Raw genomic sequence first — 57,671 nt, 5'->3', positions numbered from 1 at the left:
GAATTTCTAACTCAAACTCTCAACGTACCCGAATCATTTCTTAATGACATAGCCGATACGGACGAACGTCCGCGTACGGATACGGAAGGCAACTGGCTATTGACCATTCTTCGTATCCCTGTACAGATTGCGCAAAACAGCACTCTGCCTTTCAGCACCGTACCAATTGGTATCATCACCAACAATGAGATCATTGTGTCCGTCTGTTATCATAACACTGATCTATTACCGGATTTTATTGAACACACCCGCCGAAAAGGGATTGTTGTGCGCAACAAACTGGATCTGATTCTCCGGATCATCTATTCTTCTGCCGTGTGGTTCCTGAAGTATCTAAAGCAGATAAACATAGACATCAGCGCCGCAGAAAAGGAACTGGAGCGAAGCATCCGCAACGAGGACCTGCTCCGGCTGATGAGACTGCAGAAAACACTTGTCTACTTCAACACTTCCATCCGTGGAAATGAAGTAATGATAGGAAAGTTAAGAACTATCTTCCAGGATACGGATTATTTGGACACAGAACTTGTGGAGGATGTTATTATCGAATTGAAACAGGCACTTAACACGGTGAATATTTACAGTGATATTCTCACGGGAACAATGGATGCTTTTGCCTCTATTATCTCCAATAACGTGAATACGATCATGAAACGTATGACAAGTTTATCCATCGTCCTGATGCTCCCGACATTGATTGCCAGTTTCTATGGTATGAATGTGGATATTCATCTGGAAGAGGTACCCTTCGCTTTCTCTTTGATTGTACTCTTCTCCATTGGATTGTCAACTCTTGCATTTGTGATATTCCGGAAGATAAAATGGTTCTAATACAAAAAACAGCTCACCATCTGTGATCCTTTAGAGGACTCTAAGACGGTAAGCTGTAAATTATACGTTTTTTATTCGATAGAGAATTAATTAAAAGAGAATGTTTAGAGAGAGAAATTAAAATATCTTATCCTTCTTTATTTGCTTTTCTTCCACCCAACGGAATAGAAACTCCAACGAATCCGTTCACAGAGTTAGAGTTCTTACCTAAGAACATATAGTCAGTTCCAACAAACAGAGGACCTAATTTCAGACCCAGACCGAAAGATTTACCTGCTGACTGGATAGCTGAGTAGCTAAGTGCTACATTGAACCAGCTTTTCGGACGGTAGTTTGCAGAGAATGTTAATTCTGTAAGAGCATCAGGCTGTACAAAACGAGTTGTTGACAATACACCTACTGCTAATTTGTTATTGAAGAATCCATATTCTGCACCTAATACTAGGGTAGAAGCAAGACGAGATTTACGGGACTTGCTTGCTTCTTCCGTTCTAAGTTGCAACATTTCATAGTCAAGTACGTCACCGCCACTAACACGCTCCATATATCCATTAGCATCCGTCTGCAAATCCTTTATGTTATTTTCAATAGCAGTAATACTTCCAGGGATATTATTAGGATCAATACCTGATGTGTAGTCACTTCCCTTCATATCAATGCCTGCTGCTTTAGCATTAGCTATTTGAGTGCTACTTTTCGACCATGATATAAACCCCAAGTCCAAAATAGAAGCAGATACAGTCAGATTATCCATAATCTTGTAAGACGCTCCCAAGTCAATACCGAAGCCGTAACCTGCGATTCCCATGTCTTTGCTCTCAAATTCGAAATCACTAATATAATCCTGTCCATCTTCCTTTTTCAAATTCAATCCTTTGAAAGAACTTTCCAAATGAGCATCTACTGCCAGATTAGCATGGTAGCCCTCAATTTCACTTCTTAACTTCGTAATATCGTCAACACCCAAACTAGATAAATATGCTGGATCCTGTAATTGATTAATACGGGCATCACTAGGCAAATTAGCATTCATCGCAACTTTATTAAGTTTCAACTCCATGTTGCCAATACCCAATAAAGCTTTCACTCTAGCACCAACCGTCAAACGGTTATTAATCTGACGTGAAAGTCCTAAACCAACTTCAGTATAAGCATTGATATTCAATTGCTGACCACTAATATCATAGTTACTATTTCTCCAGTTTTCTTCAACTGTTTCCATCTCATTCAAGAAGGTAAACATATTCTTTGTCAGGTTAGCACCAATATCTGTACGAAGACCAATATTGAATGACCAGAAGTTTTTTCCTTTATACCATCCTGCAGAAAGAATTTCTGTACTGAAGTTTACATTCAGTTTATTATTATCTTTCAGACGATTCATGAAATCCGGTTTAGTGTAGAAATCATCGCCATCATCAATAATGTCAATGATATCCTGATAACCTAACGAAGTAGAACCAACCGTTGCATTGACAGCACCGATCACCGGAAGATTGAAGTAACCTTTAGTCGGTGTTAAAGCCGGATTCAGTTGTTGACGATAGTGAGTACCTTCCATGAAATAGGAAGTACGTAAAAACTGTGCATTTGCAGAAAGAGTGCAAACCAACATAATAAAAAATACCCCAATGAGCTTAGAAGACCATAATAGCTTGTTCGTTGCCATGATTTTAAACTTTTTAATTCTTATTATTGTTCGCAAAGATATAGCATTTCAATAACAAATAAAAGCACTAGGCAACACTTTTTTAGCCTAAACGGAACAATTTCACGGTTATCCGTAACAAAATCGTGCTTATTCTGCAAAAAAATGTAGAAAATATGTGCAAAATGAAATAAAGCGACCTTAGAAGTTCAAAGTCAACTGTCCATCTCCCAACAGGTTGAACGTCATGCGATGGTAAGGAGTAGTGCCACGTTCGGCAATGGCGGCACGATGTTTCTTAGTTGGATAACCTTTATTGTGGTCCCAATCATAATACGGAAATTCTTCGTGAAGGCGGTTCATATAATCGTCTCGATATGTTTTGGCTAAAATAGAAGCTGCTGCTATTGAAAGATATTTCCCGTCTCCTTTCACTACTGTAGTATGAGGAACACCGGGGTATTTAGTGAAACGATTACCGTCGATCAGTAAATGTTGGGGACGGGTGGACAACTGGTCCACTGCACGATGCATCGCCAGAAAAGAAGCCCGCAGGATATTTATTTCATCAATTTCTTCCGGTGACACAATGCCAACCGCCCAAGCAATCGCTTCTTTCTCTATTACCTCACGTAATGCATAACGTTGCTTTTCCGTCAGTTGTTTGGAATCATTCAACAGTTCATTCTTAAAATCCTTCGGAAGAATAACTGCAGCAGCATATACCGCTCCCGCCAAACACCCACGACCGGCCTCATCACATCCGGCCTCAATCAGATTCTCGTTCAAATAAGGTAATAACATATTTATCGCTTCTATTTTGACACAAAGGTAATTCAAATAAGAAAAAGGAGACTTGTTTTGTCTCCTTTTTCTTATTTCTCTTCTGCTTTTTTAGAATAAACTCCAAGCAACAGTAAGTCCTGCCATCACAATGGCGACCATACTCATAAGCTTTATCAAAATATTCAAGCTCGGACCGGAGGTATCTTTAAACGGATCACCTACTGTATCTCCTACTACGGTTGCTTTATGCACTTCACCGCCTTTTCCACCAAAGTTACCTTCTTCCACATATTTCTTTGCGTTATCCCATGCACCTCCGGCGTTAGCCATAAAGATAGCCAATACGAAACCACTGCTCAAGCCACCAATCAGCAGACCGAGTACGCCGGGAACACCAAAGATAAATCCTGTAAGAATCGGAGCAACAATAGCAATCAAGGAAGGAATAACCATCTCACGCTGCGCACCCTTTGTCGATATTTCAACACAACGTTCGTAATCCGGCTCGGCTTCTCCAGTCAGAATACCCTTTATGTCACGGAACTGGCGGCGCACTTCGTCAACCATGTGTCCTGCCGCACGCCCTACTGCATTCATTGTCAAACCACAAAACAGGAAAGCCATCATTGAACCGAGGAACATGCCCGAAAGTACTTTCGGATTCATCAAGTGTACTTCGTAATAATCCATGAAGTCGATAAAAGTGGCATTTGCTACGCTGATAGAACTTCCATCTGCAAAAGTCAGGTCCACATTACCAAGACGTGTCAGACCGATTCGGATTTCTTCAATATAAGAAGCCAGCAAAGCCAAACCTGTCAGTGCAGCGGAACCTATAGCAAAACCTTTTCCCGTGGCGGCAGTTGTATTACCCAATGAATCGAGCGCATCAGTACGTTTGCGAACTTCAGCACCCAGGCCGGACATTTCCGCATTACCTCCCGCATTATCCGCAATCGGCCCGTAAGCATCCGTTGCCAATGTGATACCTAAGGTAGAAAGCATACCGACAGCTGCAATACCGATACCATACAGTCCCATACCGACATTGGCAAAATCACCTGCGGAAGCTAACAAATAGGAAGCTATGATACCGACAACCACTGCGATCACAGGAATAGCCGTTGAAAGCATACCCAAACCAATACCGGAAATAATAACGGTAGCAGGTCCAGTCTTACCGCTTTCACTTAGTTTTTGGGTAGGGCGATAGGATTGGGAAGTGTAATATTCCGTAGAACGTCCGATGACAATACCTACCAACAATCCGACTACTACGGCACAAGAAATCAAAATCCAGTTATCAAGCTGCAAGAACCACAGGATTAAGAATGTAGCTGCAACAATAAGCACGGAGCTAAGGTTCGTACCGAAAGCCAACGAACCGAGCAAATCTTTCATAGTTGCATTCTCTTTAGTACGGACAGCAAATATACCTATAATAGAAAGGATAATACCAACAGCTGCAATCAACATCGGAGCAATAACCGCCTTGAATTGCATCACTGTATCTGCCGAATGGATAAAAGCAGCAGCACCCAGTGCAGCTGTTGCCAGAATCGAGCCACAGTAAGATTCATATAAGTCAGCTCCCATACCGGCTACGTCACCGACATTGTCACCGACATTATCGGCAATGGTGGCAGGATTACGAGGGTCATCTTCCGGAATTCCGGCTTCTACTTTACCTACCAAGTCGGCTCCAACATCGGCTGCCTTCGTATAGATACCACCACCTACACGGGCAAAGAGTGCTTGCGTAGAAGCACCCATACCGAAAGTCAGCATGGTAGTAGTAATTACACAGAGTTTATGAGTAGGTGTCAGCGCATCAGCAGGAATCACTGCATTCAACAACAGATACCAGAAAGATATATCGAGCAATCCCAGACCAACTACAACTAATCCCATCACCGCGCCGCTTCGGAAAGCAATCCTCAACCCTGCATTCAGAGAAGTGCGGGCAGCATTAGCGGTACGAGCCGATGCATAAGTCGCCGTCTTCATCCCTAGAAATCCGGAAAGTCCGGAGAAAAATCCGCCTGTAAGAAAAGCAATGGGAACCCATGCATTCTGTACATGAAAGCCATAGGCCATAATTGAAAACAGAATAACCAACCCCAAGAATACCCAGCCTACTATTTTGTATTGCTGTTTCAGATAAGACATAGCTCCTTTGCGCACAGCAGCAGCTATCTTTATCATTTGGGGTGTACCTTCGCTCTCTTTCATCATTTGCTTATGAAAGTAATAAGCAAAGCAGAGGGCTAACACGGAAGCGACTGGAACCAGCCAGAAAAGAATGTTGTCCATAGGATCAATTTTTAAAGGGTTTACGAAGGCTAAAAGTATGGAAATCAAACGAAATAAGCAAGTAAAAAAGAAAGAATTTATAAAGCTGAATCATTCTATCTTTTATACATCTCTTTAAACAAATGAACATGCTGTGGTTATTTACTTTATCCCTTATTTCCGCACTGGTTATGAACATTTCTATTTCACCACAGAGGACACCGAGTATACAGAGGAAAGAAATAATCTGTGGTGAAATGATTCATTTCTATGCCATTATAATTATCTTTGCGGCATTCTATGCCCACAAACTAACTAATACCTGTTAATTATTAAAAAACCATGAAGAAACTTTTCGTATTACTTATGGCATTGTTTACCCTGGCGCAAGTGGACGCCCAAGAAAAGAACGTTATCCGCATCGCAACGGACAACACTGACTTAATTCTCCAAGTAGCTCCTAACGGACGACTCTACCAGGCTTATCTGGGCGATAAGTTACTGAACGAGAAAGATATCAACAACTTTTCTCCTTACGTAAAAGGAGGAAGTGACGGTAGCGTATCCACCCGCGGATGGGAAGTATATCCGGGCTCCGGCGCCGAAGATTATTTTGAACCGGCTGTAGCCATCACGCACAATGACGGGAACCCGAGTACGATTCTCCGCTATATATCATCCGAGCAGAAGGCAGTGGCGGGCGGAACGGAAATGATTATTCAACTAAAAGACGATCAATACCCGGTGGAAGTCACACTGCATTACATCGCTTATCCGAAAGAAAACGTCATCAAGACGTGGAGTGAAATCAAACATGCAGAAAAAAAGCCTGTGACCTTATGGCGTTATGCTTCCACAATGCTTTATTTCTCCGGAAACGAATATTACCTGACAGAATTTAGCAGCGATTGGGCAAAAGAAGCACAAATGAGCACACAACCTCTGTTGTTTGGTAAAAAGGTGATCGACACCAAACTGGGAAGCCGTGCTGCCATGCACACCCACCCGTTCTTCGAGCTTGGTTTTGAACAACCGGCACAGGAAGCACAGGGACGTACCATGCTAGGTACTATCGGATGGACAGGAAACTTCCAGTTCACTTTCGAAGTGGACAACGTAGGTAATCTCCGTGTAATCCCTGCCATCAATCCTTATGCATCTGATTATGAACTGAAGCCGAATGAAGTGTTTACAACTCCTGAATTCATCTTTACTTTCAGCAACAACGGCACGGGTGAAGCCAGCCGCAACCTTCACGCATGGGCACGCAACTACCAGCTGAAAGACGGACAAGGCGACCGCATGACTTTATTAAACAACTGGGAAAATACTTACTTCAAATTCAATGAGGAACTGCTTGCCGAATTGATGAAAGAAGCTAAACATCTTGGTGTAGATATGTTCTTGTTGGATGACGGCTGGTTTGGCAACAAGCACCCACGCAACAGTGACAATGCCGGACTGGGTGACTGGGAAGTGATGAGATCCAAACTGCCGGGCGGTATTCCTGCTCTTGTACAGTCTGCCAAAAAAGCCGGAGTGAAATTTGGTATCTGGATTGAACCCGAAATGGTCAACCCTAAAAGTGAGTTGTTCGAAAAGCATCCCGACTGGGCTATCCAGCTGCCTAACCGCGAAACATACTATTACCGTAACCAACTGGTACTCGATCTTAGCAATCCGAAAGTACAGGACTTTGTATATGGCGTAGTGGATAAGATCCTGACAGAGAATCCGGAAGTGGCTTTCTTTAAATGGGACTGTAACTCTCCAATTACGAATATTTATTCTCCATATTTAAAAAATAAGCAGGGACAACTTTATATCGACCATGTACGTGGTATATACAATGTATTGAAACGTGTCAAAGACAAATATCCGAACGTGCCAATGATGCTCTGCTCCGGCGGTGGCGCCCGTTGCGACTATGAAGCTCTGAAATATTACACAGAATTCTGGTGCAGCGACAACACAGACCCGATAGAACGTCTGTTTATCCAGTGGGGATTCTCACAAATCTTCCCGGCAAAGGCCATGTGTGCACACGTAACCAGCTGGAACAAGAAGACAAGCGTGAAGTTCCGTACGGATGTGGCAAGTATGTGCAAACTGGGCTTTGACCTCGGACTGAAGGAACTGAATGCAGATGAACAGACTTATTGCCAGAATGCGGTTGCCAACTGGACGCGTCTGAAAAAAGTGATTCTGGACGGCGATCAATACAGACTGGTTTCTCCCTACGATGGCAACCACATGTCCCTCATGTATACCTCACTGGATAAGAACAAAGCTGTACTTTATACCTATGATATCCACCCACGTTTCGGTGAGAAACTGCTCCCGGTAAAACTTCAGGGACTGGATGTGAAGAAAATGTATAAGGTGAAAGAAATCAACCTGATGCCGAATTCCAAATCGAATCTGGCTGCCAATGAGAATACTTATTCAGGAGATTATCTGATGAAAGTGGGGATCAATGCTTTCACGACAAATCAGGCTTTCAGCCGCGTAATTGAGCTGACTGCCGAATAAAAAGAAATGAAGTAATCAATAAAAAAGGGGATTCGCTGTTATGAGCGTTTCCCCTTTCTTTTTACACACAATAATATTCAATTCATCTTCAATCGTAACAGCTGTTTCAATGGTTACAACTATTCCATTAGACGGGGAAGTCCCCTAAAAAAGTTGCAGCTACACCGTATTTTTTTACGATATAGCTGCGATTAATGTTAAAGAGAGAGAATTTATATAATATAAGCATGGTCTCACGACCCTCCTGATATTCAATGAACATTTTGTTTCTTTACTTATTAGACGCACGAAAGTCCCAATCACTGCACTTGACTGCATCTTTTTTTAGTTAAAGAATAAAAAAGCCGCTACTCCGCAGGAATAGCAGCTCATATCTTTAAAACATCTTGCTGACACGTTCAATCCCTGCCACCAATGTGTCTATTTCCGATTTGGTATTGTACATGGCAAACGAAGCACGTACAGTTCCCTCTATGCCAAGACGTTGCATGAGAGGTTGTGCACAATGATGCCCCGTTCTCACGGCAATACCTAAACGATCCAGCAACGTGCCAAGATCGAAATGATGGATATCTCCCACCAAGAAGGAAATGACTGCTCCCCGTTCGGCTGCTTCACCGAATATACGCATATGGGGGATTTCTTTCAAGCGTTGCAAAGCGTAAGTTGTCAGTTCATGCTCATGGGCGGCTATCTGTTCAATACCATGTCCATTCACATAATCAAGGGCTTTTGCCAGTCCGGTAGTTCCGATATAGTCGGGCGTACCGGCTTCAAACTTGAAAGGAAGTTCATTAAAAATGGTCTTCTCGAAAGAGACATGCTGAATCATCTCTCCTCCTCCCTGATAAGGAGGAAGGCGATCTAACCATTCTTCTTTTCCGTAAAGCACTCCGACACCTGTCGGACCATATATCTTATGGGCGGAGAATACCAGAAAATCGGCATCCAACTCCTGTACATCTACTTTCATGTGAGGAATAGACTGTGCAGCATCTATCAGGCAAGGTACACCATGCGCATGAGCTGTTGCGATCATCTCCTTCACCGGATTCACTGTACCCAGTACGTTCGATACATGAACCACACTGACTATTTTCGTACGTTCGGAAAATAGTTTTTCATATTCATCCAGCAGAAGCTCACCTTTATCATTCATCGGAATCACTTTAATGGCAATCCCTTTGCGGGCAGCCAACAGTTGCCAGGGAACGATGTTACTATGATGTTCCATCACGGAAACAATCACTTCATCCCCTTCTTCCATAAACTCGTCGCCAAAGCTGGAAACAAGCAGGTTGATACTTTCTGTTGTTCCGCGTGTAAAGACAACTTCATTCGTGCTACGGGCATTGATGAACTGACGTACCGTTTCACGGGAAGCTTCATGCAGTTCCGTAGCTTGCTGGGAAAGATAATGTACGCCGCGATGCACATTGGCATTGACGGAATAATATTCATCCACCAACGCATCAACCACCAAACGGGGTTTCTGTGTCGTCGCACCGTTGTCGAAATAAACCAAAGGTTTACCGTAAACCGTACGGCTCAATATCGGAAAATCTTCACGTATCTTTTGAATATCCACGTTCATTATTTTTTAGTGGTTACTTACAAATAGCACAACCCTGACATCTATTCAACTCGCCACGGAAACGTTTCTCTACCAATAGATGCAAACGATCTTTCAGCGCTTCCAGACGGATGGTATCGATCACTTCGTTGACAAATGCGAACATTAGCAGCAGACGGGCTTCTTTCTCTGCAATACCACGCGAACGCATGTAGAATAATGCGCCTTCATCCAACTGACCTACTGTTGCTCCATGCGAACATTTCACATCATCCGCATAAATTTCCAATTGAGGTTGTGTATACATTCTTGCATCACGCGTAGCACACAGATTCCGGTTAGTCTGTTGGGAATTCGTATGTTGTGCATCGGGACGCACGAGTACCAATCCGGCAAACGCACCTACCGACTGGTCGTCGAGCACATACTTGAACAGCTCATTGCTGGTACAGTTCGGTACGGCATGGTCAATACTTGTATGATTGTCTACATGCTGGTTCTTGTCGGCAATCGCCATACCACAAAGATTTATTTCGGCTCCTTCTCCTGCCAACAACACTTCGGTCGTGTTGCGGGTAGTACCATTATGCAAAGTCATTCCGTTGAGCAATACATTGCTGTTGGCCTCTTGCTTTACATACAGGTTACTGATACGAACTGTGCTTGTATGTGTTTCTTCCAGTTCATACATATCGAATACCGCATTCTCACCTGCAAACACTTCAATGACTTGTGTCGCCAGAAAGTTCACATTATCCATTGCATGGTCACAAATCAGCAAACGGGCTTGCGCGCCATCCTCCAGAATAATCAGTACGCGACGGTTCACCATAAAGTTAACATCTGCACGCAGGATATTTACCAACTGGATCGTTTTTTCCACCACCACGTTCTTCGGCACATAAAAGACAACGCCATCTTGTGCAAAAGCGGTATTGAAAGCAGTCACACCATCCTTGGAAGTATCTGCCAGTTGACCGTAATACTTCTTCACCAACTCCGGGTGTTGCTCGGCCACTTCTTTCAGGCTGCCGAAAATCACACCTTCCGGCAGATTTCCTGTGGGAAGTGCTCTATTATAAAATGTGTCATTTACCACAAAATACAAGGAGGTACTCATATTCGGCACATCACACTTAAACACCTCATACGGATTGACCGGAATAGCCAAACGATTCAAGTTCAAACCGAAATCCGGTTCAAAGTACTTGCTCACATCCGTATATTTGTACTTCTCCATCTTACGGGTCGGAAATCCGAGTCGCTCAAAATCGGCAAATGCTGATGCACGAGGCGCATTCAGCACTTCGGCACTATGCTTGCAGATCATCGCTTCCGTCTGTGAGAAAAGTTCTATATATTGTTGTTCAACCATCATAGCTTATATTTTTTATTTACAGGCACGGATTACACGGATTTCACAGTTTAAAATACATGAGCAAAACCGCGTTATCCGTGTAATCCGTGCCTAAAATTATTCTCCTACTTCTTTCTTGATCCAATCATATCCTTTTTCTTCCAGTTCCAGAGCAAGTTCCGGTCCGGCAGTTTTTACGATACGACCTTTATAAAGGACATGCACAATATCAGGCTTGATATAATCGAGCAAACGTTGGTAGTGGGTAATAACGATTGTACTTGTTTCAGGAGTTTTCAGCTTGTTCACCCCTTCCGCAACAATACGGAGTGCATCAATATCCAAACCGGAATCTGTCTCATCGAGGATGCTCAAACGCGGTTCCAGCATAGCCATCTGGAAAATCTCGTTCCGTTTCTTCTCACCACCGGAAAAGCCTTCATTCACCGAACGGTTAGCCAGTTTATTATCCAACTCCACCACCGCACGTTTCTCACGCATCAGCTTCAGGAACTCACTGGCGGTCAGTGCAGGCAGACCTTTATATTTGCGTTGCTCATTCACAGCAGCACGCATAAAGTTCACCATGCTCACACCCGGAATTTCTACGGGATACTGGAAACTAAGGAAGATTCCTTCATGGCTACGATCTTCGGGGCTCAACTCCAATAGATCCTTTCCATAAAAAGTGACCGAACCTTTTGTTACCTCAAAAGCCGGATTACCCACCAATACGGAGGAAAGCGTACTTTTACCGGAACCATTCGGTCCCATAATAGCGTGCACCTCACCGGGATTCACCGTCAGGTTAATACCTTTCAATATCTCTTTGCCATTAATACTGGCATGCAGGTCTTTTATTTCTAACATGATTATATTTACTATTTTTTCATTTACTATTTACTATTAAAAACCTATACTACCGACAATTTACCTCCAATAAGCACACAGCCAAATAGTAAATCGTAAATTGTCAAATAGTAAATCACCCCACGCTTCCTTCCAATGAGATGGTAAGCAGCTTCTGTGCTTCTACCGCAAACTCCATCGGAAGTTTATTCAACACTTCCTTTGCATATCCGTTCACAATAAGTCCGATAGCATCTTCTGTCGGAATACCGCGCTGGTTGCAATAGAATATCTGATCTTCACTGATCTTGCTCGTCGTAGCTTCATGCTCTACCACTGCCGTCTCATTGTGAATATCCATATACGGGAAGGTATGTGCACCACACTTATCTCCCAGCAACAGAGAGTCACACTGGCTATAATTACGGGCATTATCCGCTTTCTCGGCCACGCGTACCAACCCACGATAGGAGTTCTCACTATGTCCGGCGGAAATACCTTTACTTACAATCGTACTACGGGTGTTCTTACCCAGATGAATCATCTTCGTTCCGGTATCTGCCTGCTGATAGTTATTCGTTACAGCTACGGAATAGAATTCAGCAGTCGAGTTATCGCCCGTCAGGATACAGGAAGGATATTTCCAGGTGATTGCCGAACCGGTTTCCACTTGTGTCCAGGATAATTTACTGTCCACTCCTTTACAGTTACCGCGTTTGGTCACAAAGTTGTATACACCGCCCTTGCCTTCCGCATCTCCCGGATACCAGTTCTGAACGGTACTGTATTTTACTTCTGCACGGTCGTGCACAATGATCTCAACGATAGCGGCATGCAACTGATTTTCATCCCGCATCGGAGCCGTACATCCTTCCAGATAAGAAACATACGAATCATCATCCGCTACAATCAGCGTACGCTCAAACTGTCCCGTGTTACGGGCATTGATACGGAAATAAGTGGAAAGCTCCATCGGGCAACGTACGCCTTTCGGAATATACACGAAAGAGCCGTCAGAGAACACTGCGGAATTCAACGCTGCAAAGAAATTGTCCCGATAACCTACTACCGAGCCCATATATTTCTTCACCAGATCCGGATGCTCCCGCACGGCTTCACTGAACGAACAGAATATAATCCCTTTCTCCATCAGCGTTTCCTTGAAGGTAGTCTTTACGGAAACAGAGTCCATAACGGCATCCACTGCCATTCCACTAAGAGCCATTTGCTCTTCCAAAGGAATTCCCAGTTTATTAAACGTCTTTATCAGTTCAGGATCGACTTCCTCCATGCTCTTCGGTCCTTCTTTCTTCTTTGTCGGATCGGCATAATAAGAAATTGCCTGATAATCAATTTCAGGGATACGGAGATGTGCCCAGGTAGGCATTTCCAGCGTCAGCCAATGGCGATACGCTTTCAGTCGAAACTCCAGCAACCACTCCGGTTCGTCTTTTTTCGATGAAATCAGACGAATGACATCTTCATTAAGTCCACGCTCAATGATGTCCGTATGCACCTCTGTGGTGAAGCCGTATTTATATTTCTCCTCCGCAAATTTCCGGACAAACTCATTATCAGTCTTCTTTTCAAGTTCGTCTTTCTGATTGGGTTTCATTTTATTGGGTTCTTGTTGCATCTTTATCTTTATTCTCTAATATATATTGTTGCGTCATATTCTTCGCAGCAGGGAAAAAGATCCCCGCAAACGTTTCCATCGGATAATATAACAAAGATTCCTCCTTTTTTGTTGCACTAATTAACTTATTATCGCTGTCCACAAACTCTATCGCACCAATCACTACACTCGTTAACAACAGAAACTTAAGTGCTCCCAGCCCACTTCCTAACCAGCGATTCAGCCAGTTCAGCGAAATAGCCTGCATTGCTTTTGTCAATAGCGAGGCAATCAATACAAAGATCAATGGTACGGCAATCCAGATCATGATAAAAGCCAACACTTGTGCAACTGTCATTGAATCCGTCACTGTCGGGCAAAGCTTCTCCGCCAAAGAGGCATACAGAGCTTTCGCTGCCATCAGACCGACTATCAACCCCAAAATAGAAGCCAACTGACGAATGAAGCCTTTTACAAAACCTACAATCGCTCCGGCGCCTATTACAATAAGGATAATTATATCAATCGTTGCCATATTCTTCTATTCTATGATATAATTCAGGCACGGATTTCACGGATTACACGGATTTATTAAAGAACCGTGAAATCCGCGTAATCCGTGCCTGATATTGATTCAGCACTGCCTATTACAGTGTCTGTTTCACTTCTATTTCTTCGAATGTCTCGATCATATCGCCTACCTTCATGTCGTTGCAGTTCACCAGACTGATACCACACTCGAAGTTTGTACCTACTTCCTTCACATCGTCCTTGAAACGTTTCAATGCGTTGATGTTTCCGGTAAAGATTACGATACCATCGCGGATCAAACGAGCCTTGTCGCTGCGTTTCACCTTTCCGGTCTTCACCATCGCTCCGGCTACCAGACCGACTTTCGTGATATTGAATACTTCGCGGATTTCGATGGTTGCAGTAATCTGTTCCTTTACTTCCGGAGCCAACATACCTTCCATAGCAGCCTTTACCTCTTCGATTGCATCGTAGATGACAGAATACTTACGGATGTCAACACCCTCTTGATCGGCCATCTTACCGGCAGCACCCGAAGGACGTACCTGGAATCCGACAATAATCGCATCCGAAGCGGCAGCCAAAGAAACATCAGATTCAGAAATAGCTCCTACACCCTTATGGATAACATTTACCTGAATTTGTTCCGTAGACAACTTAATCAACGAATCGCTCAATGCTTCCACAGAGCCATCCACGTCACCCTTAACGATGATGTTCAATTCCTGGAAGTTACCCAAAGCAATACGACGACCCAACTCATCCAATGTAAGGATCTTCTGCGTACGCAAACCTTGTTCACGAGCCAGCTGCTCACGTTTATTAGTGATTTCACGAGCTTCCTGATCGCTTTCGACTACATGGAATGTATCACCTGCAGCAGGAGCACCATTCAATCCCAGGATCAATGCCGGTTCGGAAGGTCCTGCTTCCTTGACGCGTTGGTTACGTTCGTTGAACATAGCCTTCACACGTCCGTAGCTGGTTCCCGCCAATACGATGTCTCCCACTTTCAGAGTACCGTTAGATACCAATACAGTAGCTACATATCCACGTCCCTTATCCAGTGAAGATTCGATGATGGACCCCGTAGCATTACGGTTCGGATTTGCCTTCAGGTCGAGCATTTCTGCTTCGAGCAATACTTTTTCCAGCAAGTCTTCCACACCCATACCTTTCTTGGCAGAGATATCTTGTGACTGATATTTACCACCCCATTCTTCAACAAGGTAATTCATCGCAGCCAATTCTTCTTTAATCTTATCCGGATTTGCAGTCGGTTTATCGACCTTATTGATTGCAAATACAATAGGTACACCGGCAGCCATCGCGTGATTGATCGCTTCTTTCGTTTGTGGCATCACGTTATCATCGGCAGCCACAATAATGATAGCAATATCCGTTACTTTGGCACCACGAGCACGCATAGCGGTAAACGCTTCGTGACCCGGAGTATCGAGGAATGTAATACGACGACCGTCTTCCAGTTGCACGTTATAAGCACCGATATGCTGGGTAATACCTCCAGCCTCACCGGCAATTACATTCGCCTTACGGATATAGTCGAGCAAAGAAGTCTTACCGTGGTCAACGTGTCCCATCACCGTTACAATCGGAGCACGCGGTTGCAAATCTTCCGGAGCATCTTCTTCTTCAACAATAGCTTGTGCCACTTCCGCACTTACATATTCAGTCTTGAATCCGAATTCTTCAGCCACCAGATTGATGGTTTCCGCATCCAAACGCTGGTTGATGGAAACCATGATACCAATACTCATACAAGTAGCGATAACCTGATTAACCGAAACATCCATCATCGTTGCCAATTCGTTAGCCGTAACGAACTCGGTCAACTTCAATACCTTGCTGTCTGCCATTTCCTGATCTTCCAGTTCCTGCATACGGTTGGAAGCCATTTCACGTTTCTCTTTACGGTATTTGGACGTTTTATTCTTACCTTTGGTTGTCAGACGTGCAAGGGTTTCTTTTACCTGTTTTGCTACGTCTTCCTCGCTCACTTCCTGTTTGATAACCGGCTTCTTGAAGCGATCTTTATTGTTGTTATTTCTTCTGTTGTTATTTCCCTGTCCGTTGGCCTGACCGCCCTGACCGTTACCATTGCCGCCTTTACCCTGTACATTAGGTCTCGGAGCAGCAAAGTTGGAAGTTGCAACATTGTTAACGTCCACCTTCTCTTTATTGATACGGTTCCGTTTCTTCTTGTTTGCAGCTGCTTCCGCACTGTCCTTAGGTCCGCTCTTCGCCAATTTAGAATCATCCTTACGGATTTCCTTGATGATAGCTTCCTTCATCAACTTCTTCTGATCCTGACGGATTTTTTCCTTTTCTTCACGTTCGCGACGTTTCTCTTCCTTCGATTTCTTCTTGGGGCGAGTAGACTGATTCAATGCAGCCAGGTCGATCTGACCGATCACATTAATCTTCGCGCCTAATTCCGGTTGACGGATTTTGAAAACACCATCATCCTCCGGAGCCTTTTCCGCTACCGGGGTTACTTCAGCCTGTGCAGTTTCCACCTTTTTTTCTTCTTTATGTTCTTCCGCCTTCACAGGTGCAGTTGCTACTACCTTCGGCTCTTCTTTTTTCACTACTTCCACTACTTTTTCAACTTCTACCGGCTTCGTCTCCACTACAGGTTCCGGCACTACTACGGGCTCAACCACCACTGGAGCAGGCTCTACTACAGAAACAGGAGGTGTCACCACCTCTTCCTTCTTCACCTCGGGTTCTTTCTTCTCGGGCTCCTTTTCCACTTCGGGTTTAACGACAGGCCGTTCTACAACAGGTTCTTCCTGTTTCTGTTCCGGTGCTTTCTCCACCTTTTCAGGTTTACGACCGTTCAATTTATCCAAATCAATTTTTCCGACAGGTTTAAACTTCGGACGTGCATCCTCAGGTACGACTGTCTTAATCACATCTTCCGACTTCGGCTTTTCGGGCTGCTTTTCGAAGCCTTCAATCGATACCGACGCCTTATTACGTTCCTTATTCTGACGTTCCTGTATGAAACGCTCCGATTCAAGTCTAAGGTTCTTATCTGTACTAAACTCCTTTACGAGTATAGCGTATTGCTCCTCGCTAATTTTGGTATTAGGATTAGCCTCAACGGTATGCCCTTTCTTTTGCAGGAACTCAACTACCGTCGCGATTCCTACGTTCAAATCTCTTGTAACTTTGTTTAACCTTATCGTCATATTTTAAAATTAATGAATAAATGGAGCTTGTTTAATTGAAAATTGAGAATTGAGAATTAAAAAATAAAAGTCTGCTACATTATGTTGTATCGCAATTTTTTAATTTTTAATTTTTAATTTTCAATTGAAGAAGGATCTTCTTCTTCAAACTCCGATTTCAAAATGCGTATTACCTCGTCCACTGTCTCTTCTTCCAAGTCCGTCTTTTCAATCAACATCTCACGAGGAGCATTCAACACAGCCTTCGCTGTATCGATGCCGATAGCTTTGATAGCGTCGATCACCCATCCGTCGATTTCGTCTCTGAACTCGTCGAGATAGATATCTTCGTCAGCTACATTCTCATCCAACTCACGGAACACGTCGATAGTGTACTCAGTCAACATACTGGCCAGTTTGATATTCAAACCGCCTTTACCGATAGCCAGCGAAACTTCTTCCGGTTTGAGGAATACCTCTGCTTTCTTCTCTTCCTCGTTCAGACGAATAGAAGAAATCTTAGCCGGGCTTAAAGCGCGCTGTATAAACAATGAGATGTTCGATGTGTAATTGATTACGTCGATGTTCTCATTGCGAAGTTCACGAACAATGCCATGAATACGACTTCCCTTTACACCTACACAGGCTCCTACAGGGTCGATTCTGTCATCGTAAGATTCCACCGCAATCTTGGCACGTTCGCCGGGGATACGGGCAATCTTCTTGATGGTAATCAAACCATCATTAATTTCGGGTACTTCCATCTCGAACAGGCGTTGCAGGAAAACGGGAGAAGTACGTGACAAGATAATCTTAGGATTATTATTCTTGTTATCCACGCGGGCAACTACTGCACGGGCCGTCTCACCTTTACGATAAAAGTCGCTCGGGATTTGTTCGGTCTTAGGTAACAGCAATTCGTTTCCTTCATCGTCTAAAAGCAACATCTCTTTTTTCCAGATCTGATATACTTCCGCATTGATGATAGTACCTACCTTATCTATATATTTATTATAAATACTGTCTTTTTCGAGTTCCAGAATCTTGGAAGCCAGCGTCTGGCGAAGATTCAGGATCGCACGACGTCCGAACTTGGCAAAGATCACCTCGTCAGTCACCTCTTCACCTTCTTCGTAAGAAGCATCAATTTTCTGTGCCTCGCTCAACGAGATCTGCATATTCGGGTTAGTCAGATCTTCATCGGCCACAACTTCACGGTTACGCCATATCTCGAAGTCACCCTTGTCCGGGTTCACGATCACGTCGTAATTTTCATCGGTGCCAAACATTTTCGCGATTACGCTACGGAACGACTCTTCGAGTACGCTAACCATCGTCGTTCTATCGATATTCTTCAGTTCCTTAAATTCCGAAAATGTATCAATCAAGCTGATTGTTTCTTCTTTTTTGGCCATAACTATTTAAAGCTAATTAAGTATTTAGTATATTTTATTTGCTCATAAGTGAAGGTTTCGTCCTCTTCTACCAGTTTCGGACGCTTTGATCCTTCGGGTTTTACTTTCTTTTGTACGCCTACCGTAAACTTCTCTTCATCGGCATCTTTCAGTATGCCGGCCAACTTCCGTCCGTCTCCGGTCAGCACTTCCACCTCTTGTCCGATGTGGATATAATACTGTTGCAGAACTTTAAAGGGTTGTCCGATCCCAGCCGACCCTACTTCCAGTTCATAATCTTCCTCTTCGCGGTTCAGTTTCGACTCTATGAAGCGGCTAAGCTCCACGCAATCTTCGATCCAAACACCTTCTGCATGGTCTATTTCAACCACAATCTTGTCATCCGGGCTCACGGTTACCTCTACTAAAAAGTAGTCTTTTCCTTCCAGCCACTCTTCTACAATCTGACAAACAGTTTTCTTTTCTATCATTTATTAGCTATATAAGAACAAAAAAAGGAGCTTAATTGCCCCTCCACCTTTCATCCGTTTTCGGTTGCAAAGATATAAATAATCTGTTCGACTACAAAACATTAAAGAAAAAAAGTATGAATTAACAGTGCTATATTCGTATCTTTACGCCGTAATTCAAAAAATAACGACTATGGCACATCGTCTCAACACAAATAAACAGTTTATGGTAGGTAACGGGCTGCTTGCTTTTGCCGTCATTTTTGTCGTAGTTATTTTTGTCTATATGAGCATGCGACTACAACGGGAAAAGCAGGAAGAACGTCATTTTATCGAGAGCTATACAATCAGTCTGGTAAAGGGGTTTGCCGGAGATTCCATCTCTTTGTTTGTCAATGACAGTCTGATCTCCAACAAAACCATGTCGGAAGAACCTTACACAGTAGAAGTGGGACGTTTTGCCGAACAGAGCGCCTTGCTGATTGTAGATAATAACACAGAATTAGTGTCTACGTTTGATCTTAGTGAAAAAGGAGGGACTTATCAGTTCGAAAAAGAATCAGACGGAATTAAACAATTAGCCAAACAATAAGGGCATATTAACTAAGTTTGTGCCACCACGTTGGCACAACTATGCCATCGCATTGGCACGACTGTGCCAACGTGGTGGCACAAGTGTGACAATACGATGCCACTAATCCGGCAATGAAACATTCTAAATTTCCGTACGGTACTTTCTTAATTCTCCCCTTAAAGCCAATGCTTTTCCTTCTGTAAGCTGATTTAGCAACGCCCAAAATCGTTCGCTATGATTCATCTCACGCGTATGACATAATTCGTGCAACAACACATAGTCTATTAAATGAGAAGGCAGTAAAATCAGATAATAGGATAAATTAATATCTTTTCGAGCCGAACAACTTCCCCACCTGCCTTGACTGGAGTTTATTTTCACACTTGAATAGGGAAGTCCGCATTGCTTGGACAAGGAGGCCAAACGTGAAGGAAGGATACTTTTCGCATTCCGCCTCAACGATTCTTCGATTACCTTATGCAACCAGCTTTGCAGTTTCTCATCCGTAAAATCCGCATGAGGCGGACAAACTATTTCCATAACTCCCAACCGGGAATTAGCCAGAAACTGATCTTTTTCACCGGAAACCAAGGATAGTTTAAAGTGCTCCGCATCAATTTTATAATTCAGATCAATCAACGGCCGGGCTAGTTTTTGTCGGGAGGCCAGAAGTTTACCACGCAGATTCTCGACCGCCTGCTTCACTTCTTTCAATGTAGTGCCGGGAGGAACCGAAACATAAACAGCATCACTCTTTGTACGGAATACAAGACTCCTCGCACGTGAATTGACGCGCACTATCAGACGTCCTAATTCGTCATCTTCTATGATCTTATCCATTATAATCCTCCTATCAACAGGCACAAAAGTAATAAAAAAGAAGATTCTAATGAAAAACTTCGCGGAAGATGCAACTTTATATCAGACTCTTCCGTCTAACTGCCATATCAATCATAGAAAAACATAATTATGAAAACAAGTTTATTGCTCGTATTAGTCACCGGATTGTCTCTAGTACTTACTGCCGGCTCTTGCTTGCAGAGAAAACACGTAGTAGGCAGCAAGAACTACATCTCCCAAGAAGTAAAAGCCGACCACTTCAATGAAATCAAACTATTGGGAAGTGCCAATATCAGTTATCACCAAGATACACTCAGCCACGTTGAGATACATGGCTCCGATAACATTATACCACTTGTAGAAACGTATGTAGACGGCAATACATTAATTATTAAATTCAAGAAGAATGTCAGTATCCGGAAAGGGAAACTGGAAATAAAAGTTTTTGCTCCGGAACTGAATAAGCTAACGATTAATGGTTCGGGAAATATAAAATTAATCAATGGAATACAAACTTCTAAAGATATCGAGTTCCATATAAACGGCTCGGGAAACATTCAGGGAGAAGGGCTTAACTGCCGAAGAATGGCTGTTTCAATTAATGGATCGGGAGATGTAAGACTGCAACAAATTGAGAGTCAGGAATGTCAGGCAGGAATTTCCGGTTCGGGCAACATCAATCTTAAAGGCAAAGCCATTCAAGCAAAATATTCTATTAGCGGATCGGGAAACATTCAGGCTGCAGATTTAGAAGCAGAAAATACGGATGCAAGCATCAGTGGATCCGGAAACATCAGTTGCCATGCAAGTCAGAAGCTGGTTGCCCGCGTGAAAGGAAGTGGCGATATTGCCTATAAAGGCAATCCACAAGAAGTGGATGCTCCACGGAAAAACATACGGCAAATCAAATAAAGACAGTCTAAAACACATAAAAGGGCTACTGCATCGCGCGGTAGCCCATTTATTTAGTTAGTTTTAATCTAAAAATTTGAGAGAATTGAAAACTTCACAGTTTCGCCTTCGTTGTTGTTTTAATTAAGCACACTAACTATATTATATGTTTAAAGCAAATGAAAATGTCTATTCGTTTATAACTTGCACCTTGTGGTTGATCTTCGCCAAACTATCGGCTAAAACCTGTTCCGCTTTCACATCATTCGAGATAGCGACCGATGGTGCAGTTACTTGTTTACCAATGGTATCCGTTGCCAATACACTTCCGTCATCTCCGGAGAAAGAATGTTGTGCCACATTCCCCAAAGAAAGGATGATTGCAATCACGGCAGCGGCTTTGAACAGAGGAATAAAACGACCGACCAGCGTCAAGCGTTTCGCTTTTACAACCGTAGGCTCCACCTCTGCCAGAATACGTGCATCAAAGTCTTCGCCCAGTCCTACTTCCTGCTGAACCTGTTGATAAACAAACAGTTTTTTATAGCGAAGCAAATGAGCCGGAACTTCCTCCTTTGCGAAGAAGTCGCGCAATGTTGCTTCCTCCTCAACGGAAGTTTCGCATTGCCAGTATCGCTCCAGGAGCTGTTCTATATCCTTATAATCCATATTCGTCAATTTCTAAGTACCTTTGTTTTACTTTTTGTCTGGCTCTGAAGAGGTTCACTTTGACTTGTTCCTCTGTCAGATTCAGCAACCCTGCAATTTTCTTATAGCTTTCACCTTCAATGTCCCTCAGTTGCATGATAAGCCGCTGTTTTTCGGGAAGTTCGTTTACCAGTCTATTAATAATGTTCATTCTTTCATCATGAATCATCTGGTCATACGGACTGTTTGCATCAGGTTCTTCCTCCATCTCGGGGGTGAGTTCCACGTTTTGAGCCTCTTTCTTTTGACTTCGATCTATCGCCAGATTCTTTGCCACTGTCAGGCAATAAGCTTCGACCGATTCAATTTGAGACCACTCATCACGCATCTTCCACACTCTTATCATGGTGTCCTGAACGACATCCTCGGCTTCGGCCCTATCCAGGGTGATTCTGAGAGCCAATCGAAAGAGTTTATCCTTCAACGGCAAAATATCGTTTCGGAAGCTGATTTCTTGCATCTCTATAATAATGACGGGCTAGGATATGAAAAGTTACAGTCGCCCACTACTTTTTTTTGAATTATTTTTTTATTCTTGTTCCACCAGTATCGTTAATCGCTGACGCTAAGGTGATTACCACTTCAGAGACTCCTGCATTTATTGCTTCAAAAGAATTCTCCAACTTGGGAATCATACCTCCCTGAATAACGCCATCAGCTACATATTGTTCAAATTCGGCACGGGTGATTTGGGGAATCACACTGTCATCATCATTCTCGTCACGCAACACGCCTTTCTTCTCAAAACAATATACCAATGTCACATCAAACAGCGTGGACAACGCTTTCGCTGTCTCCCCGGCAATGGTATCTGCATTCGTGTTCAGCATATTACCGTGTCCGTCATGTGTCAATGGAGCCATTACCGGAACCACTCCCTTATGTATCAAATCCGACAACAAAGTAGCATCCACCTTTTCCACATCACCCACAAAACCATAGTCCACCTCTTTCACCGGGCGTTTCACCGAACGGATCACGTTCATATCCGCTCCGGTCAATCCGAGTGCATTGACTCCGCGCGCTTGCAGGCCTGCCACAATATTTTTATTCACTAATCCGCCGTATACCATCGTTACGACCTTCAAGGTTTCGGCATCGGTAATCCGACGACCATTTACCATTTTGCTTTCAATACCCAGTTGTGCGGCAATCTTTGTAGCCGAACGGCCGCCGCCGTGAACCAATACTTTATGCCCAGCGATAGCGGCAAAGTCATTTAACAACTGACGAAGGGTGGCTTCCTCTTCTACGATTTTGCCACCCACCTTAATAACTGTTAGTTTTTCTCTCATTTCCTATTCTTATTTTTAGGCACGGATTACACGGATTTCACGGTTTTAGTTGTGTGAGAACGTAAAGCAACCGTGAAATTATGCGAAGCCACCGTGAAATCCGTGTAATCCGTGCCTACTTATCTATTCCAAATAAGTATATCCGTAAAGCCCTGAACGATAGTTGGAGAGGAATTCTTTTCCTTCTTCCAAAGAAATCTTTCCCTCTTTCACAGACTTCGTCACCCAGGTTTCGAGTGTACGTACCAGTTTCTTCGGATTGTACTGTACATAGTCCAACACCTCCGCTACCGTTTCTCCGTCAATAATCTGTTCGATATTATATCCTTTCTCATTCACCGAAACATGCACGGCATTCGTATCACCGAACAAATTGTGCATATCTCCCAGAATCTCCTGATAAGCACCGACCAGGAACACAGCTACATAGTAGGGCTCCGTTTTTTTCAGTGTATGTACGGGCAGATAATGGGAAACGTTACGGGTAGAAATAAAATTAGCAATTTTACCGTCCGAATCACAGGTAATATCCTGCAAAGTAGCCGAACGTTCCGGTTTCTCATCCAGTCGCTGGATAGGCATGATCGGGAATATCTGGTCGATCGCCCAAGAGTCGGGAAGCGACTGAAAGAGCGAGAAGTTACAGAAATATTTATCGGCAAGCAATTTAGACAGTCCGCGGAATTCATCGGGCGCGTGCTTCAAACCACCGGCAATCTGATTAATCTCACGCGTAATAGACCAATACAGACGCTCTATTTGTGCACGGGTTTTCAGATCTACGATTCCATGACTGAACAAGTCCAGCGCTTCCTCCCTGATCTGCTGCGCATCATGCCATGCTTCCAACATCTTGTTCTGATTCAGTGTATCCCAGATACCGTACAGTTCCTGCACCAGTTCATGAGCATCCGGAGCAATCTCTTCCTCGTCATCCCATTCGGGCAAGGTAGCAGTTTCAAGTACCTCAAAGATAAGAACGGAATGATGTGCCGTCAGTGCACGTCCACTCTCCGTTATGATATTCGGGTGTGGGATGCCATTTTTATCGCTCACGTCCACCAGAGTAGAAATAGAGTCGTTTACATATTCCTGAATGGAATAATTCACGCTACCTTCACTATTAGACGAACGGGTTCCGTCATAATCCACTCCCAGTCCACCACCAATATCGACAAATTCGACGTTGAATCCCATCGAATGCAGCTGCACATAGAATTGTGAAGCCTCACGCAAAGCCGTTTTGATACGACGTATCTTTGTCACTTGACTGCCGATATGGAAATGAATCAGTTTCAGACAATCCTTCAGCCCTTTGCTATCCAGAAAGTCGAGCGCTTCGAGAAGTTCACTGGAAGTCAAACCGAATTTGCTGGCATCCCCTCCCGACTCTTCCCACTTTCCGCTCCCGGAAGAAGCGAGTTTGATACGTATGCCGATGTTAGGCTGCACATTCAGCTGTTTTGCCATCTTTGCAATCAGCTTCAGTTCGTTCATCTTCTCTACAACGAGGAAAATACGTTTACCCATTTTCTGGGCAAGCAAAGCCAGTTCAATATAGCTTTCGTCTTTATATCCGTTACATACAATTAATGAGTCAGAATCCGTATTGACAGCAATCACCGCATGGAGTTCCGGTTTGGAACCGGCTTCCAGTCCGAGATTGAACTTCTTTCCATGGCTGATAATCTCTTCCACCACGGGGCGCATCTGGTTGACTTTAATCGGATAGATAATAAAGTTCTCGGCTTTATAACCATACTCCTCGGCTGCCTGTTTAAAGCAGGACGACATCTTCTCAATACGGTTGTCCAAAATATCCGGAAAACGCACCAGCATGGGAGCTGCCACATCACGCAATTGTAACTCATCGACCAGTTCTTTCAAATCGACAGACACCCCGTCTCTACGAGGTGTAACAACAACATGACCCTTGTCATTAATACCAAAGTACGAGGTGCCCCAACCTGTGATGTTGTAGAGTTCCTCAGAATCTTCAATACGCCACTTTCTCATTTTCTGTTATTCAGTGTTTTTAGTAAATAATTGGACGGCAAAAATACGGATTAATCTACATGTTGGCAATTAATTAGACATTAAATCTTTCAAACGGTCCAGATAACCACTATTTCCGTTACGGGCGTCATAGCGATGTGCCAGCTCCTCTGCCTGTTGATAGAAATAATTGCGAAGTTCGTTTACCTGATAAATTCCATCCGGACGATAAAGAGGAAACTCTTCCGGCAAAGACAACGAGACTTCCGGACGAGTTTCATACTTCAAAGCCTCTACCATATCACAGGAGAAACGATAACTCTTCAACGTATTCGTACGCAAACTCCAACCGATACACCGTTCGACATATTCCCAAGCCCTTTCCGGCTTCGTCATCATATAATAGGCAATAAACAATCCCAGATAGAGCAAAAGATATTCATCCTTCTCCCTTCCTACCAACGCTTCTTCGGCACGTGCACACATATCAGCGGCAATTTCCGGTTTACCTGCTTTCTGCGCATAATAAGAAAGCTTCAAGTAGGCCCGCAGATTAGCCTCATAACAAGTGACCTGCTTATTAATCAACGGTTGCGCGCGGCTGTAAGCCTCATCAAACTGTCCTGTTTCCAGATAATAATCCAGCATAAAGTTCAATTCACAAGCCTCACACGACTGATCGTCTATTTTCTCATTCAACATTTTATCAATGTATTCTTTCGCCTTGTCATACTGCCGCATCCAGACACATTCCACAGACCAGCGGTGATAATAACTCCGCAAAGAATATCCGTTCCGGAGGATACGTTTCTTATAATCCTCCCCGACTGCTTGCACCTGTTCCATCGGAATCTCCGGAAGATCGAACGTACAAGCCCATATCCACTTATATTTCCACAACAAGTCATCTTCCTTGATCACATCCTTGTGATTCTCGTAATCATCCAGAATTTTAGAGAACACGGTAATCTCCTCAGCATCCGCCGAGAGAAGATTCAGTTCATAAATAAGATCCAGTCTCATCTCCGTAGCCCATTCCACATCTTCGTTCTCATCAGCGATACGGATGGCTTCTTTCAACAGATTGGCTTTTTCGCGGGGATGCAGATTCTTATTCTGTGTCTGCAACAGCAATTTTTGTATTTCAAGTGTGTATCTCATTCTCTTTCTTTAATTCAGGAAATTTATAAAATCATTCATTTTCGAAGTCATCAGTTCACTTAGCGAATGGTTGAAAAGCTCCATTTCTTCGCTGTTTACCGGATATTTACCTTGCAGAAGCGACTGTACATACAATATATGCACCACATGCTGAAACAGTTTATTGTCTCCTTGTATTTGCAATAAGGTCTGCACCATTTCATTATCCGCATTGAAAATGAGTGTCGGCGGAATCTGCTTTGCAGTATTCACAGCCCCCAACACAGCCGCCAACGGGTTATTAGCACTTTTAGCGGCATTCTCCTTTTCCTCCGCCACAAAAATAACCGGAATATCTACCGGAGTAAAATGCTTCAGACGACAGATACAGCCAAACCGTTTCAACAGTTCGTTCGCTTTCACCTCAAAAGCCTGAGATTCCTGGTTCGCCTCCACTTCACCAAACTGCTCCAGCAACCGTGAAGGAGATATTTCATCCAAAGTAAGTTCCGGATTCAGACGGACATACTTTTTCAACAAAGTTTCATCAAACGTATAAGCAGCATTCACGACCAGCCAACCCTGTGCTCCGGCTATACGCCGCACTTGCCGGAAATCCTCCAGATTCTTGGTATAACATATCACATTGCTTGCCGAACGAATATTTCCAAAGCTACGCAACCCCTTATTGGTTTCAAAAGGAAGGTAATCCATAAACAAACGGAGCAATTCATTATCCTCCGAAGCAATCGCCTTGATATGAAAGTGATGAACATCCAGAATCCGGTTGAACATGGCACGGTCATTCTGCACCAATCCCCGCAGATAATCCTTGATAGCCACCCCGATTTCTTTTCGGGCATCCTTCAGCTGGTCATTACTCACCAAAGACTCCCGGGAAGCAGTAGACAGCAACCCGTCCGCATTCACCAGACAACGGATAAAGAAAGCCCACGACGGCAACAGATTGCAATCATCCTCGCTCAACAGCATACGCTTGAGATAGACCTTATGAGAGTTACGCACTGAAAATTGCGTACGGAAAGGCAGGACATAAAGCACCCCTTCCACTTTGCCGCTTTCAGTATAGATCCGGAAAGCATCGAGAGCAGACGACTGAAACACTTTCGCCCCATAATCCAGCAACTCCTTACGAGTCGCCTTCGGGTCAAGCCATACAGGTGAAGGCGTATTTACCAACTCCTCCTCCCCCTGATAATGCAGATAGATAGGATACGGCAACACTTCCCCGTAACTCACCAGTATCTTCTTAAACGTTTCATATTCAAAAAGATGCATCCAGTCTCCTTTCGGGTGCAATACCACCTGCGACCCGATGGGCCGTTCTTCGTCTGATAAAGTCAGCTGATACGTCCCATCCACTTTTCCACACCAGCAAACAGGTTGTCCTCCCATTGCCGAACGGCTCTCTACGGTGATTTCATTAGTCACCACAAAACAAGACAACAATCCGATACCGAACCTTCCGATAAAATCGTCCGCATCGGGAGTATCCCGCTTTGAACTCTCCCCGATAACAGTCAGAAAACGATAAACTTCCTCCTCTTTCAGTCCGATACCATTATCCCGGAATACCACTGTCTTGTCCTCATTCAGAAAGACATCGATGCGACCTTTGTAATTCTCGTCAATATTGCGTAGTGCCGTGATGGCATCTACACAATTCTGCAACAGTTCGCGAACAAAAGTATTCGGATTACTATAAATGTGCTCTGATAACAGGGCAATCATACCTTTAAGATTGACCTGAAACAGATTATTTCCTTCTTTTTCCATGTTCCTCTTCTACTTCCTCCTCCTTCCGGTGATTTTAAGAGCTTTCTCATTGCCATTCTCTGCGGCCTTTTCGAACCACTCCATGGCTATTTCATCGTTTTCTTCCACACCATTTCCTGTCAGATAGGCATTTCCAAGTTCAAATTGTGCTTTATCGTTGTTTTTCTCGGCAGCTTTCAGCAACCATTGCACCGCAGCTTCCGGATCAGGGTTACAACCTTCGCCATACATCATCATCTTACCCAGATAATAAGTCGCAGCGATATTCTCATGCCCCGCCGCATCCGTAAACCAGCGATAAGCTTCGGCATAATTCTGCTTCACACCTACTCCGTTATAATAGCAAAGTCCGGTACGATACATACTCATCGTATTCCCATTATCCGCAGCCAGTGTATAATATTTAAAAGCCTCCGTTTCATTATCTTCCACTCCGATACCCATTTCATAACAGATACCCAGTCCTTCACTGTACCATTCATACTCGGCAGCTTTCTTGAAATAAGCAAAAGCCTTTTCCGACTCATTCAGGTTGTCATAATCATACAGATAATACTCACCCATACGCAACATAGCCATCGGAATCTCATTAGCCACCGCCTTGTCATACCATTCCACAGCCGTTTTATTATCTTCCAGACAGGGACCGCAACCGAAGAAATAATAATCTCCCATCTTAAACTGCGCATAACCATAGTCCTGCTCGGCAGCCTTCATCATATATTCCACTGCCTTTTGAGGATTCTCTTCCACGCCATTGCCGTTCTCATAAGCCATCCCCAATTCGGTCAGACAACGGGCTTCATTCTTTTCCGCCCCTTTACTAAACCATTCGAGTGCCTTATCCCAGTTTTCTTCCGTCCCGATACCTTCTCTATAGCAACGTCCCAAAGCAAAGATCGCATCATTATCGTCCGCTTCAGCCGCCTTTGTATACCAAGCGAAAGCCTCTTCCGGTTTCACTTCGCCAAGAACGCCCTTTTCCATATAAAGTCCTACACGGAACATTGCATAAGGATAACCCTGTTCGGCCGCCTTGCTAATCAGTTCAAAAGACTTTTCATAGTTCTTCTCCACTCCATCGCCATTCTCATATAAGAATGCCAGTTCCACAAGGGCAAAGCAAGCACCCAGTTCGGCCGCTTTTTCATAATATTCCCTTGATTTTACAGGGTCCTTCACACCACTATATCCATTAGCCAGATAAAGAGCCACACGGCAATACCCATCGGCATTATTCAGCGAAGCCGCCTTTTCATAATACTCCAATGCCTTCGCATAATCCGGTTCTTCAGACAAGAAGCCACGTTCATACATCCAGCCCAAACGATAAGCTGCACTTCCCGAACCCAATTCAATGGCTTTCTCCAACAACTCTTTCGCGCGATTCATGTCTTCCGGCACCAAATCACCGTTGAAATAGATATTGGCCAGTCCTTCGATACCTTGTATGTAATCATCCTCCACGCAGCGGTTCAGACACATCAGTCCACGTTCCACGTCCTTATATTCATCATTATACAGGTAGATCAATGACAGTTCATACGCACTGTATGGTTCACAATAAAGCATGCCCTTTTCCAGCCACTCAATCGCCTTAGGCATATCCAGCCATTCCTCTTCCTGATAGTTATATCCCAGGAAATTGGCGGCAGACCACACACCGGCATGCCAGGCCTTTTCCCAAAGTTCGAAGCTCAGTTCTTTCGGTTTATTCAGTTCCGGATAACGGAAATAAAGCGTAGCCAGATTTTTAAGACTATAAAGATTGGGAACAATTTCCAGAGCTTTTTCGTAGTAAGCAGCTTCCTCTGCCACGTTACCTTCCGCCCTGTCGAGCGCATCTCCCAACGATGCATATACATGAGCACGCAAACGTTCACCTTCAGGCAATTCGGCAAGCAGGTCATTCCGTATCTGTAATGCCTTTGCTTTATCTCCTGTAAATTCTTCGACAAAAGCACGATAATGCTTTCCCCACCAAATAGCTTCGGGAGAAGTGAGAGCGGCAAAACGCCGTTCCCCCTCTTCTTTATCTTGTTCACAATAAAATCCCATGTATCGCCAATAGGCAACAGTTGCTTCCGCTTCAGCCCACCCCATATCGGCAGCTTTCTCGTAGTATGGAAACAAATAACTCATATCCCGCTTTCCATAACGGGCTTCAGAATATTGTGCACCTTTCTGCGCCCATCCCGCACCGCTAAACTCTGCTACACGGTCGCATACCTGCATCACCTTTTCCCACCAAAATTCATATTCTTCCGCATTGAGACCGACCTCTACGTTACAGTCAAAAGCACTGAATATCAGTTCAAAAAAATCTTCTGTTAATTTTTCGTCTTCTTTTGTGTCCAAAGCATATTCACATACAGCCAATGCTTCCCACCAGTTTTCCGCACTTAATAATGAAGCCGGTGTATACTGCGGAAACCATACCCTTGCAGGTTGTCCGGATGCTTTAATTTTAGCGGATAACTCCCCAAATTTCTCTTTTAAAGTTTTCATGATATAGACTTTACCTTAATTTTGTGTCACTAGTCAATAAAAATCTCATAACGAGTGCAAGGTACAAATATTGACCGAATGCACAAACAAGAGTCTTAAAAAAGATAAGACTGATATACTATTTAGGCACGGATTACGCGGACTGCACTGTTACTCTATCATACAGATATTTAGAGGAACCGTGAAATCCGTGTAATCCGTGCCTATTTTATAATCCCAAAAGTTGTCGTAACCGTTGCACCGATGTTTCAATCTGCCAACGGTCTTCCAATTCGTCTGCATTAAAGATATATTGAGCCTGGTGATAAAAAGGAGCCCGCTTCTCCAGTGCCTGAATAATAAACGCTTTCAGTTCTTCATCCTCTTTCCCTTGAAGAATAGGACGTTGCTGCTTAGCCACACGCAAACGCCTGAAAAGCACATCCGGATGCACATCGAGAAAAACCGTCTTTCCGGTCCGGTTCATAAACTCCATATTATCATAAAAACAAGGCGCTCCACCTCCCGTCGAGATTACCACATTCTCAAACTCGGCTACTTCATGGAGCATATTTCTCTCCAGCTCCCTGAATCCTGTTTCGCCTCGTTCAATGAATAATTCTCCAACGGTTTTGTGAAAACGCTCTTCAATATACCAGTCCAGATCAATGAACGGTATATCCATATGCCGGGCAAAAGCCTTACCCAACGTCGTTTTTCCGGCACCCATATAGCCGGTAAGGAAGATACGAACCATAAATGATTAATTTTGCTCACAAAATTAATCATTTAATGAAGAATGAAGAATGAAGAATAAAGAATTTTAGCCATTATGTCATCCAATTCTTCATTATTCGTTCTTTATTTCCGATTTATTTAAAGATTCTCACCCGTTCTTCAAGCGGCTGGAATTCTTTTTCACCCGGTTTGCCGACAGGAAGTCCGAACGGCATTTCCGCAATCAGATGCCAATGTTCCGGTAAATCCCATGCACGGCGCACTTCTTCATCAATCAACGGGTTATAGTGTTGTAGCGATGCTCCGAAACCTACATCTTCAAGCATTACCCAGATAGCTAACTGGTGCATGGCAGAAGTCTGCAATGACCATCCCGGGAAATTCTCCTGATAAGACGGGAAAGCCTCCTGAAGCCCTTTCACAACCTTCTGATCCTCAAAAAACAACACAGTGCCATAACCACAGGCAAACGAATGATCTATCTTCTCTTCTGTCTTGACAAACGCTTCGGCCGGCACAATCTTCTTCAATGCATCCTTCACGATCTGCCACAATTTCTGATGCGATTCTCCCAATAGAAGTACCACACGGGTAGATTGCGAATTGAATGCCGACGGCACGTGGCGCACAGTCATATTAACGATACATTCGATCTCCTGATCGGATATAGGTGACTGATTAGTAATTGAATAGTAAGTTCGACGTTGTTTCAAAGCTTCACTAAAAGATCTTTCCATCATGGTTCCTTTCTTATTTTATATTCTTAAAACTCTCTTTTTTTTATAACAAGTAGCCCCCCTAACTTGTTCAGTTAGAGAATATATTTGTACCTTCGCAGCGTCAATTCATTGACTATCTAAAATTATCGTCGGAAAAAATGGCTAAACAGAAATTTTATGTAGTATGGGAAGGTGTCACACCCGGAGTTTATACTTCCTGGACAGACTGCCAACTTCAAATCAAAGGATATGAAGCTGCCAAATACAAATCATTTGACACGCGCGAAGAAGCGGAACGCGCGTTGACAATGTCTCCCTATGCTTATATCGGCAAGAACGCAAAGGCTAAATCAGGAGGTCCCAAACCTTCTTCAGATACTTTACCTTCTTGTGTGATCGACAATAGCCTGGCTGTCGATGCGGCCTGTAGCGGTAATCCGGGACCGATGGAATATCGCGGCGTACACATTGCCAGCCGTCAGGAGATTTTTCATTTCGGCCCGATGAAGGGAACAAATAATATCGGTGAGTTTCTAGCCATCGTACACGGCTTGGCTTTGTTGAAGAAGAAAGGTTTCGATATGCCCATTTACAGCGACAGCGTGAATGCCATCAGCTGGGTGCGACAGAAAAAGTGCAAGACCAAACTTCCCCGGACTCCGGAAACAGAAGAACTGTTTCTACTAATTGAACGGGCGGAGAAATGGTTGCAAGGAAACACCTATACTACTCGTATCCTGAAATGGGAAACCAAAGAATGGGGAGAGATTCCGGCCGACTTCGGCAGAAAATAAAAGAACATAAATTTCAATATAAGAAAAAGATGAAAACATTGACTTCAAGCAAAGCTTTCTGGCTGTTACTAGTCATTTGCGTAGTTACCATCCTGCCTTTCCTCGGTTTATCGGAGTACCACACCAAAGGGGAGCCTCGCGAATCTATCGTCTCCTACTCCATGCTGGATAGCGGGAACTGGATTTTACCCAGAAACAACGGAGGAGAAATGGCTTACAAACCGCCTTTCTTCCACTGGAGCATTGCTGCTGTCTCGGCAGCAGTAAACGGAGGGCAAGTCACAGAAATGACCTCCCGCTTGCCGTCTGCCATCGCCTTGATTGCCATGACTCTCTGCGGCTTTCTGTTCTTTGCCAAAAGAAAAGGAGTGGAACTGGCGCTGTTAGCCGCCTTTATTACCCTGACTAATTTTGAACTGCATCGGGCCGGAGCAAACTGCCGGGTAGACATGGTATTGACAGCTCTCACCGTTGGCGCTCTTTATTGTCTCTACAAATGGTATGAGAAGGGGCTTAAAGGTATTCCCTGGCTGGCCATTCTCCTGATGAGTTGCGGCACACTGACTAAAGGGCCGGTAGGTACTATCATTCCATGTTTGGTTGTAGGCATCTTTTTATTACTTCGGGGTGTCAACTTCTTCAAAGCATTCCTGTTACTTTCCGCTTGGGCCATTCTTTCACTCATCCTGCCTTTCTGCTGGTATGTCGCTGCTTACCAACAAGGCGGAGAAGAATTTCTGGCATTGGTTATGGAAGAAAATCTCGGTCGTATGACCAATACCATGAGTTATGATTCATGTGTGAACCCCTGGCATTATAATTTTGTGACCTTGTTTGCCGGATACGTTCCCTGGACACTGTTAGTCGTGCTCTCCCTGTTCAGCCTGACTTACCATAAATTCAGCATCCAACCTGCCGCGTGGTGGAAACGTTTCACCACATGGATAAAGAATATGGACCCGGTGGATTTATTCTCTTTCACCAGCATCGTCGTAATCTTCGTCTTCTACTGTATCCCGCAGAGCAAACGTAGTGTATATCTGATGCCGATCTATCCTTTCATTGCTTATTTCCTTGCCAAATATCTATTCTATCTGGTTAAGAAGCAATCCAAAGTCATCAAGGTATACGGAAGTATTCTTGCAGTAATCAGCCTGTTACTGTTCACCTGCTTCATCGTATTAAAATGCGGACTCATCCCCGAAACGATTTTCCACGGTCGCCACGCACAAGACAACATTAATTTCATGCGTGCCATACAGAATATCAACGGAGCAAGAGCCTTGATACTGATTGCCATTCCTACCATTCTCGGTATCTACTGGTGGTTCTATCAACGGAAAAATGCATTAAGCAACCGCTTCCTGTATGCCCTCGTTGTGCTAACAATGGGATTATACCTTGCACTGGACGGTGCTTACCAACCGGCGGCATTAAATTCGAAATCGGTGAAATTCATCGCTGCAGAAATAGAAAAGGTTGCGCCGGAAAACGAAGGGACTATGTATGAGTTCATTGAAGAAAGTCTGCATGCAGCAGGTGACCCCGTACATTACTTCGAACTCAACTTCTATCTGCGCAACCGTCTCGACAACTTCTACCGGAAACGTCCTTCGGAAGGTTTCTTGTTAATCGGCACGAATGATGCAGAGAAATATCTTCCCGAATTCGAGAAAGAAGGGTATCAGTTTGAGCAGGTGTATGAATCTCCCAAACGAGTACTCCGGCAAATAGCCAAGGTATACAAGTTCGTTAAAAAACAACAGCCTGAAAATACCGAAACGACTACTCCTATTGTTGAGTGAAAGGTATAGAATTAAGCGTTTTTCCATGCTTCACAAGGAACTCCGCCGATTGGAGCATGGAAAAACTATATTCTTTCAAAGGCAAAAAGCTATCATCCATCGGAACAGCATTCAATTTGCCGTTACCTATATGATAAGTAAGTTCCTGCTGAGTCTCGTAATTATAAAGATAGAGTAACGTATCATTGCGTCCCACCACCATATTGTCAGCAGTATAGAACATACAGGGACGTTCTTCCTTCAACAAGTCTACCCCAAAATTATTCTGTAAATAATCAATATTCAACAACCCTAATATCGTTGGCTGTATATCTACCTGACCGCCAAATGTAGTTTTCTCTTCCGGCTGAATACGGCTGGAGTAAATCATCAGCGGAATATGGTTATAAGACTCCGGCAATTCACATTCGGCGTCTCCCACCAGTTTGCCATGATCCCCTTCCAATACGAATATCGTATTATCAAACCAGGGTTGTTTACGCGCCTCTTCAAAGAACTGGCGCAAAGCCCAATCCGCATACTCAACGATCTGCGTCTCCGGTTCACTTGTTTTCGGATGGAAGAAAGGAGGTATCACATACGGCGGATGATTACTGATGGACAGTAACGTAGCAAAAAACGGTTGTCCGGTAGCAGCCCGCTGATTCAATACCGGAATTGCGTATTCATACAAGAAATCATCCTGCACTCCAAAGCTATTCACCACCTTATCAGCCGGATAGTTTTCTTGTGAGAACACTTCATCATAGCCGTTTGTCCGGAAGAAAGCGTTCATATTATCATACTGCCCTTCATGCGTCATAAAGAAAAGGTTGTAATAGCCGTTTTCTTTCAATACGGTAGGCAGTCCCGAATAGCGGGGAATGACAGAGCCTTTCATCAGGTTCCGTTTCATCATAGCGGGAAAAGAATACAAGGTAGCATACAAACCGTGGTTCGTATGGATTCCTGCGGAATAGAAATTGCGGAAACTGATAGAACGGGTATACAGGCTATCCAGGAAAGGAGTCAAGGTCTCCGATTGCCCGAAATGCTTCATAAACTTGCAGGACATAGACTCCATCATAATCAATACAACATTAGGACGGTGCCGTTGTACGCTATCCGTCATCGAAGGATGCCTATAAACAGCCAGCGGTGACACATTCGCTTCCCCCGGCCGGTTGAGCAGAGCCTGCGCCTTAGTGATTGCTTCCTGTTCATCCATCAGATGCAAGTATTTATTTTCAGGCCGCATATCATCCATCACGCTTGTCAGCAGATTAAAGGTAGGGCTTACTCCCAGTTGATTGAGAAAAGCGTCCTGACAGAAATATGCCGCACTCACTTTGATCGGATTATACCCTGTACGTCCCCGGATTCCAAAGATGCAGAGTCCGATTAAACAGGCTCCGATCAGAACCGCCCCTCCTCGCTTCCAATAAGGAAACGGAGCAGAAATGGTAAGGCTACGATGATGGAAATAACGCGCCAGATAGATAAGCCAAGCTACGAATCCGCCCAGAAGGAGAAGAAATAATCCGATGGACAGATAATAGGCACTTTCACCCAATATCATTCCGGCGGTAGTTCCCGCATAACCGAACCATTCGAATATGGAAGAATTGATATGTTTAAAGAAATAGGCAAAATAAGGAATGTCTGACGCACTGATTAAATAAACCAATCCATAAAAGACACTGAAAAAGATCGTAAAGAAACGGAACAACGCTTTCCCATAATAGTTGCAAACTCCACACACCACTGCAACTACCAGAGGCAACAGAAGTATGTAACAGCCTATCACATTGTCAAACCAGACACCATGCACAAAAGCAAGCATCGAAAGTGTCTTATCCGACAAGGCTTCAGAGGTCAACTGATGATAAGATGAGATGAAAAGTACCAGGCGAAACAGTCCTGCGACCAGCAAAGCCGAAACATGTATGGCAAGTATATATACAACAAGATTTAGAAAACGTTTCATAATAGCCTTTTCTTTTTATGAATTAAATAAAAGGGGTTGAATAGTGTTATTTCCTCCCTTTATAGATATAAACGAAATGAAGAATCAGGAAATTGACAGGCACCACGATAATCATTACCAGTATCGGTGCAAGCAGTTCACCCGCGCCTATCCAAAGGAAGAGATTCAGCAAACCGATCTCAAGCAGGTAATTAATCAGATGACTAAAACCAAAGCCAATCGCATTATGCGAGGATGGCTTGGAACGAAAGGTAAAGAAAGTTGTCAGGAAGTAGTTGCAGACAAATCCCACAGCATAACCGGCCGTAAAGGAGATATTGGCATTCGCAACCAACAAGACCAGGCAATATACACCGTAATGAATGGCCGAAGATATAGTGCCGACAACTCCAAAACGAACAAACTGCCAGAACTTATCCCGCCAATCCGGGTGCTTCTCAAGTATAGCCTTACTTATTCTGATCATCGTACAACACTTCTTCCACGTTATAGAGCGGACGACGTTTTACCTCTTTATAAATCTTGCCAATATACAGTCCGACAGCTCCTATGGATAATAAAACAACTCCGCCTACAAACCAGATTGATAACATCAAAGAAGCCCAGCCATGTTCCGCAGTACCCGAAATCAATGCGTAAAGAACATAGATTCCAATCAAAATACTGATAAAAACAAAGATACCTCCCAGATAAACAATTCCGTAAATAGGCTTTACCGAGAAAGAGGTTATCCCGTCCAAAGCCAGACTGAACATCTTTCTCACTGTATATTTGGAAGTTCCGGCTGTCCGTTCCCGGATCACATCATCTACCGTAGTAGAAGGGAAGCCGAGCAACGGGATAATACCACGCAGATAGACATTGCGTTCCTGATAATGAGACAACTGTTCCAGCACTCTCCGGCTTAGAAAACGAAAATCCGCATGATTGTAGATAGTCTCTACTCCCATCCGGTGCTGTAGTTTATAAAAAGCAGTTGCGGAAAGACGTTTCAGCATCGGGTCTGCCTGACGGGATACTTTCACCCCATATACTACATCATATCCTTCCGTATAGGCATCGATCATCTCCTCAATCGCATCCAGATCATCCTGCAAATCGGCATCCATGGTAATAACGGCATCACTCCAGTCTTTAGCGGTCATCATACCCGCCATGATTGCATACTGATGTCCTACGTTCCGTGCCAGATTCATTCCTTTTATATAAGGATTCGTCCCGTGCAGTTTCTTAATGATGCTCCATGTACGATCTTTACTGCCATCATTCACAAAGAGCACAAAGCTGTCGGCACTGATCTTCTCTTTCGCCACCAGTTCATCAAACAAGGCTGTCAAACGGGCGGCCGAATCTTCCAACACTTCCTCCTCATTATAGCAGGGGGATACAATAGCCAATTTTATCATTTTTCGTCCGGTTTATTCAGTTCAGCCAGTTTTATCTGTGCAAATTCCGAGTAAGTCATAAAAGCATATCCTTTTTCTTTCAGTTTGCGGATCAGCCTATCCAGACGTTCCTCCATTCCCTTACCGGAGTGATTGCGGATAATAAAAGGCATCTTAAATTCAGGATGTTCACCCAACGGGTAGAATTCCCACGGGTGGAAATAAGTCACAAAATATCCGTCATGCTTCAATACCCGGTTTACCAGGAGTTGATACAGCCACATCGGCAGATTATGACAAGACAACCAAAATAGCGGGAAGCGAATCCACGGAGTTACAGAAGCCGGGATTTGAAGTAACTTACCCGTCATAAAGCAGGTACGCGGCTCCGACAAATGCATATATCTTCCGGGGATAAATGCGGGATTCAATGAGGAGTTATATACATACCCCATCCGTTCAAGTTCCGTATCTGATACGGGGAACATACGCGGCTGGCGATAGCCTTGTATCGTCCTGCCGGTAAGGCGTTCCAGAATTTCTTTTGAACGACTGACATCCGAAGCCTGTGGCCGCCAATGGTCACATCCGTGCGCAGCAACTTCATGTCCCTCGTCCATAATGCGCCGCATCACTTCCGGCGCATTTTCTGCAAAATTGCTTGTACAAAAGAAAGTAGCTTTCACCCCGTTGTTTTTCAGGCAGTCCAGTATCCGGTTCGTACCATAGACTGACACTTTCATTGCTTCGTCCAGCGGAAAGTCTACACCATGCTCACGAGGTACATCAAATTCTTCCGTATCAAAACTTAATAATATCATTGCAATATCAAGAATTACAACTGCTGCATATCATGCAGACGTTTATAGTAACCGTTTAACTCAATGAGTTCTTCATGCTTACCACGTTCCACAATCTCACCCTCATACAGCACACAGATTTCATCTGCATTCTTAATTGTAGAAAGACGGTGGGCAATAGCAATCGTCGTACGTGTTTTCATCAAACGTTCCAACGCTTCCTGCACAAGACGTTCTGATTCGGTATCCAAAGCAGAAGTAGCCTCATCAAGAATCAGAATCGGAGGATTCTTCAGAATAGCACGCGCGATACTGATACGCTGGCGCTGGCCACCGGACAATTTTCCACCACGGTCACCGATATTCATATTATATCCTTCCGGTTTCTCCATGATGAAATCATGCGCATTGGCTATCTTTGCCGCTTCTACAACTTGTTCCATTGTCGCATTCTCCACACCAAAAGCAATGTTATTGAAGAATGTATCATTAAACAGAATAGCCTCCTGGTTTACATTACCAATCAAACTGCGCAAATCTGCAATACGTACATCACGAATACTTGTTCCGTCAATGGTAATATCACCCTCCTGCACATCGTGATAACGCGGCAACAAATCGACTAATGTGGATTTACCGGATCCCGATTGTCCAACCAGTGCAATCGTCTTCCCTTTAGGAACTGTCAGGTTTACATGTTTCAGCACCTCTCTCTTACCATCATAGCTGAAAGAGATATCTTTAAATTCTATTTTATCAAACAAACCTTTCAACGGTTTCGGATTCGGAATTTCCTTAATCTTATTCTCTGCCTTCAGGATTTTATCAACACGTTCCATGGAAGCCAAACCTTTCGGAATGTTGTATCCAGCTTTTGCAAAATCTTTCAACGGATTGATTACACTATATAAGATAACCATATAGAAGATGAATGTAGGAGCATCGATGCTTGCATTCTGTCCCAAAATCAATGTACCTCCAAACCACAATACGGCTACAATCAGGATTGTTCCTAAAAACTCACTCATCGGATGAGCCATAGCCTGACGTATGGCAACCTTGTTTGTCGCATCCCGGAGCTCGTTGCTACATTTGGTGAAGCGGTTAATCATTTTATCTTCCGCAATAAAAGCCTTGATGATGCGCAAGCCTCCCAGTGTTTCTTCCAATTGCGACATCGTATCACTCCATTTCGACTGCGCCTCCAATGACTGGCGTTTCAGTTTTCTTCCGACTACTCCCATCAGCCAACCCATTCCCGGCAATACAACGATAGTAAAGAGTGTCAACTGCCAACTAACCGTAACCAATGTCACAAAATATATAATAATCAGAATTGGACTTTTCATCAACATATCCAATGAACTAGTGATGGAATTTTCCACTTCCCCCACATCACCACTCATACGAGCTATAATATCTCCCTTTCTTTCTTCCGAAAAGAAAGACATCGGCAGACGCATAACCTTAGCATACACCATAATACGAATATCACGTACCACTCCTGTACGCAATGGAATCATCACGGCTGAAGAAGCAAAGTAACAACCAGTTTTAAACAATGTCATTACCATCAGGAACAGTCCCAAGAATATAAGAGCCATAGTGGGACCATTATCCACGATCATCTGAGATATGTAATAATAGAAGTTATTCTTGGCAACATCCGCTAAATCTCCACTACCCCATTCCATAAAATGGTACACTTTATCCGCTCCTTCTGTTTTAAACAGAATACTCAAGATAGGAATCAAAAAAGTAAATGAGAATACATTGAATACAGCAGACAAAATATTCAGCAAAACAGCCCAGCCGATATACTTCTTATAAGGCGACACAAAACGTCGCATTAGTTGTAGAAATTCCTTCATTATTTACCATTAAAAAAGTTAAGACCGCAAAGATACAATAAAACTGATTAACAGACAGCAGTTTCAGCTAATTATTAACGCGATTTATCGAAAAGCGTTCTTCAATAAATGAAAAATGACTTAATAATTCTCTTTCAGCCAAATTCCCAAAAAACGATCATATATCTGACAGATTCCCATTTCCTGAGTCACGAAATCCTTTTCCAGTAACCCTTTTAGTGCTGCTTGGACTGAACTAGCAGAAGCCAGTCTGTATTTTCTAATGAAAGCACCGGAAGTGACAGCTTTAGCCTTTCCCTCTTTAGTGATAGCAATCAGCAACTCCTTTTGTTTTTCCGGCAAACGAAAAAGAATCTCCGAATAAGTATATCTGAATGAATCAATAATCTGCCGAATAGCGCCTGGCACCATTTCAACTCTACAGACTCCCTGTTCCGGAGTCATGTCATAAAGCGTATTCAACACTTTTTGTATATACCATGTGATTCCCTCAAACTGTTGATAAATCGCAACAATAGCGTTTTCTTCTATTTCTTTGCCCGCACGCTTGAAATGAGTACCTGCAAAACGAATATATTCTTCTAAAGGAATACTTTCCAAATGCATCATTGATACACTTTGATAAAAAGGCCGGGAAGGCGTTAAAAACATATTTCCCATCACATGCCGCTGACTCCCTGCAAAAATGAAACGTGCATTATTACAATGTTGCACATAGGTCCGAAGAGTAGCTTCCACATTTTTCTCTACATATCCGGAAATCTGCTGGAATTCATCAATTGCAACCAGACAAGGTTTATCCGCCTGTTCCAAATACCGAAAGATTTCATCGAGTGTAGTAGCCGGAGCTTGTATATCCCCTAGCCCCAAATTCAAAGAAGGCATACCATTCACATCAAAAGAGATACTGGCTTGCAAAGATTTCACACATTCCCAAAAGCTCTGCAAAGCTTTCTTCCCCACAGGTTTCAGCACTTCCAGAATCTCCTTACTAAGTGCAAAGACCAAATCACGCAACGAACGGCTATCATATATATCAATAAAAAAGGTATAGTAACCCTGTTTAATTTCAGGAAACTGAAAGCAATGACGGATCAGCCCTGTCTTTCCCATTCGCCGGGTAGAAACAAGAGCCAAATTATTCCCATTCATCACCTCGCGCACCAACTGTTCGCTCTCAAAACGGCGATCGCAAAAATAATCAGCAGAGACATAGCCGCTTGTTATAAAAGGATTTCTTATCATAGTCTTCATACATCTCACGTTATTACGCAAAGATAATTATTATAAAATAATAAAAGCCATCTACTATACATTATTTCATCATCATCCTTACTCAACAGGCACCACATGATAATAGACCCCGCGCGTTTTCCTGAACGACTTTACTCCCAATCTCTGCAAGATACGCCCGAAATAATTAACTTGTCCGGAAGAAAATTTCATTTTACTTGCTTTTTGTATCCGCTGCAATATATCTGCAGCAAGCAACCACTCTCCCTCTTCTTCCTCTTCCGCTGCCCGGTAATATACCTGAAACAATTGTTCAATCACCGGAGACTGTTCAAATTCCCGATTAGCTTCCGTCATGATAGCCTCTTCCTTCTCATCAAACCAGTAGCGTTCATTACTACGCAGCAATGCCATTGCCTGCGCATACAATTGTTCATAATCAATAGGGTGGACCACATCAATCACTCCCGTCACCTCGACACCGATAAAACGACGACTGCCGGAAGTATCCGTCAGCAAATCTTTATGATTACTCGTACCTATAAAAGAAGCGTACCGGCGAAGCTCCTCCACTGCCGAAGCATTCGGACGTCGCGTATTGACAACAGGCTTTTGCAGAATATGCTTGAGAAAAGACTGCTGATTGATGCCAATCTGATCAAACTCATCCATATTAATCAATAGAAAACGATTCAAATACAGTTCGGCATCCCGTTTCCGGCTGAAATCAATACTGTCCGTATAATACGCCTGCAAACACGGGGGCAAGATCAATCGGCAAAATGTAGATTTACGATAGGCTTGCGGACCGATTAATATTGGCGAAGTACTGTTCGCGTGATTCTTACCCATCCCACGCCAGTGTGCAACCATACTAAGAAACCAGCGACGAAACAATTGAGTCCAATAAGGATGATCACAAGGAACCCGTTTGGCAAGATTACCAATATAATCTTTGCCGTTCCAGCGAGGAAGGTCATAAAGAAATTCTTCGACTGGCTGATAGAGCGGCACATGATCCGAATTCAGGTAACGCACGACATCTTTATCCCAAAGTTTAAGTCCCTCATATTGTGCATTCATTGTAATGCTTGCCATCAACCGTTTATCCACCGGACGAAAATAAAAATTAAAGCTATTCCGTTCGCGACATTCCACTTGTGATGTCAGTTGGTTGAAACGAAAATCATAACGCCGTTTCATAAACTCGTCCATCTGCATGACAAATAATTGTTCCGGCAAGAGACTACTCTTACTCGCAAATCCCTCACAAGTACGGTATACATTTCGTACGGTTTCCCGAACCAATGTATCGTCCTTCGGCAAGCGATAATGGGCACGAGACCATCTTACTGTATCTTCTTCAGGAATACCGGCACGGAAACAATGTCCCGCAAGGTTAATCAAAAGCGATTGTTTGTCTCCTTCCGGTTGATAATCAGTCTCTTCATCCAGCGCACGTGCAAAAGCAGCTTCGAAAAGTACAGAAAGCGCATTACATTTTTCATATCCCGGCGCAAGCCGTTGCAACGGCGAAGTTTCCGTTTGCACCCGTTCGCGATAAGTCACCTCACCCGGCATAGCCGCAGGCTGCTTCATATAAATAGGCATTGCATTGGGATTAAAATACAAGTTCGGGTCAAAAGTTAAACGACAATATTGCTCCAATGAAGGCACTTTCAGTTCAATATCATAAGGGAGTTGTGGCTGATAATATTTCACTGCCAACCGATAGGCATGCGCATGAAAAAGCTCTGCTTCCTCACTAGTTGTCGGCAGAAGATCATTGGGATAAGTAAAACGTACCCATACTTTCACAGACTTTCCGGAAGAACCGGTGAAAGCTAAGTAAGTCTGCGGAAGTTCCTTTACCCGTTCTTTCACTTCATCCGCTTCCATGTGCCCGGACAAGTTGTTGACCTGAATCATCACAATGCCATTATATTCACTCATCGTCGTTATGCCGCCTTTGCGAAAAAAGGCGGCTGCGGGTATCAACTTCGGTACATTCTGTACATAGTCATTTTTATCACCCGGAAGCATAAAAGGCAGGACTTCTCTCATTTTTGAGACAGGCTGTGCTTTGGTTTCCACTTTCATTTGCTCCACGAGCTGTTCAATTCTTAACGTACGCATAGTGTTCACCTTGCCATCGTCTCTTACCAGTGTTATTCTCATTACTTCATTTATTTGTCCTGCATGTGTTTGTAGGGCGATTATTATGATACAAAGATACTGTAAATATTACATACAAACAACTTTTCCGGAAATACTTACTACACCTCTCTACTAGAAAAGATTTTTCAATTTCATTTCTCATATTCTCATAGATTTAAGATAAAGCACATATAATCAAAGAAGTACATTATGAGAAACGTTTTTAAAATAGGCATTTCTCATACTGCCCTCATCGATTTTCTTCAAAAAAACGCTATTTCTCATACTATTTCAGGGTATTTCTCATAGTCAGTTACAGCTATTCTCCTATTTATCCACCAAGCTTATCTTACAAAACATCTAGCTATTTCTTTCATGCAAACAACTAGTTAATTACTTGTTTTTCACCTAATAATGTCGTATCTTTGAAAGAGCATACCAACCGTTCCACTACAGTGCACAGGCCTGTTCACTACAGTAAAAAGATATGTCTACTAGAGTGAAAAGAACCGTTCACTGTAGTGGAACAATCAGGATGGCGGTTGAATAATAAAAGAATAAAGGCAAGATGTGATAAGCGCATCAGGTATATAACATATAAACAACCATTAAATTAGAACAAAGATGGCAATACAATTCGAGTTTTATAAGAATCCCCAACCGGAGAAAGAAGGAGAAGAACCTAGTTATCACCCGCGGGTGGTTAATTTTCAACATGTGACCACTCAAAAGCTGGCAAGAGAAATCCATATGGCAACTACTTTCGGGAAAGCGGAAGTAGAAGCCATGCTAATGGAATTGAGCAGATGTATGGGAAACCACCTACGTGAAGGAGAACGAGTACATCTGGATGGAATCGGCTATTTCCAAATTACATTACAGGCTACCGAACCTGTACATTCGCTTGCCACTCGCGCAGACAAAGTGAAGCTAAAATCTATTAACTTCCAGGCCGACAGAGATTTAAAAAGTTTATGTATGAGTACTCACTTACGACGTTCGAAATACAAGCCACATTCGGCGTCCCTTTCAGAAGAAGAGATTGACAAGAAGCTCACTGCCTATTTTGCAACCCATCCTGTATTGACCCGTAGTAATATGCAGTCACTCTGTTGTTTTACCCAAAGCATGGCCAGCAGACAGATTCGTCGTCTAAAGGCACAGGGTAACTTACAGAATATCGGCAAACCCACACAGCCTATTTATATACCAGCTCCGGGGCATTATGAGAAATGAGTTCAACGGGTATGAGAAATAAGCCAAATTAAGGCCTATTCGCGAATGAAACTATGAGAAATGCCAAATTCAGAAACATTTCTCATAGTTTATACTATTAATAATCTGACACTTAGAACATATTTATGAGAATATGAGAAATGAATATTTTATATCCATTTCGGAGGCGTGTCAATTCTCCACTAACCACTTTTCTATATTTCTTGTTTCAGCACTAAAGTTCACACCAATCTTGAAAAGCTTTCGTGAATCCGTTGCAAACGGACGAGCATAATGTTTATCCTCTATCTGCTGCAAAGCTTCTTCCGCCGTACCATTCAATTTAAATTCCATGATATAGATGAATTTATCGGTCTGCAATACCATATCCACACGCCCCTCACTCGTATGGTATTCTGCTTTTACATAAAAACCAACCAGTTTACACACGATATAAAGTACATTCTGATAATGTAACTCCAATTCGCGGGCAAGCTCATAGGGAATATCCGAAAAGAAACTTTGCAAGCGACGAAAAAAAGATTCATAATCACCGGCCTCCACTTCACGAACAAATTTCAGAATTTCAAAAGGAGACTCCACTTTATTGACGTTCGCATAATAAGGGAGGAGAAAACGGATAAATCCTTCCTCCACTTCACGATTAGGAAAACCTAAACGATATATTCCAAAACGCTCATCATACCCCTTAATGGTGAGGTATCCGCTCTGATAAATCACCGGAATAGGATTGGTAGATTCAGAATCTATACTGTTCAGTACCTGTTCATCGGTTTCTTCATGGGCCATTCGGTGTAGATCATAATGATGCTTCTTCAGCAACTCCACCAAATAAGTGGGAGTACCTGTTTCAAACCAGTAGCTTTTAAACTCATTCCTATCAAAAGCTAAAAGCAGACTGAAAGGATTGTACATTCCTTTGGAATTGTGCGTGAAATGATAGCCATCATACATTTCTTTCAACCGGACACATATCTCTTCATACGTCACTCCCTGCACATTGGCAAATTCATGAAGTTCGGCATCCAGATTATCGTATAGTTCCTGTTCGCTCACACCACAAATATCTATATATTTATTCCACATTGAAATGTCATTCAGATTATTCAAATCACTGAATACACTGACTTTACCGAACTTGGTAACTCCCGTCAACAAAGCAAACTTAATACAGCCATCCTGACTTTTCAATGCGCCATAGAAGGCTCTCAATGTATTGCGAAAACTCTTTTGCAAAACATCATCATCAATAGCCTGTAACATCGGCTTATCATACTCATCCACTAGGATCACCACACTTTGCCCCTCTTGCTGACAGGCACGCTTAATAATCCCCTCAAAACGCATCGCTAAAGATTTCTCCGAGGGCTCTTCGCCATATATCTTCTCCCATTCCACCAACGCCCCATTCAGCTTATTCTCCAAACTTTCCGGAGTATCGTATTTTTCCGTATTAAGATCAAGATGTAATATAGGATATTTTACCCAATCTTTTTCCAGCTTCTCCATAGCCAGCCCTTCAAAGAGTTCCCGCTTTCCTTGAAAGTAGGCTTCAAGCGTAGAAATAAGCAGACTTTTGCCAAAACGGCGCGGACGACTCAGGAAATAGTAGCTCCCGGTTTTCACCAATTGATAAATCAATGCAGTTTTATCAATATAGAAATAGCCACCTTTACGAATTTTTTCAAAGTTCTGTATGCCGATAGGGTAAATCTTGCCACTCATATTTCAATCTGTTTAAGTTCATATCGTACAAATACATATACCATCTCAATATAAAAAACCAAATGTCCAAAGAGGAACCACATTACGCATTCCATACTCAATATCATCTTTCACAACATACGCATTCTCTACATCATGCACCTGCTTCTGCGATTTATTCTTTCCACCTACTTCAAAGGTATAACCACCCACCGTAAAATCAGAAACGTCTGATGTAGTTACCGGACATACAACTCGCAAAGTAGAAAAAAATTTAAAAATGAACGATAAGAAGAAACACCTAAGGCGGTGCTTCCGCATCGCAGCACACGAATATAAGGATTTTTACTACAATAACAAGCGATAAACAATATTTCTTAAATGAAAAAGCCGTGCTCCACTCAACATAAAGTGACACATTTTACCTAATAGATTAGTGACTGAAGCATTTTTTTATCACAGCAGTATCGCAATAAATATAGCTTCTCTGAGAATTTATAATAACGACTAGGCTTTTGATTATTCTCATTAATAATATAATTCATAGTTTGAAGATTGTTCTTTTCTAATACTCTTCTTTCTTTTGCTGACACTGGATAATTTACTATCGGCAGACAGTCCTTCCATTTTGTGAAAAATATTCGTGCATTAGTCAACCATTCATTATCTAGTTTTGAATTACTAATGTGCTCTATTAGGATATCATACACACATAATGATTTCAGCCCCAGCATATAAACCTGCAATGAGATATCAATATCGTAAAAATGAAATCCTCTGTAATTTATTTCATCAAATCTTATTTTATCAAAAACAGATTTCCTCATGCAAAAAAAACATCCATCCACTGCTACCACTTCTATGGCTTTCGCATCTGCAATGGGTTTAAAACAAGTATTATAAGTAATGGTTGGATCAGCCCTATTAGTATCAATAGAATACTGGCAAATTGCATCCTTTCCTGCATCTGTACTTCCAGGTCCCCACCAAATACCCGGTATTTGACTAATAAAACGTGGTCCAGAAATTCCAATAAGCCCTACTTTCAAATCTCTGAAATGATTTATCAGAAGCTTTCCCCAATCACTAGTGTAATGTAAAATATCTTCATGCATAAAACATAAAAGTGGATATTGACTCCTTTTGACCCCTTCGTTATAAGCACTAAATATATCATATTGACTTTTGCTGTTATCAATACATATAATCTCATGAATAACCCCAACCGTATTCTCAATATTATCCTTCAATTCCTTAGAGATGGATTGAAACCTACTGCATATTATAATAGAAATCATATTTATTCAAATCAATTTTATATATCAAGATACTTTTATACGAATATCTCTAACTCATAAAAAATAGTTCACAAAACTAAGAATAAAATCCTATAAGGACAAACTTAGATTTAAAAAAATAAAAAAACTCCAGACTTCCAAAGCTAACAGATAAATATAGAATACGTCCATCATTAACTCTTCGAATTCAATTCTCCAGAAAAGAAAATCCTAACATATCACAATTATTTATCAAAACTTCTTAGTAAAAGATTTTTTTGTTTATTTTTGTAAGATACAATACAATTCTAACAGTTTGGCGAGGACTATTGTATAACTTACAGTTATGATAGCTTTGCGAAACATATTAGTGTAAATTATTTTACATGTTCTATAAATTATGAAATGCTATATTTGTTTGACAGACTCTATTGTCAATAGAAAAGATTACTTTAACATGTTAAAGGTTACCTTAATTAGTGCTCGTACAAACACATCTCTTCGATTAATTTGCCTATATGATGGTAAAATTGGAGATCCTGTTTACAACCTACTAAAAGATTTTAAAGTTGAAATCATTATTCATGAATTACCATATAAAAAGGAACTAATGGAAATATATTCTCACGAATGGATGGAAACAGAACTAGGAAAAGATATAGAATATAGTCGAATATTCGGCACATTCATGAGAATGGAGGTTCCTATAATAGAAAAAGAAGATGAATATGTATTATACACCGATATGGACATAATCTTTAATGATGATATATTGCTAAAAGATCTACCTCGTCCTGCTTATTTAGCTGCTGCTCCCGAATTTGAACGTGATACAAAAAGAATGAGTTATTTCAATGCTGGAATATTAGTCATGAACATCCAAGGAATGAGAGTCAAATATCAGCAATTTGTAGAGATGATGAAAAAAAAGCAAAGATCTACTGCAGGACTTTTTGATCAAGGGTACTTAAACGAGTTGTGTTTCGAGGACATGGAAATTCTACCTATTGAATATAACTGGAAACCGTACTGGGGAATTAATGGGAATGCTAAGCTTATCCATTTCCATGGAATGAAACCATGCAGCAATCTCGAAGAAGCAGGATTTGACACCAGAGAATCATTCTTTCGGACGATATTTGACAATAACAGTCAAGGCTATGCAGGGTATATATACTATTTTATTCTCTTTTTTAATTACCTAGGTCAAAAACAAGACCAATGGTTATGCTATCATTTACAATACATCCTTGACCTATATAAAAAACCTTTAATAGCCCTTGCACAAAAAACAGACTATAAACCCAAATACAGAAAATACAAACGTTTATACTCAATATTCGTAAGTATTTCTATACTACTAGCAATACTACTACTTACTGCTTTATTTTTAGTATAATCAATATAAATAACACTCTCAAATAGACAAAACCGAAGGTCTAAAATTAAAACAATACACATGGGAATTGATATATTATATGTTTGCACTGGGAATATGATATGTTCTGGAAGGATTTTTATTTAAGTGTTAAACGCTACGCAAGCACTCGGCGCCCCCGTTTTTCCCTGCTTTTTTGCGTACCACCTTTGCCCAAAAAAGTTATGTGGAATCTCAAATCGTTTGAAGTTATCTATTCCCGTTACGAGAGTAGCGGTTTGAAAGCTCGTGATTTTTGGTACCCCTTCGGTAAATCCTGTCTACTCCAAAAGCTATAATCCCGAACTCAGGTTAATAAGTTAATAGTGATTCTCTGTTTATAATATGCTTTTCATTAGAGTATTGTTAGATTTCTTTGGATTTTCTCTGTTTCCAGTAATTGGGTAGCAACTCTTTTAGGCCTTTCCCCTTATCTCTTGCGCAATATGGCAACCAAACTCTGAAAAGAAAGAATTATTTATTCTGTGGCAATGACGATGCGACCGAGAGTGCCGCAGTGATTTATTCGTTGATGGGATGCTGTAAAGCGGATGAGGTAAACTTCCGTAAGTGGCTCGTATACGTTCTGGAGAATATACACGCCTATGACAACGATTATAGTAAAGATTTAGCAGAACTCCTACCTCACAACTGGAAAGTAAATAAATCTCAGAAACTCTAAACCGTCTCTGAATGGTTTGCAAGTTTCCCAAAGAAAAACTGACAAGATTGCAAAGATACAGAGTAAGAACTATAGAAAAAAGACGGAGTTCACCGAATGCTTACTACCCATTTGCAAGACACTCATGATCAAAAACAAATAGAATTTACTTTAAAAGAGCTCCTGCTACTGGTAATTCACAGAAAATAAAAACACCTCAAACAAATAATATAAAATAAATCTTTATATATTTGCCAATAATATGAATCAAAACAATAAATAAAATGAGAATTGGTATATTATATATCTGTACTGGCAAATATGACATTTTTTGGAAAGACTTTTATCTAAGCGCAGAACGTTATTTTATGCAAGACCAATCTTTCATTATCGAGTATTATGTATTTACTGATAGTCCGCAACTATACGACGAAGAGAATAATGAGCATATTCACCGGATCAAACAAAAGAATTTAGGATGGCCTGACAATACATTAAAACGTTTTCATACATTCCTTCGCATCAAGGAACAATTGGAGCGAGAAACCGACTATCTATTTTTCTTCAATGCTAATCTGTTATTCACCTGTCCCATTGGCAAAGAAATGCTACCATCCTCGGATAGCAACGGATTACTAGGAACTATACATCCTGGATTCTACAATAAACCCAACTCCGAATTTACATACGAACGAAGAGTTATTTCTACCGCCTATATTCCAGAAGGGAAAGGTCTATATTATTATGCAGGAGGCCTTTCGGGTGGATGTACAGAATCCTATCTGCAGCTCTGTACAACAATTTGTTCATGGGTTGACAAGGATGCCGCAAACCATATAATACCAATTTGGCACGACGAATCTCTAATCAATAAATATTTCTTAGATAATCCACCAGCCATTACATTGCCGCCCGCATATCTATACCCCGAAGGCTGGTCCCTTCCCTTTGAACCAATTATTCTCATTCGAGACAAAAACAAACCTGAATATGGCGGACACGAATTCTTGCGAAGAAAAAATTCTTTATGGGTAAAGCTTAAGCTAATCTGCCAAAAAATTAAATTAGCCGATTAGTCGCTCAATTTACCTCTATATTATAGAAATATAGAATTATGGAAAACTCCTTTCCACTGATATTCAACTTTATCATCACAAAGAATCACAATTTTATCTGAACTATCTCTCAATAAAGCACCATACTTTCCCAAAGTACCTTTACTTGTTATCTGATGCTTGCAATAAGCTATCAAAAACAAATCCATATACCCCTTATCTGAACCATTTATATCCACCACCTTATAATTCTCATTTGCAAATTCAAGATAGGGAATAAGTTCTGATGCCACCCATTCCGGCTCATCTGAGAAGAAGTAAAAAAAAGGCGTAACAGTCTCTTTTTCCATATAATCAACAGCCCTTTTAAAATAGCTCACAGAGGCAGGCTTCCCATACGCTCGAACTTCAACACTTAAATCACCCCGTCGAACATGCACTGCTACAGGATTGATATTCTGTTTTATTTCTGACATTAACATTTTGCTACCCTCATCAAATATATCAGATGAGATCCTATAAGTAGACCTAAATGCGGGCACCCAAATTTTTATCGGCAAATGATAATATCCACCTAGATAAATAGGAGGATTTTTCTCCAAAAATGAAAAATCATCTATCCATTCCGATGTATTATTCCCAACATAATAAAAATGTCTCTTATAATAGGAAATTTCGAACTCTGTTGCAATTGTTAGCCCCAAATAAGGAAACACTTTCAACAAATCAAAGTTGCGAGCAAATTTATAATCCATGTCACTTCCCCATTCCTTATAAAAGGATAGATCATACACAACCTTACATCCACGCTTTCTAAAAAATTCTCCCAACAAATATTGGAGCATTTGAGAACAAATACCACCATCCATCAACACTACAACCTTAGGAGTAACTAAGTGAGCCTTCAACATTCTTTTGTAACAACTTCTTTGCCACTTTCTAATAATACTCATTTCTTTATATCTTATTTTACCAACTATACCGCAACAGATTCAAATACCCCAACCTGCTAGATTATAAGCGATAAACAATATATGCTTCATTTCTCAACGTCTTAATTCATCTTAACACATTACAGTTTATGGCGCATATTATAATATCTAAGTTTCAAATCTCCCCAGAAACCTGATACTCTGTAAGCCCTCACAATCTTACGTTCTCTTTTTGACAAGTTATCTATTAAATAAGGATAGGATTCCATTTCATTAACAAGCCGTTTCATTTCCTTCCTAATATTAGCAAAACGTTTCCAATAAATTCTTCTAAAAGCATTTTCAAGATGAAAATGAGCAAGTGCTTCCTTCATCTCTTCCCTCACCCCCTTTTTATCAATATAATTTTCAATCCATATTGTATAATTCACAAAGTCTCCATACTTTTTATCATCAAAATTCGCAGGATGTGACATTGACGTATTAGTAAAATTATAGTCAATGATTATATAATCAACTGAAACGACTTTTTGTAAGTATAACAATAATTGTGTGGAAAGAACGACATCTTCACCAAATGATATATCTGGCCTTTCTATCTCATTCTGATATAATGATCGAAGATGAAATTTTGACCATACACACCAATAAGCCTTTTTTAAAAGAATATTTTTCAAGAACTCCACGCCTGACAACTCTACAAAATCAAAAAAAGTTGATTTATGAGATTCTCCATCATAACAAAACATAAAAGGGGCTACTACCATATCCGCTTGCGTTTCCTCTGCTTTAGTAACCAGCCTAGTTATTGCATCCTCATACATAAAATCATCACTATCTAAATATTGGATATATTTGCCAGTAGCAATATCTATACCCGATTTACGTGCCTGCACTAATCCCTCGTTTTGTTTATTAAATACAACAATTCGGGGATCTTCAGCCGCATACGTCTTTATTATATCTAAACTATCATCTGTACTTCCATCATTCACTACAACAATTTCAAGATTAGTATACGTTTGATTAATAACACTCTGCAACGTTTTAGCTATCGAATTGTGCGCATTATAAACAGGAATAATAACCGAAACTAAAGGGTATTCTTTTTTCATTATATCATTTTTTAATTCTTTTTCTTGGCAAAGTGAGTCCAATAATAAATCGGCCAAAAATAAGTTATCTTACGTAATCGTTTATAATATTTAGAAGACAATTCTTTTCTTGATAAAAAACGCCATCTACCCAACTTATTCCTCATATCTTTAATTTCAACAGGATACGATTGATGATTAGGATCCTTCATAAACTCTTGAAAATGATTAAAGCAATTTTCCACAATCACATTGACGGCATCAAACCAATCTCTACCTTCAAACAACCGCCGTTCCTTTGCAAACTCCAATCTTGGATATTCAGCCAAGAAATAATGATAACGTTTTATAGAGTTGATTGTATGACAAGTACTATCACCTCTCTGTATATAATGATAATAAGCAACATCAATCCAAACTATTTTATCGCAAATACTTATCCAGCGATAAATAGTCGCATGATCTTCAAAAAACACACCTACAGGAAAGCGATAAGAATCAAAAAAAATCTTATCAAAAAGTTTGGTACAAGCTGAACTACTTACTCTCTCAAAAATAATATCCCGTTGAACATCTTGACTAGTACGTACATACACATTACCTGTATTAGGATACATTTGTTCTATACGACCATCTTCATACTCAAAGCAAAAGTTACAATACACCATATAAACTTTGTTCTGTACCATAACTGCCAACATGTTTTCATACATTGTCGGTTCAATATAATCATCGCTATCTATAAACCCAATATATGGAGCAGTCGCTATTTCAATTCCTGCATTACGAGCTATAGACGGACCTGCCTCATCAAGATGTAACACTTTTACTCTAGAATCAATATTAGCATATTCATTACAAATAGAAGGAGAATCATCGGTCGACAAATTATCCACTAATATGATTTCTATATCTTTCAACGTCTGATTACGTACAGACTCTATACAACGTCGCAAATACGGAGCTGTATTATGAACTGGAATGATAACGCTAACCAAGTATTGAGATTCCATATTTGAATATTCATTTTCTATTTGCAAAAGTAAGGAATAATATCCATAGGAAGTATCTAAAAAGAGATTGTTTACAAATAGAGCAGAATTTCACGCCTACAATTAACCATTATTAATAATACATACATATAATCTGAAAAGACAAAAGAGAAAATTCAATGGGTTATTTTGCAATCAGCAACTTACTAGTATAGTTTTCCATTACAAAAGTTTGCAAATACAATCTTTGAAACAAACGACTGACGGAAAATCATGCATTTCTTCTTTATATGACACTTTGCCGGCTTCATTTTCATATTGTTTACTATATCAGAGTTTTCTCGAAAATTGGTACGCTGCGCTTTCCGGTATGGTAGCAATTCTACTATCCGAACCTGCTTAGTTCCTACTGTCGCAATAGGCTATAAACTAATCAACCAAGATATTAACCAACAATTCAACAAACCAACCGACTATTATTTATATGCTTAGGCGAACATTGCAAATAATAGGCATCTATCTCTGCCGTAAACAAAATAAAATCACTAACTTTGCATTAAGTTCAATATAATGATTATAATGAAAAATATGAACCGACTAAAATTAATCCTTGTCGAAAAGAAGAAAACAGGCAAATGGTTGGCAGAACAATTAAGAAAAAAATCCATCAATGGCTTCCAAATTGTATTCCAATGTGTCTCAAGTTAATCTTTATGCAAAGATATTGAACTACAAAAAAGAATAATTATGAAATGTCAATTCTGTGGTCAGGAATTACCTGACAAAGCGAAATTTTGTTTTAAATGTAAAAAGCAAATAGTATGTCAACGGTGTGGTGAAAAACTGATTGATGAAGCAGAGATTTGTGTATACTGCGGCGCAGAGATAAATTCTGCAATAAAATCTAATGATCAAAACCATATTAAATACACGGAAACGCAAACCCAAAAGTCATTTGAGGCATCCTTTTCTAATGAAACCGCAGGCACTGTGGTTGAAACATTTGCTAGTTTTCTCCCTATTAAAAGAAGTCGGGACAATCTAACAGAAATTACCAATGATTCACAAGAGACTACTTTTTCAAAAACTGAGAATGTAGCGATACCATTGTTATCGTCCTCTAATTCCAATGGAGAAAGTATATCAAATAATGAAATATTTTCTATTGACCAAATATTCAAGAAAAGAGGAGATAATGAAATCTATTTGCACGAAACAAGTTTAAAAGCCAATAACAAAAGAGATTATGCCGGACGCCTAACGATTCTCTATTTGTATTATAATCAAGTGCATGGGATAAATGAAGTTAGAAGAACTGAAGTTAATTCTTTTATCGAAAAAACAGGATTAAAGAATGATGGCAATTATAGGAAATGGCTCAACGAAGAAAAATCTTTATACAATATCAATAATGGTTGTTATTGTCTGTGTCGAGCAGGAGAGGAACGAGCTAAAGTATATTTAACTGACATATTTGACAAGGAAAAAGTAGACGGTTGGAAATTAGGTGATAGCACAAAAGATTATTCCAAGAATAGTGGCATATATAAAAAATCACAAAGTTCCAAAGGTTATTCTTTTATTACCGAATTAAATCTGAGTCCATCAGGTAAAGATTCTCTTAAAAACTTTGTGTCTAAGTATAAAGTTTCTAGTGGTGCGGAATATAATCTCGTGTTTGTGTATTATCTACAAAAGATTATTGGAGAAAAGAATATTGGTGCAAATCACATATACACATGCTATATGAATTTAGGAAGTAAATTTCCATCTAATATACGTCAGAGTCTCGCTGATACAAAGTCAAGGAAAGGTTGGATCAATACATCTAATATGAATGATATCCGTGTTTCAACCATAGGAGAAAATGCCATAATCGATTAAAAAAAATGACAATTGAAGAATATGTAAATAGGATTGACGGTTTTTTGACATTAAAACCTTCTGAACAAATACCTTATCTGGGATATTATTTAATAATTCATGAGGGTAAGGAGGCCTTTACCGCAAAAAATATTGAAGATTGTTTTTTTGCCTTGCGGCTTCCTCCATATAGTAATATATCAGCCTATCTTTCAAAAGAAAAGAAGTCTAAACGTATGATGGCTCATAAAAATGGAGGATATAGAATAACAAAACTAGTTGAATCTGAAATTTCGAATCATATAGGAGAACTTAAGGCTAATGAACCATCCGAGAATTATTTCCCTTTGGAATTATTGCATAATACGCGTTCCTATTTAATTAAAACAGCCAAACAAGCCATACAATGTTATGACTATCAATTTTATGATGCTTGCTTAGTCATGACACGTCGATTAATAGAAACTTTAATAATTGAATTATTTGAGCGCTATAAAATTAAAGAGAGAATACAAGATAAAAGTGGAAATTATTTCTTTTGTTCTGACTTAATAGACTGTCTTTTGTCCGAGAAAGTATTATGGACAATTGGTCGCAACTCTGCAAAGGCTCTTCCTGATATTAAAGCTAAAGGTGATTTATGTGCACATAATCGCAGATTTAATGCAACTAAAAGTGATGCTGACTCGATTAAATTGGGACTGAGAATTGTTGTTGAAGAGCTGGTTCATTTAATAGACTATGAGCATTGGAATAAGGAATCTAAAAAGTAATTATCATGACTTCAAAAGAACTTCAACAATACCTGTTACAAGAGTTTCCGATAGAGAATGCACGCTGTGAATGGAAGGAGATGAAGAATCTAAAGAACTCCTTTGTCGGAGACGAAAAGAATGATGTCATTTCGTATATATCCGCCATTGCCAATATGGAGGGTGGACATCTTGTTATAGGTGTGCAGGATAAGACAATGAAAATTGTCGGTACGGACTTGAGTAAGTTTAACCTGAATACCCAATCTGCCGTATGGAAACTATTGGAACACTGCACTAACCTTTCTTCGGAGGGGCTTAATATAGATGAATACATTACAGAAGATGAAAACAAAATTGTGTGGATAATCCATATTCCCAAACATTTGCCCCGTCGCCCGGTATATGCCCATAAAAAGGC

At 41.5% G+C, this 57,671-nt stretch carries 45 protein-coding genes and 2 pseudogenes (2 of these 47 only partly in view); 13 read left to right on the top strand and 34 right to left on the bottom strand.

What is annotated here, in order from left to right; genetic code table 11:
- A protein-coding gene (locus AB3G73_RS18915; protein ID WP_008649186.1) for a magnesium transporter CorA family protein crosses the window boundary here: on the top strand, nucleotides 1–831 show its 3' portion. The gene continues 99 nt to the left of window position 1, outside the view; 831 of the gene's 930 nt are visible here — the last part of the coding sequence; its start codon lies off the left edge, out of view; the stop codon is at nucleotides 829–831.
- A gap of 127 nt (nucleotides 832–958) precedes the next feature.
- Here the strand turns inward: AB3G73_RS18915 and AB3G73_RS18910 are convergent, their stop codons facing one another.
- The 3 genes from AB3G73_RS18910 to AB3G73_RS18900 all read right to left on the bottom strand — a co-directional run bounded on the left by AB3G73_RS18910 (nucleotide 959) and on the right by AB3G73_RS18900 (nucleotide 5,578).
- Nucleotides 959–2,500: a DUF5723 family protein gene (locus tag AB3G73_RS18910; protein ID WP_008649185.1), complete on the bottom strand. Its 1,542-nt coding sequence runs from the start codon at nucleotides 2,498–2,500 to the stop codon at nucleotides 959–961.
- Nucleotides 2,501–2,680: 180 nt separating this feature from the next.
- On the bottom strand, nucleotides 2,681–3,283 hold the full coding sequence (locus AB3G73_RS18905; protein WP_074558286.1) for a ribonuclease HII: 603 nt from the start codon (nucleotides 3,281–3,283) through the stop codon (nucleotides 2,681–2,683).
- A gap of 90 nt (nucleotides 3,284–3,373) precedes the next feature.
- The gene (locus AB3G73_RS18900; protein WP_234131640.1) at nucleotides 3,374–5,578 is read right to left on the bottom strand and encodes a sodium-translocating pyrophosphatase; all 2,205 of its coding nucleotides are present in this window, start codon (nucleotides 5,576–5,578) and stop codon (nucleotides 3,374–3,376) included.
- 321 nt (nucleotides 5,579–5,899) lie between these two features.
- Between AB3G73_RS18900 and AB3G73_RS18895 the strand changes: the two genes are divergently transcribed.
- Nucleotides 5,900–8,089, top strand: coding sequence for an alpha-galactosidase (locus AB3G73_RS18895; protein ID WP_367745366.1), 2,190 nt, complete (start codon nucleotides 5,900–5,902; stop codon nucleotides 8,087–8,089).
- Between the two features lie 376 nt (nucleotides 8,090–8,465).
- Here the strand turns inward: AB3G73_RS18895 and AB3G73_RS18890 are convergent, their stop codons facing one another.
- The 8 genes from AB3G73_RS18890 to rimP all read right to left on the bottom strand — a co-directional run bounded on the left by AB3G73_RS18890 (nucleotide 8,466) and on the right by rimP (nucleotide 19,093).
- Nucleotides 8,466–9,677 (bottom strand): aminotransferase class V-fold PLP-dependent enzyme, encoded by a 1,212-nt coding sequence (locus tag AB3G73_RS18890; RefSeq protein WP_195648974.1) that lies wholly within the window; start codon nucleotides 9,675–9,677, stop codon nucleotides 8,466–8,468.
- 19 nt (nucleotides 9,678–9,696) lie between these two features.
- On the bottom strand, nucleotides 9,697–11,040 hold the full coding sequence (sufD, locus tag AB3G73_RS18885) for a Fe-S cluster assembly protein SufD (protein WP_004298250.1): 1,344 nt from the start codon (nucleotides 11,038–11,040) through the stop codon (nucleotides 9,697–9,699).
- Between the two features lie 96 nt (nucleotides 11,041–11,136).
- Nucleotides 11,137–11,889, bottom strand: a complete 753-nt coding sequence (gene sufC / locus AB3G73_RS18880) for a Fe-S cluster assembly ATPase SufC (protein WP_004298251.1) — start codon at nucleotides 11,887–11,889, stop codon at nucleotides 11,137–11,139.
- A gap of 115 nt (nucleotides 11,890–12,004) precedes the next feature.
- Nucleotides 12,005–13,483, bottom strand: a complete 1,479-nt coding sequence (gene sufB, locus AB3G73_RS18875) for a Fe-S cluster assembly protein SufB (RefSeq protein WP_004307399.1) — start codon at nucleotides 13,481–13,483, stop codon at nucleotides 12,005–12,007.
- A 1-nt stretch (nucleotide 13,484) separates the two neighbouring features.
- Nucleotides 13,485–14,018, bottom strand: coding sequence for a CvpA family protein (locus AB3G73_RS18870; protein ID WP_148364164.1), 534 nt, complete (start codon nucleotides 14,016–14,018; stop codon nucleotides 13,485–13,487).
- A 112-nt stretch (nucleotides 14,019–14,130) separates the two neighbouring features.
- A complete protein-coding gene (infB, locus tag AB3G73_RS18865) occupies nucleotides 14,131–17,229 on the bottom strand; it encodes a translation initiation factor IF-2 (RefSeq protein WP_195357704.1) in 3,099 nt (1,032 codons plus the stop codon).
- Nucleotides 17,230–17,342: 113 nt separating this feature from the next.
- Complete coding sequence (gene nusA / locus AB3G73_RS18860) at nucleotides 17,343–18,623, bottom strand: transcription termination factor NusA (RefSeq protein WP_117932414.1); 1,281 nt, start codon at nucleotides 18,621–18,623, stop codon at nucleotides 17,343–17,345.
- Nucleotides 18,624–18,625: 2 nt separating this feature from the next.
- Nucleotides 18,626–19,093 carry a ribosome assembly cofactor RimP gene (gene rimP, locus AB3G73_RS18855; protein WP_148364166.1) on the bottom strand — a complete coding sequence of 156 codons (468 nt, stop codon included), beginning with the start codon at nucleotides 19,091–19,093 and terminating at the stop codon, nucleotides 18,626–18,628.
- Between the two features lie 172 nt (nucleotides 19,094–19,265).
- Between rimP and AB3G73_RS18850 the strand changes: the two genes are divergently transcribed.
- Nucleotides 19,266–19,664 (top strand): hypothetical protein, encoded by a 399-nt coding sequence (locus AB3G73_RS18850; protein WP_148364167.1) that lies wholly within the window; start codon nucleotides 19,266–19,268, stop codon nucleotides 19,662–19,664.
- A 123-nt stretch (nucleotides 19,665–19,787) separates the two neighbouring features.
- On the opposite strand, the gene AB3G73_RS18845 is transcribed toward AB3G73_RS18850, so the two are convergent.
- Nucleotides 19,788–20,486: a SprT family zinc-dependent metalloprotease gene (locus AB3G73_RS18845; protein WP_148364168.1), complete on the bottom strand. Its 699-nt coding sequence runs from the start codon at nucleotides 20,484–20,486 to the stop codon at nucleotides 19,788–19,790.
- Between the two features lie 129 nt (nucleotides 20,487–20,615).
- Here AB3G73_RS18845 and AB3G73_RS18840 point away from each other — a divergent pair, with 129 nt between their 5' ends.
- A complete protein-coding gene (locus AB3G73_RS18840) occupies nucleotides 20,616–21,398 on the top strand; it encodes a head GIN domain-containing protein (protein ID WP_148364169.1) in 783 nt (260 codons plus the stop codon).
- Between the two features lie 168 nt (nucleotides 21,399–21,566).
- Here the strand turns inward: AB3G73_RS18840 and AB3G73_RS18835 are convergent, their stop codons facing one another.
- The 9 genes from AB3G73_RS18835 to AB3G73_RS18795 all read right to left on the bottom strand — a co-directional run bounded on the left by AB3G73_RS18835 (nucleotide 21,567) and on the right by AB3G73_RS18795 (nucleotide 32,274).
- Nucleotides 21,567–22,046: a hypothetical protein gene (locus tag AB3G73_RS18835; protein ID WP_367745365.1), complete on the bottom strand. Its 480-nt coding sequence runs from the start codon at nucleotides 22,044–22,046 to the stop codon at nucleotides 21,567–21,569.
- Nucleotides 22,036–22,545 carry an RNA polymerase sigma factor gene (locus AB3G73_RS18830; RefSeq protein WP_148364171.1) on the bottom strand — a complete coding sequence of 170 codons (510 nt, stop codon included), beginning with the start codon at nucleotides 22,543–22,545 and terminating at the stop codon, nucleotides 22,036–22,038. Before AB3G73_RS18830 ends, AB3G73_RS18835 begins: the two co-directional genes overlap by 11 nt.
- A 61-nt stretch (nucleotides 22,546–22,606) precedes the next feature.
- Nucleotides 22,607–23,380 (bottom strand): acetylglutamate kinase, encoded by a 774-nt coding sequence (gene argB, locus AB3G73_RS18825; RefSeq protein WP_148364172.1) that lies wholly within the window; start codon nucleotides 23,378–23,380, stop codon nucleotides 22,607–22,609.
- 123 nt (nucleotides 23,381–23,503) lie between these two features.
- Nucleotides 23,504–25,396 (bottom strand): biosynthetic arginine decarboxylase, encoded by a 1,893-nt coding sequence (speA, locus tag AB3G73_RS18820; RefSeq protein WP_074558252.1) that lies wholly within the window; start codon nucleotides 25,394–25,396, stop codon nucleotides 23,504–23,506.
- A 69-nt stretch (nucleotides 25,397–25,465) separates the two neighbouring features.
- The gene (locus AB3G73_RS18815; protein WP_074638725.1) at nucleotides 25,466–26,536 is read right to left on the bottom strand and encodes a hypothetical protein; all 1,071 of its coding nucleotides are present in this window, start codon (nucleotides 26,534–26,536) and stop codon (nucleotides 25,466–25,468) included.
- 9 nt (nucleotides 26,537–26,545) lie between these two features.
- The gene (locus AB3G73_RS18810; protein WP_367745364.1) at nucleotides 26,546–28,312 is read right to left on the bottom strand and encodes an HSP90 family protein; all 1,767 of its coding nucleotides are present in this window, start codon (nucleotides 28,310–28,312) and stop codon (nucleotides 26,546–26,548) included.
- 9 nt (nucleotides 28,313–28,321) lie between these two features.
- Nucleotides 28,322–30,820, bottom strand: a complete 2,499-nt coding sequence (locus AB3G73_RS18805) for a hypothetical protein (protein ID WP_367745363.1) — start codon at nucleotides 30,818–30,820, stop codon at nucleotides 28,322–28,324.
- 208 nt (nucleotides 30,821–31,028) lie between these two features.
- Complete coding sequence (locus AB3G73_RS18800; RefSeq protein ID WP_074558244.1) at nucleotides 31,029–31,556, bottom strand: shikimate kinase; 528 nt, start codon at nucleotides 31,554–31,556, stop codon at nucleotides 31,029–31,031.
- Between the two features lie 115 nt (nucleotides 31,557–31,671).
- Complete coding sequence (locus AB3G73_RS18795; protein WP_148364260.1) at nucleotides 31,672–32,274, bottom strand: nitroreductase family protein; 603 nt, start codon at nucleotides 32,272–32,274, stop codon at nucleotides 31,672–31,674.
- Nucleotides 32,275–32,414: 140 nt separating this feature from the next.
- Here AB3G73_RS18795 and AB3G73_RS18790 point away from each other — a divergent pair, with 140 nt between their 5' ends.
- On the top strand, nucleotides 32,415–33,050 hold the full coding sequence (locus AB3G73_RS18790; protein ID WP_148364176.1) for a viroplasmin family protein: 636 nt from the start codon (nucleotides 32,415–32,417) through the stop codon (nucleotides 33,048–33,050).
- Nucleotides 33,051–33,079: 29 nt separating this feature from the next.
- Nucleotides 33,080–34,855: a glycosyltransferase family 39 protein gene (locus AB3G73_RS18785; RefSeq protein ID WP_148364177.1), complete on the top strand. Its 1,776-nt coding sequence runs from the start codon at nucleotides 33,080–33,082 to the stop codon at nucleotides 34,853–34,855.
- Here AB3G73_RS18785 and AB3G73_RS18780 read toward each other — a convergent pair.
- From AB3G73_RS18780 to AB3G73_RS18750, 7 genes are all read right to left on the bottom strand, one after another.
- A complete protein-coding gene (locus AB3G73_RS18780) occupies nucleotides 34,842–36,821 on the bottom strand; it encodes an LTA synthase family protein (protein ID WP_367745362.1) in 1,980 nt (659 codons plus the stop codon). The two genes, AB3G73_RS18785 and AB3G73_RS18780, sit on opposite strands and share 14 nt — an antisense overlap.
- A 46-nt stretch (nucleotides 36,822–36,867) precedes the next feature.
- A complete protein-coding gene (locus AB3G73_RS18775) occupies nucleotides 36,868–37,287 on the bottom strand; it encodes a GtrA family protein (protein ID WP_148364179.1) in 420 nt (139 codons plus the stop codon).
- Nucleotides 37,271–38,227 (bottom strand): glycosyltransferase family 2 protein, encoded by a 957-nt coding sequence (locus tag AB3G73_RS18770; protein ID WP_217722643.1) that lies wholly within the window; start codon nucleotides 38,225–38,227, stop codon nucleotides 37,271–37,273. Before AB3G73_RS18770 ends, AB3G73_RS18775 begins: the two co-directional genes overlap by 17 nt.
- Nucleotides 38,224–39,027: a polysaccharide deacetylase family protein gene (locus tag AB3G73_RS18765; protein ID WP_217722642.1), complete on the bottom strand. Its 804-nt coding sequence runs from the start codon at nucleotides 39,025–39,027 to the stop codon at nucleotides 38,224–38,226. The genes AB3G73_RS18770 and AB3G73_RS18765 overlap by 4 nt, the downstream gene beginning before the upstream one ends.
- A gap of 14 nt (nucleotides 39,028–39,041) precedes the next feature.
- Nucleotides 39,042–40,877, bottom strand: coding sequence for an ABC transporter ATP-binding protein (locus AB3G73_RS18760; protein ID WP_148364182.1), 1,836 nt, complete (start codon nucleotides 40,875–40,877; stop codon nucleotides 39,042–39,044).
- A 120-nt stretch (nucleotides 40,878–40,997) separates the two neighbouring features.
- Nucleotides 40,998–42,131, bottom strand: a complete 1,134-nt coding sequence (locus AB3G73_RS18755) for an ATP-binding protein (protein ID WP_148364183.1) — start codon at nucleotides 42,129–42,131, stop codon at nucleotides 40,998–41,000.
- Nucleotides 42,132–42,209: 78 nt separating this feature from the next.
- Entirely contained in the window at nucleotides 42,210–44,288 is a 2,079-nt protein-coding gene (locus tag AB3G73_RS18750) for a BT4734/BF3469 family protein (protein ID WP_321019583.1), read from the bottom strand.
- Between the two features lie 603 nt (nucleotides 44,289–44,891).
- Between AB3G73_RS18750 and AB3G73_RS18745 the strand changes: the two genes are divergently transcribed.
- Nucleotides 44,892–45,503: an HU family DNA-binding protein gene (locus AB3G73_RS18745; protein WP_320975000.1), complete on the top strand. Its 612-nt coding sequence runs from the start codon at nucleotides 44,892–44,894 to the stop codon at nucleotides 45,501–45,503.
- Between the two features lie 171 nt (nucleotides 45,504–45,674).
- On the opposite strand, the gene AB3G73_RS18740 is transcribed toward AB3G73_RS18745, so the two are convergent.
- The 3 genes and pseudogenes from AB3G73_RS18740 to AB3G73_RS18730 form a co-directional block, all read right to left on the bottom strand.
- Entirely contained in the window at nucleotides 45,675–47,228 is a 1,554-nt protein-coding gene (locus AB3G73_RS18740; protein ID WP_367745361.1) for an ATP-binding protein, read from the bottom strand.
- Between the two features lie 45 nt (nucleotides 47,229–47,273).
- Nucleotides 47,274–47,480: pseudogene (locus tag AB3G73_RS18735) on the bottom strand (ATP-binding protein); the annotation flags it as partial.
- 152 nt (nucleotides 47,481–47,632) lie between these two features.
- Nucleotides 47,633–48,505, bottom strand: a complete 873-nt coding sequence (locus AB3G73_RS18730) for a glycosyltransferase (protein WP_367745360.1) — start codon at nucleotides 48,503–48,505, stop codon at nucleotides 47,633–47,635.
- A 379-nt stretch (nucleotides 48,506–48,884) separates the two neighbouring features.
- Between AB3G73_RS18730 and AB3G73_RS18725 the strand changes: the two genes are divergently transcribed.
- The 3 genes and pseudogenes from AB3G73_RS18725 to AB3G73_RS18715 all read left to right on the top strand — a co-directional run bounded on the left by AB3G73_RS18725 (nucleotide 48,885) and on the right by AB3G73_RS18715 (nucleotide 51,638).
- Nucleotides 48,885–49,883 carry a glycosyltransferase gene (locus AB3G73_RS18725; protein WP_367745359.1) on the top strand — a complete coding sequence of 333 codons (999 nt, stop codon included), beginning with the start codon at nucleotides 48,885–48,887 and terminating at the stop codon, nucleotides 49,881–49,883.
- A 484-nt stretch (nucleotides 49,884–50,367) separates the two neighbouring features.
- A pseudogene (locus AB3G73_RS18720) lies at nucleotides 50,368–50,583 on the top strand (IS66 family transposase); the annotation flags it as partial.
- Between the two features lie 263 nt (nucleotides 50,584–50,846).
- On the top strand, nucleotides 50,847–51,638 hold the full coding sequence (locus AB3G73_RS18715; protein ID WP_367745358.1) for a family 6 glucosyltransferase: 792 nt from the start codon (nucleotides 50,847–50,849) through the stop codon (nucleotides 51,636–51,638).
- Between the two features lie 20 nt (nucleotides 51,639–51,658).
- Here the strand turns inward: AB3G73_RS18715 and AB3G73_RS18710 are convergent, their stop codons facing one another.
- The 3 genes from AB3G73_RS18710 to AB3G73_RS18700 form a co-directional block, all read right to left on the bottom strand.
- Entirely contained in the window at nucleotides 51,659–52,570 is a 912-nt protein-coding gene (locus AB3G73_RS18710) for an alpha-1,2-fucosyltransferase (protein WP_367745357.1), read from the bottom strand.
- A 119-nt stretch (nucleotides 52,571–52,689) separates the two neighbouring features.
- The gene (locus AB3G73_RS18705; RefSeq protein ID WP_367745356.1) at nucleotides 52,690–53,664 is read right to left on the bottom strand and encodes a glycosyltransferase family 2 protein; all 975 of its coding nucleotides are present in this window, start codon (nucleotides 53,662–53,664) and stop codon (nucleotides 52,690–52,692) included.
- An 11-nt stretch (nucleotides 53,665–53,675) separates the two neighbouring features.
- Entirely contained in the window at nucleotides 53,676–54,656 is a 981-nt protein-coding gene (locus AB3G73_RS18700; RefSeq protein WP_367745355.1) for a glycosyltransferase family 2 protein, read from the bottom strand.
- A 726-nt stretch (nucleotides 54,657–55,382) separates the two neighbouring features.
- Here AB3G73_RS18700 and AB3G73_RS18695 point away from each other — a divergent pair.
- The 3 genes in view from AB3G73_RS18695 to AB3G73_RS18685 are tightly spaced (at most 5 nt apart) and all read left to right on the top strand, a layout consistent with a single transcriptional unit that may run on beyond the window.
- Nucleotides 55,383–56,519 carry a zinc ribbon domain-containing protein gene (locus AB3G73_RS18695; protein ID WP_367745354.1) on the top strand — a complete coding sequence of 379 codons (1,137 nt, stop codon included), beginning with the start codon at nucleotides 55,383–55,385 and terminating at the stop codon, nucleotides 56,517–56,519.
- Nucleotides 56,520–56,524: 5 nt separating this feature from the next.
- On the top strand, nucleotides 56,525–57,271 hold the full coding sequence (locus AB3G73_RS18690) for a hypothetical protein (protein ID WP_367745353.1): 747 nt from the start codon (nucleotides 56,525–56,527) through the stop codon (nucleotides 57,269–57,271).
- A gap of 5 nt (nucleotides 57,272–57,276) precedes the next feature.
- Nucleotides 57,277–57,671 carry the 5' end (the start) of an RNA-binding domain-containing protein gene (locus AB3G73_RS18685; RefSeq protein ID WP_367745352.1) on the top strand. It continues 1,279 nt past the right edge of the window, so 395 of the gene's 1,674 nt are visible here — the first part of the coding sequence; it begins with the start codon at nucleotides 57,277–57,279; the stop codon falls past the right edge of the window.

It is taken from the genome of Bacteroides sp. L008 (assembly GCF_040812255.1).
GTDB classification, from domain to species: Bacteria; Bacteroidota; Bacteroidia; order Bacteroidales; family Bacteroidaceae; genus Bacteroides; species Bacteroides vicugnae.
This window is presented reverse-complemented; position numbering and strand designations above follow the sequence as displayed.

What these genes read in the sequence shown, in the direction of transcription:
- AB3G73_RS18910 (WP_008649185.1), bottom strand. Translation starts at nt 2,500, where the DNA reads ATGGCAACGAACAAGCTATTATGGTCTTCTAAGCTCATTGGGGTATTT.
- AB3G73_RS18905 (WP_074558286.1), bottom strand. Translation starts at nt 3,283, where the DNA reads ATGTTATTACCTTATTTGAACGAGAATCTGATTGAGGCCGGATGTGAT.
- AB3G73_RS18900 (WP_234131640.1), bottom strand. Translation starts at nt 5,578, where the DNA reads ATGGACAACATTCTTTTCTGGCTGGTTCCAGTCGCTTCCGTGTTAGCC.
- AB3G73_RS18895 (WP_367745366.1), top strand. Translation starts at nt 5,900, where the DNA reads ATGAAGAAACTTTTCGTATTACTTATGGCATTGTTTACCCTGGCGCAA.
- sufD (WP_004298250.1), bottom strand. Translation starts at nt 11,040, where the DNA reads ATGATGGTTGAACAACAATATATAGAACTTTTCTCACAGACGGAAGCG.
- sufC (WP_004298251.1), bottom strand. Translation starts at nt 11,889, where the DNA reads ATGTTAGAAATAAAAGACCTGCATGCCAGTATTAATGGCAAAGAGATA.
- sufB (WP_004307399.1), bottom strand. Translation starts at nt 13,483, where the DNA reads ATGAAACCCAATCAGAAAGACGAACTTGAAAAGAAGACTGATAATGAG.
- AB3G73_RS18870 (WP_148364164.1), bottom strand. Translation starts at nt 14,018, where the DNA reads ATGGCAACGATTGATATAATTATCCTTATTGTAATAGGCGCCGGAGCG.
- infB (WP_195357704.1), bottom strand. Translation starts at nt 17,229, where the DNA reads ATGACGATAAGGTTAAACAAAGTTACAAGAGATTTGAACGTAGGAATC.
- nusA (WP_117932414.1), bottom strand. Translation starts at nt 18,623, where the DNA reads ATGGCCAAAAAAGAAGAAACAATCAGCTTGATTGATACATTTTCGGAA.
- rimP (WP_148364166.1), bottom strand. Translation starts at nt 19,093, where the DNA reads ATGATAGAAAAGAAAACTGTTTGTCAGATTGTAGAAGAGTGGCTGGAA.
- AB3G73_RS18850 (WP_148364167.1), top strand. Translation starts at nt 19,266, where the DNA reads ATGGCACATCGTCTCAACACAAATAAACAGTTTATGGTAGGTAACGGG.
- AB3G73_RS18845 (WP_148364168.1), bottom strand. Translation starts at nt 20,486, where the DNA reads ATGGATAAGATCATAGAAGATGACGAATTAGGACGTCTGATAGTGCGC.
- AB3G73_RS18840 (WP_148364169.1), top strand. Translation starts at nt 20,616, where the DNA reads ATGAAAACAAGTTTATTGCTCGTATTAGTCACCGGATTGTCTCTAGTA.
- AB3G73_RS18835 (WP_367745365.1), bottom strand. Translation starts at nt 22,046, where the DNA reads ATGGATTATAAGGATATAGAACAGCTCCTGGAGCGATACTGGCAATGC.
- AB3G73_RS18830 (WP_148364171.1), bottom strand. Translation starts at nt 22,545, where the DNA reads ATGCAAGAAATCAGCTTCCGAAACGATATTTTGCCGTTGAAGGATAAA.
- argB (WP_148364172.1), bottom strand. Translation starts at nt 23,380, where the DNA reads ATGAGAGAAAAACTAACAGTTATTAAGGTGGGTGGCAAAATCGTAGAA.
- speA (WP_074558252.1), bottom strand. Translation starts at nt 25,396, where the DNA reads ATGAGAAAGTGGCGTATTGAAGATTCTGAGGAACTCTACAACATCACA.
- AB3G73_RS18815 (WP_074638725.1), bottom strand. Translation starts at nt 26,536, where the DNA reads ATGAGATACACACTTGAAATACAAAAATTGCTGTTGCAGACACAGAAT.
- AB3G73_RS18810 (WP_367745364.1), bottom strand. Translation starts at nt 28,312, where the DNA reads ATGGAAAAAGAAGGAAATAATCTGTTTCAGGTCAATCTTAAAGGTATG.
- AB3G73_RS18805 (WP_367745363.1), bottom strand. Translation starts at nt 30,820, where the DNA reads ATGAAAACTTTAAAAGAGAAATTTGGGGAGTTATCCGCTAAAATTAAA.
- AB3G73_RS18800 (WP_074558244.1), bottom strand. Translation starts at nt 31,556, where the DNA reads ATGGTTCGTATCTTCCTTACCGGCTATATGGGTGCCGGAAAAACGACG.
- AB3G73_RS18795 (WP_148364260.1), bottom strand. Translation starts at nt 32,274, where the DNA reads ATGGAAAGATCTTTTAGTGAAGCTTTGAAACAACGTCGAACTTACTAT.
- AB3G73_RS18790 (WP_148364176.1), top strand. Translation starts at nt 32,415, where the DNA reads ATGGCTAAACAGAAATTTTATGTAGTATGGGAAGGTGTCACACCCGGA.
- AB3G73_RS18785 (WP_148364177.1), top strand. Translation starts at nt 33,080, where the DNA reads ATGAAAACATTGACTTCAAGCAAAGCTTTCTGGCTGTTACTAGTCATT.
- AB3G73_RS18780 (WP_367745362.1), bottom strand. Translation starts at nt 36,821, where the DNA reads ATGAAACGTTTTCTAAATCTTGTTGTATATATACTTGCCATACATGTT.
- AB3G73_RS18775 (WP_148364179.1), bottom strand. Translation starts at nt 37,287, where the DNA reads ATGATCAGAATAAGTAAGGCTATACTTGAGAAGCACCCGGATTGGCGG.
- AB3G73_RS18770 (WP_217722643.1), bottom strand. Translation starts at nt 38,227, where the DNA reads ATGATAAAATTGGCTATTGTATCCCCCTGCTATAATGAGGAGGAAGTG.
- AB3G73_RS18765 (WP_217722642.1), bottom strand. Translation starts at nt 39,027, where the DNA reads ATGATATTATTAAGTTTTGATACGGAAGAATTTGATGTACCTCGTGAG.
- AB3G73_RS18760 (WP_148364182.1), bottom strand. Translation starts at nt 40,877, where the DNA reads ATGAAGGAATTTCTACAACTAATGCGACGTTTTGTGTCGCCTTATAAG.
- AB3G73_RS18755 (WP_148364183.1), bottom strand. Translation starts at nt 42,131, where the DNA reads ATGAAGACTATGATAAGAAATCCTTTTATAACAAGCGGCTATGTCTCT.
- AB3G73_RS18750 (WP_321019583.1), bottom strand. Translation starts at nt 44,288, where the DNA reads ATGAGAATAACACTGGTAAGAGACGATGGCAAGGTGAACACTATGCGT.
- AB3G73_RS18745 (WP_320975000.1), top strand. Translation starts at nt 44,892, where the DNA reads ATGGCAATACAATTCGAGTTTTATAAGAATCCCCAACCGGAGAAAGAA.
- AB3G73_RS18740 (WP_367745361.1), bottom strand. Translation starts at nt 47,228, where the DNA reads ATGAGTGGCAAGATTTACCCTATCGGCATACAGAACTTTGAAAAAATT.
- AB3G73_RS18730 (WP_367745360.1), bottom strand. Translation starts at nt 48,505, where the DNA reads ATGATTTCTATTATAATATGCAGTAGGTTTCAATCCATCTCTAAGGAA.
- AB3G73_RS18725 (WP_367745359.1), top strand. Translation starts at nt 48,885, where the DNA reads ATGAAATGCTATATTTGTTTGACAGACTCTATTGTCAATAGAAAAGAT.
- AB3G73_RS18715 (WP_367745358.1), top strand. Translation starts at nt 50,847, where the DNA reads ATGAGAATTGGTATATTATATATCTGTACTGGCAAATATGACATTTTT.
- AB3G73_RS18710 (WP_367745357.1), bottom strand. Translation starts at nt 52,570, where the DNA reads ATGAGTATTATTAGAAAGTGGCAAAGAAGTTGTTACAAAAGAATGTTG.
- AB3G73_RS18705 (WP_367745356.1), bottom strand. Translation starts at nt 53,664, where the DNA reads ATGAAAAAAGAATACCCTTTAGTTTCGGTTATTATTCCTGTTTATAAT.
- AB3G73_RS18700 (WP_367745355.1), bottom strand. Translation starts at nt 54,656, where the DNA reads ATGGAATCTCAATACTTGGTTAGCGTTATCATTCCAGTTCATAATACA.
- AB3G73_RS18695 (WP_367745354.1), top strand. Translation starts at nt 55,383, where the DNA reads ATGAAATGTCAATTCTGTGGTCAGGAATTACCTGACAAAGCGAAATTT.
- AB3G73_RS18690 (WP_367745353.1), top strand. Translation starts at nt 56,525, where the DNA reads ATGACAATTGAAGAATATGTAAATAGGATTGACGGTTTTTTGACATTA.